The organism is Burkholderia pyrrocinia (assembly GCF_001028665.1).
Taxonomy (GTDB): domain Bacteria; phylum Pseudomonadota; class Gammaproteobacteria; order Burkholderiales; family Burkholderiaceae; genus Burkholderia; species Burkholderia pyrrocinia.
In genome coordinates this window covers 1,865,579-1,922,095 of sequence record NZ_CP011503.1, presented here as the reverse complement: position 1 = coordinate 1,922,095, position 56,517 = coordinate 1,865,579, and the positions used below count along the sequence as shown (strand labels likewise).

Here is a 56,517-nt window from a genome sequence, read left to right as displayed (position 1 = left end):
CTACCGGCGGGCGGGCCCGGCCGGCGGCGGCGCGCGCGGCCCGGCGGCCCGCTGCGCACCCGTGCCGGGGCGGCGGCGGCACGCGATGGCGCCCGCCGGCCGCGCGCGGCCGGGATCGTCGCGCGCCGATGGTAAAATGCCGGATTCTCCCTCCCCTCGCTCGACCCGGCCCCAAGGCCCGCCCGATCATGTCCGACACTCGTCCCGATACGCTTTTCGCCCTCACCGCGCTCTCGCCCATCGACGGCCGCTACGCCAGCAAGACCGAAGCGCTGCGCGACTGGCTCTCCGAAGCCGCCTTCATGCGCCACCGCGTCACCGTCGAGGTGCACTGGCTGATCGCGCTGTCGCGCGCCGGCTTCGCGGAAGTCCCGCGCTTCTCCGACGCATCCGAGCAGTTCCTGCTGCAGCTCGCCGAGCGCTTCACCGCGCACGACGCCGCACGCATCAAGGAAATCGAGCGCGTGACGAACCACGACGTGAAGGCCGTCGAATACTGGCTGAAGGAATCGGTGAAGGGCCAGGCCGAACTCGAGAAGGCAAGCGAATTCATCCACTTCGCGTGCACGTCCGAGGACATCAACAACACGTCGCACGGGATGATGCTCGCCGGCGCGCGCGAACACGTGATCGTGCCGGCGCTGCGCACGGTCTACCAGCGCCTCGTCGCGCTCGCGCACGCGCATGCCGAACAGCCGATGCTGTCGCGCACGCACGGCCAGCCGGCCAGCCCGACGACGCTCGGCAAGGAACTCGCGAACGTCGCCGCGCGTCTCGCGCGTGCGATCGCACGCATCGAGAAGGTCGAGATCCTCGGCAAGATGAACGGCGCGGTCGGCAACTTCAACGCGCATCTTTCCGCGTATCCGGAATTCGACTGGGAAGCGTTCTCGCGCGACGTGATCGAAAACCGCCTGAAGCTCACGTTCAACCCGTACACGATCCAGATCGAGCCGCACGACTACATGGCCGAGCTGTTCGACGCGGTCGCACGCGCGAACACGATCCTGCTCGACCTCGACCGCGACGTGTGGGGCTACATCTCGGTCGGCTACTTCAAGCAGAAGACGAAGGCCGGCGAAATCGGCTCGTCGACTATGCCGCACAAGGTCAACCCGATCGACTTCGAGAACTCGGAAGGCAACCTCGGCCTCGCGAACGCGACGCTGCGCCACCTCGCCGACAAGCTGCCGGTGTCGCGCTGGCAGCGCGACCTCACCGACTCGACGGTGCTGCGCAACATGGGCGTCGCGCTCGGCTACTCGCTGCTCGCGTACGACTCGCTGATCCGCGGCCTCGACAAGCTCGAAGTGAACCCGCAACGCCTGAACGAAGATCTCGACAACTGCTGGGAAGTGCTCGCCGAGCCGGTGCAGACGGTGATGCGCCGCTACGGCATCGAGAACCCGTACGAGCAGCTGAAGGAACTGACGCGCGGCAAGGGCATCACGCGCGAAGCGCTGCAGCAGTTCGTCGGCACGCTCGCGATCCCGCAGGATGCGAAGGATCGCCTGCTCGCGATGACGCCCGCGTCGTACATCGGCAAGGCCGTCGAACTCGCGAAGCGGATCGCGTAAGCGCCGCCGTCGCCGGACGAACCAAAGCCCGATGCGAGCAATCGCATCGGGCTTTTTCCTTTTGGACGCTCAGAACGAAATCATCCGGCCCGGGTTGAGCGCGCTCATCACGCTCATCGCTGCTTTCGCCGCGGGAATCGCGATCGGCGACAACTGCCGGCCGAGCGGAATCTCGCGATGGTCGATGCCGGTCAGCATCGAGAAATCGTCGTTGCGGCCGACGAAATCGTCGCAGATCGCCTTGCCGATCCGCACCGTCTGCGCGACGCCGTGGCCGCTCCAGCCCTGCACCATGTACATCGGCACGCGGCCGTCGGTCTTGCGGCTGTCGGTGGCGCCGTTCAGCGTGAAGTCGCTGACGCCGCTCCAGCAGTAGTCGAGCGCGAAGCTGCCGTCCGCCTGCGGAAACACCGTGTTCAGCCGCGTCAGCAGATACGCGTTGACGTCGGGCTGCGCCCAGCAGCTGCCGGTGCCCTGCCCGCCGAACAGCAGGCGGTTGCCGCGCACCGGCCGGTAGTAGTCGATCTGGAACTGCGTGTCGTACACGGGCATGCCGGCCGGCATCAGTGTCGCGACATCGACGTCGAGCGGCGCCGTCACGCTCACGTACGTGAAGAACGGCACGGTCGTCGTGCTGCCGTCGTCGAGCAGCCGGAACGTCGTGTTGTGCAGCGCGAGCACGACGCCCTTGCGCGCGGTGATCGTGCCGCCCGGCGTCGTCGCGACGACGCCCGCCGGCGTCTCGTCGAGCTCGAGCACCTCGGTGCCCTCGAACAACGCACCGCCGTTCAGCCGGAAGCCGTGCACGAGACCGCGCACGAGCGCGAGCGGATGGATCTGGCCGCCGATCGCGTCGATCGCCGCGCCGTGGTACAGCCCCGAGCGCACGTAGTCGTCGTGCAGCTGATGGCGGCCGACGAGCGTCACGCCCGCGTCGCCGAGATGGCGGCGCGCATCCGCGCCGTCGAGCAGCGCGCTCATGTGGCCGGGGTGGACGGCCGCCGTGATGTGGCCGCGCTTGCGGTCGAGATCGAGCGCGTAACGCGCGCCGATCGCATCGATCAGGTCCATCGATTCGGCCGACGCGAAGCGCCACAGCCGTTTCGCATCGTCATGCGACAGGTGGTCGATCATGTCGGCCGCTTCCCAGCGCGCGAGGCCGGGCGTCAACTGCCCGCCGTTGCGGCCCGATGCGGCCGAGCCGACGTGATGCTTGTCGACGAGGATCGTGTCGACGCCCGCTTCCGCGAGATGCAGCGCGGCCGACGCGCCGAGCAGGCCCGCGCCGATCACGAGCACGTCGCATACGGCGTCGTGCGCGAGCGGCGCACTGTCCGCGTGGGGCGACAGCGACGCCTCGTACCAGTTGGCCGGGCGCTCGCCGTCGTAGCGGGCCGGGTCGCACCAGTTCCAGTTGTCTTTTTCGATGTTCAGTTGCGTTTGCTCGAAACGCGATTCGCCCTGGATCAGGGGTTGGTGATTGGAAGTCATGATTGCACTTGCATGGTCTTGGGCCGCCTGTCGAAGAGCCTTCTGGCTTTGCGTGTGGGGCAGCCGGTTCCACATGGGTGTCAACGAGAAAAGAGGCGCGGTGGCCCGTGTTGACGGCGGACACGCTCGTGCCGCCTGGATCCCGGACTGTGCGAAAGCACGTATTGAAAGGTGCCGGGACACCCAATTTCTACATCGCAGAAATAATTCTACAGTGTAGAATATGCTTTCGTCAAGTTTACGGCCGGACCCGCTCCGGCACGCCAGCCCGCATCGATGAAAGACAAACCCGCCCAGGGCCCGCGCGGCCTCGACAAGGATGCGATCGTCGCGGCCGCACTCGCGCTGCTCGAAGACGTCGGCGAAGCCGCGTTCAGCGTCCGCAAGCTCGCGCAGTCGGTCGGCTGCGACCCGATGAGCGTGCTGTATCACTTCAAGTCGAAGGATGGCCTGAGCCGCGCGATCGCGAACGCGCTGTCACGCTCGCTCGTGCCGGTCGACGATGCGCTGCCGTGGCGCGAGCGGCTGCGCGATCTCGCGCGCCAGTACCGCGCGCTCGCGCTGCGCCACCCTGCCGCGTTCGCGCTGCTGCAGCGCCACATGAGCACGGGCCCCGCCGATCTCGCGCACATCGAGGCCGTGCATCGCGCGCTGGTCGACGCCGGCATCCCGCGCGCTGCGCTGCCGTCGGTGTGCGTCGGCTGGTATGCGAGCGTGATCGGGCTCGCCGCCGCCGAGGCCGGCGGTCTCACGCGACCCGCGAACGACGTGGAGCTGGAGGAAATGAACGCGCTGTCCGACACCGAGCATCCGCTCGTCAGGTCGGCCGCCCCGCTCTATGCGCAGCTCGATCCGGAGATCGTGCACGACACGATGCTCGACGTGCTGCTCGACGGCATCGCGAAGCGCGCGCACGCGGCCTGACCGGCTGGCGCGCCGCCAATGAAAAAGGCGCCCCGAAGGGCGCCTTTTTCATGACGATTGCCGCGAACCGCGCTCAGTGCTGATGCGCGATGTCGATCTTCAGCATCACCTGATCGACGATCTGTTCGGGCGTCAGCTCGATGCTGACCACGATCGCTTCGTCCGGGCCCGGCTCCTCGAGCGTGTCGAGCTGGCTCTTCAGCAGCGACGGATCGAAGAAATGGCCGGTGCGGGTCTTCAGGCGCTCGTGCAACACCTCGAACGAACCCTTCAGATACACGAACCGCACGTCGGTGTCGGCGCCGCGCAGCACGTCGCGGTACGACCGCTTCAGCGACGAGCACGTGAACACGGCCGTCTCGCCCGCGCGCTGCTTTTCCTCGATGGCCTCGCGGATCGAGCGCAGCCACGGCCAACGGTCGTCGTCGGTCAGCGGAATGCCGTTGTGCATCTTTTCCTTGTTCGCCGCGCTGTGAAACGCGTCGCCGTCGGTATAGCTGCACGACAGGCGTTCCGCCAGCATTTCGCCGATTCGCGACTTGCCCGCGCCCGACACGCCCATTGCGATCAGAATCATTGCCTACCCCTTGTTACAAAACCATGCTCAGCAGCAGCGTGAAACTCAGGCCGAGCACCGAGATGATCGTTTCGAGCAGCGTCCACGTCTTGAACGTCTGGCCGACCGTCATCCCGAAATATTCCTTGATCAGCCAGAAGCCGCCGTCGTTCACGTGCGAGAAGATCAGCGAGCCCGAGCCCGTCGCGAGCACCAGCAGTTCCGGACGGACCGCCGCCCCCGATGCCGCCGCGATCGGTGCGACGATGCCGCAGGCCGTCGTCATCGCGACCGTTGCCGAGCCCGTGGCCAGACGAATCAGCGCGGCGACGAACCAGCCGAGCAGCAGCGGCGACAGGTGCGCCTGCGTGGCCGTTGCGACGATCTGCTGCGAGATCCCGCTATCACGCAGGATACCGCCAAAGCCGCCGCCCGCGCCGACGATCAGCGTGATCCCGGCGATCGGCGCCAGGCACTCGCCGCAGAACTTCTGGATCTGGTCGCGGTTGAAGCCCTGCAGCTTGCCGAACGTGAAGAAGCTCACGAGCACGGCGATCAGCAGCGCGACGTCCGAGTTGCCGGCAAAGCGCAGCAGGTTGTTCGGCAGCGTCTTCGGCGCGAAGACCAGATCGGCCCAGCTGCCGACCAGCATCAGGATCACCGGCAGCAGGATCGTGAACAGCGTGATGCCGAAGCCCGGCAGCTCGCGCTTCTTGCCTTCGGTGTGCGTGTCGACGAATTGCGCGGCGAGCGGGTTGTTCTCCGGCAGCTTCACGAACTTCGAGATCGTCAGCGCGAACAGCGGGCCCGCGACGATCGCGGTCGGCACGCCGACGATCAGGCCGAATGCGATCGTCTTGCCGATATCGGCGCCGTACTGCTGGACCGCGAGCAGCGCGGCCGGGTGCGGCGGGATCAGCCCGTGCACGACCGACAGGCCGGCCACCATCGGCAGGCCGACGACGAGCAGCGACTTGCCGGTGCGCTTCGCGACGTTGAACGCGATCGGGATCAGCAGCACGAAGCCGACTTCGAAGAACACCGGCAGGCCGACGATGATCGCGACGAACATCATCGCCCAGTGGATGTTCTTTTCACCGAACCAGTCGATCAGCGTGGTCGCGATCCGTTCGGCGCCGCCCGATTCGGCCATCATCTTGCCGAGCATCGTGCCGAGGCCGACGACGATCGCGATGTGGCCGAGCGTATTGCCGTTGCCCGTCTCGAACGACTTGACGATCTTGTCCATCGGCATCCCGACCACCAGGCCGAGGCCGAGCGACACGATGATGAGCACCAGGAACGGATAGATCTTGAACCGCGCGATCATCACGATCAACGCCACGATCGCGATCACGGTATAGATGAGCAGCATGCTGCCTTGGACAGCCCCCATGTGGACTCCTCCTTGGGATTATTCGAACCGGGCGGATCGTTGCGAGTATGCCCGGCTATGCAGGTCTCCGAAACAGCGGGGAGACCCCCACCGTCAGGACGCTGAATTTTACTTATCTTTACGGTCCGCGGATAGAACCGGTTCCATTAGCAAAAACCCTCAGTAAAACAAGCATTAAGCGCTTGTCTTCCGAGGGTCAAACCATCATTCCGTACAAGTCTTAACGGGGAAGCTGGCTCGCGGCTTGCGCGAGACGCGTGACTTCGGCCCAGTCCTGCGCGGCGAGCGCGGCCTTCGGCGTGAGCCACGAGCCGCCGACGCACACGACGTTCGGCAGCTTCAGGAAATTCGGCGCTGTGTCGACCGTGATGCCGCCCGTCGGGCAGAACTTCAGGTTCGGGAACGGGCCGTGGAACGCCTGCAGCATCGGCACGCCGCCCGCCTGCTGCGCGGGGAAGAACTTCACGATCTCGTAGCCGAATTCGAGTGCCTGGATGATGTCGCTCGGCGTCATCACGCCCGGCAGCAGCGGCAGGCCCGCGTCGAGCGACGCGAGGTGCAGGTCCTTCGTCAGGCCCGGCGACACGCCGAACTTCGCACCCGCCTTCTTCGCCTGCGCACAGTGCTCGGGCTTCGTGATCGTGCCGACACCGACGACGATGTCGTCCGCGAGCTGGCTCGCGCGCTGGATCGCCTCCAGGCCGGCCGGCGTGCGCAGCGTGATCTCGAGCACCTTCACGCCGCCCGCGTGCAACGCGCGCGACACGTGTTCGCCCTGCTCGACCGAGTCGAATGCGAGCACCGGAATGACCGGGCCCAGCTTCACGATTTCAGCAATCGTCTTCATCAAATTCGCTCCTTGAAATTCATGCGTCGACGCGGACGGCCGTTTCGCCGACCAGCGTCCCGAAAACCGATGCGCCCTGCTCGGCCGGCGCCGCGGCCGCGCGGAACACGCCGAACAGTTCGCGCCCGAAACCGACCTCGTTCTCGGCCTGGTGCAGCGGCTGCGCGACCGGGCGCGCCTGCCACTCGGCGTCGTCGACCTCGATGTCGAGCACGCCGGCTTCCGCGTCGATCACGAGCGTATCGCCCGTCTTCACCTTGCCGAGCGGGCCGGCCAGCAGCGCTTCCGGCGACACGTGGATCACGGCCGGCACCTTGCCCGACGCGCCCGACATGCGGCCGTCGGTCACCAGCGCGACGTGGAAGCCCTGATCCTGCAGCACGCCGAGCAGCGGCGTCAAACGGTGCAGCTCGGGCATCCCGTTCGCGCGCGCGCCCTGGAAGCGCACGACCGCGACGAAATCGCGCTTCAACTCGCCGCGATCGAACGCTTCCTGCACGGCTTCCTGTGAATCGAACACGATCGCGGGCGCCGTCACCTTGCGGTGCTCGGGCGCGACCGCCGAAATCTTGATCACGCCGCGGCCGAGCCGGCCCTGCATCAGGCGCAGGCCGCCGTCCGGCTGGAACGGATCGCGGATGCCGCGCAGCACCTTCGTGTCGTGGCTCTCGGCAGCGCCGTCGACCCACGTGAGCTTGCCGTCGATCAGCTTCGGCTCCTTCGTGTAGTGCGACAGCCCGCGGCCGGCGACCGTCGTCACGTCCTCGTGCAGCAGCCCGCCTTCGAGCAGGTTGCGCACCAGGAACGCGACGCCGCCCGCCGCGTGGAAGTGGTTCACGTCGGCCTTGCCGTTCGGGTAGATCTTCGCGAGCAGCGGCACGACGGCCGACAGCTCGTCGAAATCGTTCCAGTCGATCAGGATGCCGGCCGCGCGCGCGATCGCGACGAGGTGCAGCGTGTGGTTGGTCGAGCCGCCCGTCGCGAGCAGCGCGACGATCCCGTTGACGATCGCCTTCTCGTCGATCACATGGCCGATCGGCGTGTAGTGGCCGCGCTCGACGGTCAGGTCGAGCACGCGGCGCGCGGCCTCGGCCGTCAGCGCGGTGCGCAGCGGCGTGTGCGGATGGACGAACGCCGAACCCGGCAGGTGCAGGCCCATCAGCTCCATCAGCATCTGGTTGCTGTTCGCGGTGCCGTAGAACGTGCAGGTGCCGTGGCCGTGATATGCGGCCGATTCGGCTTCGAGCAGCGCGTCGCGGCCGACCTGGCCGGTCGCGAACTGCTGGCGGATCTTCGCCTTGTCGTCATTCGACAGGCCGCTCGTCATCGGGCCGGCCGGCACGAAGATCGTCGGCAGGTGACCGAACTGCAGCGCGCCGATCAGGAGGCCCGGCACGATCTTGTCGCAGATGCCGAGGCACAGCGCCGCGTCGAACATGTTGTGCGTGAGCGCGATCGCCGTGCCCATCGCGATCGCCTCGCGCGAGAACAGCGACAGCTCCATCCCCGGGTTGCCCTGCGTGACGCCGTCGCACATCGCCGGCACGCCGCCCGCGAACTGCGCGACACCGCCGTTCTCGCGCGCGGCGACCTTGATGATGTCGGGGAAATCCTTGTACGGGGCATGCGCGGACAGCATCTCGTTGTACGAGGACACGATGCCGATGTTCGGCTCGCGGATCGTCTTGATCGCGAACTTGTCGCTGCCCTCGAGGCCCGCGAAGCCGTGCGCGAGGTTCGCGCAGGACAGCGCGCCGCGCGCCGGGAACTTGCCCTGCGCGCCATCGATGCGCTGCAGATAGGCGGAACGGGTCGATTGGCTGCGGGCGATCACGCGTTCGGTGACCTTCGCCAGAGTGGGGTGCAGCGACGTCATGCTGGGCGCTCCTGTATGCCGGCCGACACCGGCGGTTGGAATCGTGGGGACGGTCGAATGCATCGACTGAACGAAGGCAGTCTAGTAGAAAAACTACAAGCATGCAATGCAGATCGATTCACGCGAAACCCTTATTCCCGCCACCAGCATGGCTTCACCTAGTGAAAACCCTAACCACCACCCCCATCGCTACGCCAAAAGCATCACGATAACGCTAGTATTTACATGTAGATTTTCTACAATTCGATTGCGATACACTCGCTCATCCGAACCCGATTTCCACGTGCCGTCCCATGCTCCCTCGCATTGAAGCGATCCGCGCCGAGTTGCGCCCGTCCGAGCGCAAGCTCGCCGACTACATCCTCGCCGCGCCGCGCGAGGTGCTCGACCTCGCGATGACCGAGCTGTCGACGCGCGCGGGCGTCAGCCAGCCGACGATCGCGCGCTTCTGCCAGGCGCTCGGCTGCAGCGGCTTTCGCGAATTCAAGATCCGGCTCGCGCAGAGCGTCGCGCCGGGCGTGTCGTCGGTGTATCGCGACGTCGAGCCCGACGAACCGGCGCCCGGCATCATCGGCAAGGTGTTCGACCGCACGATCGGTGCGCTGATCGAGGTGCGCAACAGCCTGTCCGCGGGCAGCGTCGCCGATGCGATCGCGCTGCTGTCGAACGCGTCGCGGATCGAGTTCTACGGCGCCGGCGGCTCGGGTATCGCCGCGCAGGACATCCAGCACAAGTTCTTCCGGCTCGGCGTGCCGAGCGTCGCGTATTCGGATCCGCACACGTTCTCGATGTCGTCGGCGCTGCTCGGGCCGCACGACGTCGTCGTCGCGATCTCGAACACCGGCCGCACCCGCGACATCGTCGACGCCGCGCGCTCCGCGCTCGCGTGCGGCGCGAAAGTCGTCGCGATCACGCAGAGCCATTCGCCGCTCGCGAAGCTTGCGTCGGTGAGCCTCGCGTCGAACGTCGCAGAGGAAACGGACGTGTTCTCGCCGATGACGTCGCGGATGTCGCATCTCGCGATCGGCGACATCCTCGCGGTCGGCGTCGCGCTGTCGCGCGGCCCCGCGCTGATGGAGCGGGTCGGCCGCGCGAAGGAAGCGATCACGCGCCGGCGGATCGACGACGGCGCGAAGGATTGAAAAAGAACCACGTGTAAACGACAAACGGCGCCCCGCAGGGCGCCGTTGCGCGTGGATCGGCGGCGGCAGCCTCGCCGGCCGCGCCGCTCAGAACCTCAGAACGGCTTGATCACGACCAGCGCGACCGCCGCGAGCATGCCGAGCACCGGCAGCTCGTTGAACACGCGATACCACTTGTCGGTGCGGCGGTTCTCGCCACGCTCGAACACCCGCAGCAGGTGCCCGCAGTACGCGTGGTAGATGACGAGCAGCAGCACGACCGTCACCTTCGCATGGATCCAGCCCTGCCCCTGCCCGATGCCGATCACGAGCCAGAGCCACAGCCCGCAGGCCAGCGCCGGCACCGCGATCATCGTCATGAAGCGGAACAGCTTGCGCGCCATCAGCAGCAGGCGTCGCACGGCGGCCGGATCGGTTTCCATGGCCAGGTTCACGTAGATGCGCGGCAGGTAGAACAGCCCCGCGAACCACGCGGCGATCAGAACGATATGGAACGTCTTGACCCAGAGCATTGCCATCGGTTGTGCGCCTCGCTTTACTGGCGGCCTTCGCCGTGTCCGAGCACGACGTACTTCAGCGACGTCAGCCCTTCCAGGCCCACGGGGCCGCGTGCGTGAAGCTTGTCGTTCGAGATGCCGATTTCCGCGCCGAGGCCGAATTCGAAGCCGTCCGCGAAGCGCGTCGACGCGTTGACCATCACGCTCGCCGAATCGACCTCGCGCAGGAAACGCATCGCGCGGTCGTGATCCTCGGTGACGATCGCATCCGTGTGATGCGAGCCGTAATGGTTGATGTGCTCGATCGCGGCGTCGAGGCCGTCGACGACCTTGATCGCGAGCACCGGCGCGAGATATTCGGTGTGCCAGTCCTCCTCGGTCGCATCGACGAGCGGGCCAACGCCCGCATCGGCGAGCACCGCGCGCGCGGCCGCATCGACGCGCAGCTCGACCTGCTTGTCGCGATACAGCTTGCCGAGCGGCGGCAGCAGCTTCGCTGCGATGCCGCTCTCGACGAGCAGCGTCTCCATCGTGTTGCAGGTGCCGTAGCGGTGCGTCTTCGCGTTGTCGCAGACGGTGAGCGCCTTGTCGAGATCGGCGCGATCGTCGACGTACACGTGGCAAATGCCGTCGAGGTGCTTGATCATCGGCACGCGCGCCTCGTTGATCAGGCGCTCGATCAGGCTCTTGCCGCCGCGCGGCACGATCACGTCGACGTATTCGGTCATCGTGATCAGCTTGCCGACCGCCGCGCGATCGGCCGTCGCGACGACCTGCACCGCGTCCTGCGGCAGGCCGGCTGCCTCGAGACCTTCGCCGATCAGCTTCGCGAGCGCCGTGTTCGATTCGAGCGCTTCGGAGCCGCCGCGCAGGATCGTCGCGTTGCCCGACTTCAGGCACAGTGCGGCTGCGTCGATCGTCACGTTCGGGCGCGATTCGTAGATGATGCCGATCACACCGAGCGGCACGCGCATCTGGCCGACCTGGATCCCGCTCGGGCGGTACTTGAGGTTGCCGATCTCGCCGATCGGATCGGCCAGCGACGCAACCTGGCGCAGGCCTTCGACCATCGTCTTCAGCGCCTTGTCGGACAGCGTCAGGCGGTCGACGAACGCCTCATCGAGTCCTTTTTCACGGGCGCGGGCGACGTCGCGCGCATTCGCGTCCTTCAGCGCCTGCGCGTCGCGTTCGATTGCGCGGGCCACGGCGTCGAGCGCCGCGTTCTTCGCAGCCGTGCTGGCGCGCGCCATCGCGCGGGAAGCGTGCCGGGCGCGACGGCCCAGGTCGGTCATGTACTGATCGATATCCATCGTGTGACTCGAGAAGCGAGCCGCGCTGGGCGGCATGAATTCGTGGGGAAGCGTGGGGCGGCCATCCGTGCGGTGCGGCCATCCGCGGCGCGCCGGCCGGAAAGCCGCCCCGACTATCGAAGCATTGTAAGCGGGTTGCGCGGCGTGCGCTGAAGGCCCGAACGGGGCTTAGCGTCGCACGCGACCCGCGGTCGGCGGTCGCTCGCCGCGCGCGCCCGCGACCGTCATCGCGAGCTGGAACAGGCCGTCCCACGGATCGGGCGGCGGTTCGTCCTGCGTGCGGCGGCCCGGCACGACGGCCGTGAGCCCCTTGACCTGCCGGTCGAGCTTCGCGGCGAACGCGAGCGCCTTCTCGAGCACGGGTTCCGACACGCGGTTCAGCGCGGGACCGATCAGCCGCTCGCGCGGGCCCCACACACGATTCTCGCGCAGCAGCGTCGCCAGCGGCTTGCCGGCCGTCGCGCCGCGCTTGATCCGCAGCAGCGTGCGCAACTCCTCGACGACGGCCCACATCACGAGCACGATCGCCTCGCCCTCACCCTTCAGCCCGTCGATCATCCGCGCGAGCCGCGCGGCGTCGCCGGCGAGCATCGCTTCGTTCAGCTTGAACACGTCGTATCGTGCGACGTTCAGCACCGCATCGTGTACCTGCTCGAACGACAGCGCGCCCTGCGGATACAGCAGCCCGAGCTTCTGTATTTCCTGGTGCGCGGCGAGCAGGTTGCCTTCGACGCGCTCCGCGATGAACTGCAACGCGCGCCGCCCATCGTCGCCGGCCGCGACGCGCTGGCCCTGCATCGACAGACGCTGGCCGATCCAGTTCGGCAGCTGCGCGCGGTCGACCGGATCGATCTTCAGTGCGACGCCGCCGTTCTGCAGCGCGGTAAACCACGCGGATTTCTGCGTGGCCGCGTCGAGACGCGGCAGCGTGACGAGCATCAGCGCATCGGGATTGGGCGTGGCTGCGAGCGTCTTCAGCGCGTCGGCGCCTTCCTTGCCGGGCTTGCCCGACGGAATGCGCAGCTCGATCAGCTGGCGCTCGCCGAACAGCGACATCGCCTGGGTCGCGCCGAGCAGCACGCTCCAGTCGAAGCCGCGCTCGACCGTATGCACCGACCGCTCGGTAAAGCCGGCCGCGCGCGCAGCCGCACGAATGCGGTCGCACGCTTCCTGCGCGAGCAGCGGCTCGTCGCCGTAGACGGTATAGAGCCCGGCCAACCCCTTCGCGAGGTGCGGCTCCAGCGCATCAAGTCGCAATTGCATCGGTGCGTGCGCCGTCGATCAGAGCGGCGGCGGCGGCAGCGGCGCACGCGGCGAGACGCCCGGCACCACGTCCTCCGGCGCCGGCGTCAGCGAGTGGACGATCGCGAGACGCCGCATCAACTGGTCGACCGCATCGTTCTGCATGTCGCCGTACAGGATGTCGGCTTCCTGCGCCTTCGCGTTCGTGTACTGGTCGCTGTACGTCATCGCGCGGTTCAGCGCGATCGCGCTCGGCGGGATCAGCACGGTGCCGTCCTTGCTCGTCAGCGTGTAGTTCAGCGTATAGAACAGCGCGTATTCCTGCGCCGAACCGTACTTGTTGAGCGTCAGCGTGTTCTGCCCGCGCGACTCCCACATGCGCAGCACGGCGTCGGCGTCGTCCGCCGACTTGACGATCTTCGTGTCGCTGCCGGCCTCGACGAGGCGCGTCAGCCGCGCCTCGACGGGTGCCGGCGCGCCGGCCACCAGCAGGTGCTTGAACGCATAGTCCTGCTGGCCGCGCAACTGGAAGCCGCATGCCGACAGCGCCACCGCGCTGCCGACGAGCATCAAAAACGATCTGCGGATCACCTTCGCTCCTTCTGGGTACGTCCGACGGCCGGCGGCCGTCAGACGACGATGTTCACGAGGCGGCCCGGCACGACGACGATCTTCTTCGCCGGCTTGCCGTCGCTGAACTTCGCGAACGCGTCGTCGGCCACCGCCGCGGCTTCGATCGCCTCGCGGCTCGCGTCCTTCGCGACCTTCAGCGCGCCGCGCACCTTGCCGTTCACCTGCAGCACGAGTTCGATCTCGGCCTGCTCGAGCGCAGCCTCGTCGACCTTCGGCCACGGTGCGTCGAGCAGCGGGCCGAATTCGTCCGCGTAGCCGAGCGCCTTCCACAGCTCGAACGTGACGTGCGGCACGACCGGGTACAGCACGCGCAGCAGCACGCCGTACGTTTCGCGCAGCACGCCGGGCGTCGCGCCCTTCGCGCCGTCGACCGCGTTCAGCATCTTCATCGCGGCCGACACGACCGTGTTGTACTGCAGGCGCTGGTAGTCGAAATCGGCCTGCTTCAGCACGCTGTAGATCTCGCGGCGCAGCGCCTTGTCGGCCTCGCCGAGCGCGGCCGCATCGAAGCCCGCGCGTGCGGCGAGCGCTTCGCGGTTCGCATGGCCGAAGCTCCACACGCGGCGCAGGAAACGGCTCGCGCCCTCGACGCCCGCGCCCGACCACTCGAGCTGCTGCTCGGGCGGCGCGGCGAACATCGTGAACAGGCGCGCGGTATCGGCGCCGTACAGGTCGATCAGCACCTGCGGATCGACGCCGTTGTTCTTCGACTTCGACATCTTCTCGATGCCGCCGAGCACGACCGGCTGGCCGTCCGTGTTCAGCGTCGCGCCGACCGGGCGCCCCTTGTCGTCGTGCGTGACCGTCACGTCGGCCGGGTTGTACCAGGTCTTCTTGCCCGATGCGTCTTCGCGGTAGAACGTCTCGTTCAGCACCATCCCCTGCGTGAGCAGGTTCTTCGCCGGCTCGCCGAACTTCACGAGGCCGAGGTCGCGCATCACCTTGGTCCAGAAGCGCGAATACAGCAGGTGCAGGATCGCGTGCTCGATGCCGCCGATGTATTGATCCATCGGCATCCAGTAATCGGTGCGCGCGTCGACCATCGTCTCGGCGTCCGGCGCCGTGTAGCGCGAGAAGTACCACGACGAATCGACGAAGGTATCCATCGTGTCGGTTTCGCGCTTCGCGGCCGCGCCGCACTTCGGGCACGCGCAGTTCAGGAACGCTTCCGACTTCGCGAGCGGATTGCCCGAGCCGTCCGGCACGAGGTCTTCCGGCAGCACGACGGGCAGATCCTTCTCCGGCACCGGCACGTCGCCGCACGACGGGCAGTGGATGATCGGGATCGGCGTGCCCCAGTAGCGCTGGCGCGATACGCCCCAGTCGCGCAGGCGCCACGTGACCTGCTTGTCGCCGAAACCGCCGGCCTTCAGGTCGGCTGCGATCGCGTCGACCGCCGCGCCGTATGCGAGACCGTCGTACTTGCCGCTGTTCACGCAGGCCGCGACTTCCTTGTCGCCGTACCACTCCTGCCACGCGTCGAGCGAGTACGTCTGGCCTTCGGCCGCGATCACCTGCTTGATCGGCAGGTCGTATTTCTTCGCGAACGCGAAGTCGCGCTCGTCGTGCGCGGGCACGCCCATCACCGCGCCTTCGCCATAGCTCATCAGCACGTAGTTGCCGATCCACACCTCGACGGGCTCGCCCGTCAGCGGATGCGTGACCGAGAAGCCCGTCGCGACGCCCTTCTTCTCCATCGTCGCGACGTCGGCCTCGGCGACGCCGCCGCGCTTGCATTCGTCGATGAACGCCAGCAGCTCGGGCTTGTCCTGTGCAAGGCGCGTGGCGAGCGGGTGCTCGGCCGCGACCGCGCAGAACGTGACGCCCATGATCGTGTCGGCGCGCGTCGTGAACACGCGCAGCAGCTTCTTCTCGCCGTCGAGTTCGTACGGGAAGCCGAAGTTCACGCCGAAGCTCTTGCCGATCCAGTTCTGCTGCATGATCTTCACGCGCTCGGGCCAGCCGAGGCCGTCGAGATCGTTCAGCAGCTCATCCGCGTACTGCGTGATCCGCAGGTAGTACATCGGGATCTCGCGCTTTTCGACGAGCGCGCCCGAACGCCAGCCGCGGCCGTCGATCACCTGCTCGTTCGCGAGCACGGTCTGGTCGACCGGATCCCAGTTCACGGTGCCCGTCTTCTTGTACGCGATGCCCTTCTCGAGCATCTTCAGGAACAGCCACTGGTTCCACTTGTAGTAGTCGGGCTTGCACGTCGCGATCTCGCGCGACCAGTCGATCGCGAGGCCCATCGACTGCATCTGGCCCTTCATGTAGTCGATGTTGTCGTAGGTCCACTTCGCGGGCGGCACGCCGTTCGCCATCGCGGCGTTTTCGGCCGGCATCCCGAACGCGTCCCAGCCCATCGGCATCAGCGTGTTGTAGCCGTTCATCCGCAGATAGCGGTACATCACGTCGTTGATCGTGTAGTTGCGCACGTGACCCATGTGCAGCTTGCCGGACGGGTACGGCAGCATCGACACGCAGTAGAACTTCGGCTTCTGCGAATCTTCCTTCGTCTTGTAGGCATCGGCTGCGCGCCAGTCGCCCTGGGCGGCGGCTTCGACGTCGGCGGGTACGTATCTCTCGTGCATGGTGTGGTTCGGACTAGGCTTTAAGCGGCGCGACGGCTCGCGCGCAGGTGTGGATCGAAAATCATGCTGGCCCGGCGGACATGCAGGCTCGCTGTTGCCGGACCTGTTCACGGTTTCCGGGCATTTTCCGGGTAACCCGCAGCATGCCCGGGTAGCCTGGAAAATTCCGGGTTACCTGAAAAAGCCTGCCAACCGGGAAAAACGTTGATTATACCGCCCGCGCCGGCCCATTCGGCCGGTCTTGCGGCTTACGGCCGATCCCGCGGTAGGCGCGGACCGGCCGGAAGATCCGCTCAGCGGTTCGCCGGCACCGCAGACGGCGCAACGGAACCGCCCGCCTGCGGCGGCACGTCGGTCACGAAGCCGATCCGCGCGAGGCCCGCGGCCTGCGCGGCGCCCATCACCTGCGCGATCACGTCGTAACGCGTCGCACGCGACGCGCGCAGCCGCAGCTCGGGGGGCGAGCCGCCCGCGGCGGCGGCCCGGAAGCGCGCGGGCAGCGCGTCGAGCGCAACCGGCGCGTCGTCCCAGTACAGCTTGCCCGCGTCGTCGATCGACAGCGTGACGGATTGCGGCGTGTCGCGCGCGACGCTGGCCGCGACCTTCGGCAGGTCGAGCCGGATCGCGTGCGTCATCAGCGGCGCGGTAATGATGAAGATGACGAGCAGCACGAGCATCACGTCGATCAGCGGCGTCATGTTGATCTCCGCCATCGGCGCGGAGGTCTTGTGGTGCTCGAGTCCGCCGAATGCCATGGTCGTTCCTCCCGGGCCGGCGCGTCAGGCGTCCTGCGCGCACACGGATACGTGCAGGTCGCGCGCGAAGCCGTCGAGTTCCTCGGCGAGCTGCCGCACGAGCCGCCCGAGGATGTTGTAGGCCAGCACGGCCGGAATCGCGACGACGAGCCCGAACGCGGTCATGATCAGCGCCTCGCCGACCGGCCCCGCGACGTTCTCGATCTGCGCCTGCCCGCTCGCGGCAATGCTGCCGAGCGCGTGGTAGATGCCCCACACGGTGCCGAGCAGCCCGACGAACGGCGCGGTACTGCCGATCGACGCGAGCAGCACCTGGCCGAATTCGAGACGCCGCTGCGAGCGCAGCATCGCGTGGCGCAACGCGCGCAGCACGCGTTCGCTGCGCTCGACGCGCGCGGCCAGCGCGGCCGGGTCGTGGTCGTCGGCCGCGTCGCGCGCGGCTTCGGCGAGCGGCACGAACACACGCTCGCGGTCGGCGCCGGCGAGCGCGGCAATGCCCGCATCGAGCGACGGCGCACGCCAGAACGCGGCGAGCGCACGCGGCCCCTGCCGCTTCGCACGGACCAGCAGCCAGGCTTTCATGAAGAGGAAGCACCAGCTGGCGACGGACATCGCCAGCAGCACATACGCAACGGCATGCGTGATCGCATCGCCGCTTTCGAGGTAGTGGACAACGCCGGTGGGAATCGCCATCGGAGTTTCCCCGTTGTGTCAGCGCAGGCCGAGCACGTCCTGCATGTCGAACAGGCCGGCGCCGCGCGCCGACAGGAAGCGGACCGCACGCAGCGCGCCCTGCGCATACGACACGCGGCTCGACGACTTGTGCGTGATCTCGATGCGCTCGCCGATCCCGGCGAACAGCACCGTGTGATCGCCGACGATGTCGCCGCCGCGCACCGCGGCAAAGCCGATCGACGACGGATCGCGTTCGCCCGTCACGCCGTGGCGGCCGTACACCGCGCATTCGTCGAGCGAGCGCCCGAGCGCGCCGGCGACGGCTTCGCCCATCATCAGCGCGGTGCCCGACGGTGCGTCGACCTTGTGGCGGTGATGCGCCTCGATGATCTCGATGTCGTAGCCGTGCGAGAAATGCTTTGCCGCGAATTCGAGCAGCTTCAGCGTGACGTTCACGCCGACGCTCATGTTCGCCGCGAACACGATGCCGATCTTGCCGGCCGCGGCCTGCAGTTCGGCCTTTTGCTCGGCGGTGAAGCCGGTCGTGCCGATCACGAGCTTCACGTCGTGGCGCAGCGCGGCCTCGATGTGCGCGATCGTGCCTTCCGGACGCGTGAAATCGATCAGGTAGTCGGCCTGCGCGAACACGGCGTCGAGGTCGTCGGTCAGCTTGATCCCGGTTTCCTTGCCGAGGAACGCGCCGGCGTCCTGGCCGAGGAACGGCGAATCGGCGCGATCGAGCGCGCCGACGAGCTGTGCGTCGGAATCGTTGAGAACGGCTTCGATCAGCATCCGGCCCATTCGGCCCGATGCGCCGGCAATCGCAATCTTCATGGCTTTCTACACGACAGGTCTAAAGGCGGGCGGCGCGAGCCGCCCCGTTTCCGCATGCCGGCCGCTTACTGCGACTGGGCCGGCGCGGTGATCGGCTGGTTCTGCAGCGTGTCCGAGCCTTGCGGGCCGACCGGCGGCGACGCCTCGCTCGACACGTTCGGCTGCGGCGGACGATGGAACTGGAACTGCGGCTGGATCGCCGGCACCGCGCCCGGCGGCTGGCCGCCCGGCACCGGCGCACCGCCGGCAGCCTGCGTGGACGGCGTGAAGCGGCGCGCGCTCGAGCCCTGACCCGACACCTGGTTGGTCGCGCGGTTCGCCACGCGTGCGGCCTGCGCGTTCGCATCCTGGTCGACCACCGCGCCGGACGCCGGCACGGCGGACGGGCTGGCGACAGCCTCCGGCGCAGGCGCGCTCGCCGCTTGCGCAGCACGCGCGGCAGCAGCCTCGGAAGCGGCCTTCGCCGCCGCGGCCGCCTTCGCCTTCCGGCCGCCGCGGTCGCCGTCGATGTCGGCCAGCAGGTCGAGCTCGGACGGCAGGTTGTCGGCGCCGGTCCAGCCCGCGAGGCGATCGCCCGCGAAGGTCACGACGAGATCGCGCTGCTGGACGATCGCCGTCGAGCCGCGCTTGAAGTAGAAGAGGTAATCCCAGCGGTCGGCGTGGAACATGTCCGCCAGCAGCGGCGTGCCGAGCAACGCGCGCACCTGCTCGCGCGTCATGCCGACCTGCAGTTGTGCGGCCTTCTCCTGCGACACGAAGTTGCCCTGCACGACGGTGATCCGATAGGGCGTGATGCTCTGCGCGATGCGCTGCGTCACGCTGTCGTACGACGAACAACCAGCCAGCGCCGCAACGGCGGCGGCAGCGATGATGGCACTCCGCATGCGACTCCTCTGAAAGTGCGAAAGCGTTTCTGGGATCATTTCCTTCACCGTGCTGGCCCGCGTTGCAGGCCGCGCGTGTATCTGGAACGGCGAAAAGCCGGTAACATTGAAGCCCTGCATTGTACTCTAGGGATGCCTAGCCATGACCAATCCGACGGATCTCAAGAATATCGGGCTAAAGGCCACCCTACCGCGCCTCAAGATTCTCGAGATTTTCCAGCAAAGCCCCGTGCGGCACCTGACGGCCGAAGACGTCTACCGGAACCTGCTCAACGAGCAGCTCGACATCGGGCTCGCCACGGTCTACCGCGTGCTGACGCAGTTCGAGCAGGCCGGCCTGCTCACGCGCAGCAACTTCGAATCCGGCAAGGCCGTGTTCGAACTGAACGAGGGCTCGCACCACGACCACCTCGTGTGCCTCGATTGCGGCCGCGTCGAGGAATTCTTCGACGCCGAGATCGAAGGCCGCCAGCAGGCGATCGCGAAGGAGCGCGGCTTCCGGCTCCAGGAGCACTCGCTCGCGATGTACGGTTCCTGCACGACCGAGAACTGCCCGCACCGCAAGCACTGAATCGCGCCACCCGCGCACGAAGCACGGCCCGGCCGGCATCTCGCCGCCCGGGCCGTGTTCTTTTCGGGATAGTGCCGCGCGCCGCGCGCGGGCCGGTTCGGAACGCTTACGAAAACCCTTCGGCGCTCGCGCGAAACCGGTGCCCGGAACCGGACCCCGGCTGCGCGCAGCGTCAGGCCGTGCTCGCGCAGGCCGGCTCGAACTCGAGCGCCCACGCGCGGTCGAGCGGGATCTCGTCGCAGTTCGGCTGCGGGCCGCCGCGATCGACGATCACGAAATCGCTGACCGCGTCGAGCGCGAGCAGCGGATGGTGCCAGACGCCCTTTGCATAATTCACGCCCTGCCAGCCTTCGGCCAGGAACGCGCGCATCGCGTCGGGCCGGAATTCGCCGGCCGGCGCAACGACGATCGCGTAGCGCGACACGGCCGCGAGCGGGATGAACGCCTGGCTGCCGTGCGGATGGCGCTCCATCAGCGTGACCGCGACCGGCAGCGCGCGCGGCTGCGCGCGAAACACGCTGACGAGCGGCCGGCCGCCGTCCGCGCAGACGTCGATCGTCGCGAGATCGTGGAAGCGCTCGGTCGTGCCGCCGTTGATCGGGAAATGCCGCGCGCCTTCGAGTGCGATCACGTCGCCGAACGGCGCGAACGCTTCGCGGGTCAGGCGCTCGACGCGCAGGATATGGGGTCCGCTCATGCCATTTCCCTCCTTCAAGCCGGCTCGCCCCACAGACGCAGGCGCGACACGCCGCCGTCCGGGAAGATGTTGAAACGCACGTGCGTGACGGGGCCGAGCGCCGCGAGCTGGTCGAACGTATGCACGTGGTCCATCGACAGCTTCTGCTCGCCGAGCAATTCGGCCCAGAACATCGCCTGCGTGACCAGCGAATCGTCGGTGCCGCCCGCGACCCGCGCGGCCTGCAGCGAGCAGCGGTCGGGGAAGTTGCCCTTGAAGAACGCCGTATCGACCTCGACGCGCCGGATGATGCCCGGCCGCGCGAGCGCGACGATCGCCCAGTCGTTGCCGGGCTCGCGGCGGCGCCGCGTTTCCCAGCCGTCGCCCATGTTCGCGCCGCGCCCCGGCATCAGCATCTGCGATGCCGGGCCGAAGTGCTGGTTGTTCGCGGCCACCAGATAACCGCCGTTCTCGATCGCCGCGAAATCGACGAGTTCGCCGGCCGGCACATGGCGCCAGTCGCGCTGCGGCTGGCCGTACACGCGCAGCCGCGCGAGCCCGCCGTCCGGATACAGGTTCACGCGCAGGTGCGTGACCGGCTGCGCGTCGTCGACGCTCACGTAGTGATGCGAATTGCCCTGCAATGTCGTCGCGGGGACGATCGTGCGCCACTCGGCGTCGTCGGGCGGCGTATCGCCGTCGGCGACGCACGCCTCGATCGACGCGGCCGGCGGGAAGTTGCCGGTGAAGTGGCTCGTATCGAGATCGACGCCGAAAATCACGCCCGGCCGCGCGAGGCGCACCACGCAGAAGTCGTGGCCGGTCGTGCGCTTGCGGCGCGTTTCCCAGCCGTCCATCCACTTGCCGTGGTCGTCGTACTTGCCGGGAATGAACACGGCCGGCTCGGGATTCAGCATGCGCTCTTTCGGCGCGAAGAATTCGTCGCTCGCAAACAATGCCTGCGCACCGAGGCGCGGGTCGGCGAGGTTCATGTAACGCCGCGTAAACGCCGGCGCGTTCGGATCGAGGATGGGGGCTGCCATGTTGTCTCCTGTCGATGAGAGTTGGCGCTTCAGCGCTTACTCCCATCCCGTGCAAAGCAATTTCTGATGAACTGCCGGCGCATCGAGGCGCCGGCCGCAGGTAAATCGATCGCGCGGGTCAACCGGGGGCGCAGATGCCCCGCGCGACACCGCGCTCAGAGCGCGTGGGCCTGGTCGCCGGCGACCGGCGCCGCGTTGCCTTCCTCTTCGGCCGGCACGTAGCGCAGCTCGCGGTTCAGCACGCGCTTCGCGCGCACCTTGTCGATATCGTTCTCCCACACCGCGACGACGACCGTCGCGACGCAGTTGCCGATCAGGTTGGTCAACGCGCGGGCGATGCCGACGAACCAGTCGACCGGCAGGATCAGCACGAGGCCGAGCACCGGAATCGCCGGGATCGCCGACAGCGTCGCCGCGAGGATCACGATCGCCGAACCCGGGATGCCGTGCGCGCCCTTCGACGTGACGAGCGACACGAGCAGCACGACGATCAGGTCATGCGTCGACAGCGGCGTGTTGGTGGCCTGTGCGATGAACAGCACGGCGAGCGTCAGGTAGATCGAGAAGCCGTCGAGGTTGAACGAATAGCCGGTCGGGATCACGAGGCCGACCGTCGAATCCTTGACGCCCATGTATTCGAGCTTGCGCATCACCTGCGGCAGCACCGCATCCGACGACGCCGTGCCGAGCACGATCGACAGTTCCTCGCGCAGGTAGCGGATCAGCTTGAATACCGAGAAACCCGCGAGCCGCATCACGATGCCGAGCACGACCGTGACGAACACGATGCAGCTCAGGTAGAACACGGCGACCAGGTAGCCGAGCTGCTTGAGCGACGAGACGCCGTACTTGCCGGTCGTGAACGCGATCGCGCCGAGCACGCCGAGCGGCGCGAGCTTGATGATGAAGCCGATGATCCGGAAGAACACGTGCGACAGTTCCTCGATCAGCGAGTTGACGCGCTGCGCCTTGTCGCCGAGCAGCGACAGCGCGGAGCCGAACAGCACCGCGAACACGAGGATCTGCAGGATGTCGCCCTTCGCGAACGCGTCGATCGCGGTGTCGGGGATGATCTTCATCAGGTAGCCGGCCGTGTCCTTCAGGCTTTCGGCGTTCTTCGCGTACGACGCGAGCGACGACGCGTCGAGCGAATGCAGGTCGATGTTCATCCCGACGCCCGGGCGCGTGACCCATGCGAGCACGAGCCCGATGCCGAGCGCGAGCGTCGTCATGATCTCGAAGTAGATGACGGCCTTCAGGCCGACCCGGCCGACCTTCTTCAGGTCGCCCGCATTGGCCATCCCGCTGACCACGACGCAGAACACGATCGGGCCGATGACCATCTTGATGAGCTTCAGGAACCCGTCGCCGAGCGGTCGCAACGACTCGGCGAAATGCGGGAAGAACGCGCCAAGCGCGACCCCCAGGATCAATGCGACGACTACTCGGCCAAACAGCGAATTGAGGAATTTCGACACGGCGCTCTCCCGATCCAACGGTTGCAGTTTCGTCTGTTCATACTGGTAAGACCAGTGATGTTATGGTGGATAGTAGGAAGCCGATATAGTGACGTCAAGGACGGACAAAATAGGGATTTCCCGCCCCCCTCGGCCTGCGTCCGGCGCCCCGAAAGCGGGCCTGATCGTGGCTTTCCCGTAGTGCAGTCATGCACCGCGCATGTGCGGATTACAATGCCGGTCAGACCGGCCATCGTTCACATCATGAAAAATGTTCCGCATACCGTGACCGACGCCGCCATCGCGACGATCCGCGACCGGATCGAGGCAGGCGTTTATCCGGTCGGCAGCCTGCTGCCGGCCCAGCGTCAGCTCTCCGAGGAGCTGGAGATCAGCCGTGCGTCGCTGCGCGAGGCGCTGTCGACGCTCGAGGCGCTCGGGATGCTGCGCATCCGCGCGGGCAAGGGCGTGTACGTCGAAAGCGCGCAGGCGACGGACGCGCACGCGTGGCGGTTCGCCGAGCAGTCGTCGCCGCCCGACACGTACCAGATGCGCTACGCGCTCGAAGGGTTCGCCGCGCGGATGGCCGCGCACGTCGTCAGCGACGACGATATCGCGTGGTTCGAGGACAACCTCGCCGACCTGCACGTCGCGTTGACCGAAAGCGCGCTCGACGAAGCATCGCAACTCGACTTCGACTTCCACATGCGGATCATCCATCTCGCCGGCAACGCGGCGATCGAATCGATCCTGCGCGGCAGCGCGGACATCATGAAGGAAAGCCAGCGCATGCCGTTCTACCGGCGCGAGCTGCTGCTGTCGACGTGGCACGAGCACCGCGCGATCGTCGATGCGCTGATCGCGCGCGACGCGGCCGCCGCGGGCACCGCGATCGAAACGCACATCGCGAACGCCGCGCAGCGCGCGGGCATCTTCTTCCCGACGCCGGGCGCCTGACGGCCGGGCGGTGCGCACCGCACGAGCGTCACACCGCAGCGATCGGACTCTCGTCGATCGCGAAACAACGCACGCGCTTGCGCCGGACGATCACGCGGCCTCGTCCGCGAAATCGATCAGCACCTTCATCGCGCGCTGCCGGTCGCCGGCCAGTTCGAACGCGAGGTTCGCGTCGCGCATCGGGAACACGCGCGTGACGGCCGGCCTCAGGTCGACGCGCCCCGCGTTGATCAGTTGCACCGCGAGCGCGAATTCCGCATGGAAGCGGAACGATCCGCAGATCGACAACTCCTTCGCGACCACGACGTTCTGCGGCAGGCTGACATCGCCGCCGAGCCCGAGCTGCACGACGACCCCGCGCGGACGCATCACGTCCAGACCGTCGCGCAGCGCGCGCGCATTGCCCGAACACTCGATCATCACGTCGAACGTACCCTTGTCGGCGCCGTAGCGCGCGACCCATCCGGCATCGGCCGCCGCATTGATCGTATGGTCGGCGCCGAGCGCGCTGGCCACTTCCAGCGGCGCTTCGACGACGTCGGTCGCGACGACCTCCGCCGCGCCATGCACGCGCGCCGCCGCGACCGCCAGCACGCCGATCGGCCCGCAGCCCGATACGAGCACGCGCTTGCCGATCAGCGGGCCCGCGCGCGAAACCGCATGCAGCCCGACCGCGAACGGCTCGGCGAGCGCCGCGAGCGACAGCGGCACGTGATCGGCGACCTTCACGCACTGCGTCGCGTCGCACACGAGCGCGTTGCGAAACGCGCCCTGCACGTGCGGCATCCGCATCGCGCTGCCGTAGAAGCGCATGTCCAGACACTGGTTCGGCAAGCCTTCGAGGCAATAGCGGCACGTACCGCACGGCCGGCTCGGATTGACCGCGACGCGATCGCCGACCTTCACCGACGTCACGTCGGGCGCGACCTCCGCGACCGTGCCGGCGACTTCGTGGCCGAGCACCATCGGCTGCTGCAGCCGGATCGCGCCGAAGCCGCCGTGCCGGAAGTAATGCAGATCGGACCCGCAGATGCCGCCCATCGCGACATCGACGCGCACCTGGCCCGGGCCGATCTCGCCCGCGTCCTGTTCTTCGACCCGCAGGTCGTTCGGCCCGTGGATCACGACACACATGCAACGCATACGCATACCTGCCTCCCTATACGGCGCTGGTCAGCCCGCCGTCGACGAACAGCGTCTGGCCGTTCACGAAATCGGACGCGGCCGACGCGAGGAAGATCGCCGCGCCGCACAGCTCGTCGACGCGCCCCCAGCGGCCGGCCGGCGTGCGCTTGCACAGCCAGTCGGAGAACGCCGCGTCGTCGACCAGCGCGCGATTCAGTTCGGTCTCGAAATAGCCGGGCGCGAGGCCGTTGGCCTGGATGCCGTGGCGTGCCCAGTCGGCGCACATCCCTTTGGTCAGCATCCGCACCGCGCCCTTCGTCGCCGCATACGGCGCGATCGTCGGCCGCGCGAGCTCGCTCTGCACCGAACAGATGTTGATGATCTTCCCGTGGCCGCGCGCGATCATGTGGCGCGCGACGGCCTGCGCGACGTTGAACACGCCGTCGAGATTCACGCGCATCAGCGCATGCCAGTCGTCGGGCTCGAATGCGTCGAGCGGCGCGCGGCGCTGGATGCCCGCGTTGTTCACGAGGATGTCGATCGCGCCGACGCGCGCCTCGAAATCGTCGATCGCCGCGCGCACCTGCGCATGCTCGGCGACGTCGAACACCGCATGGTCGGCCGCGAAGCCTTCGTCGCGGAAACGGCGCGCGAGCGTCGCGGCCTTCTCTTCATTGCGATCGTTGATGACGATCGCCGCGCCGGCTTCCGCGAGCCCGCGGGCGAGCGTCAGCCCGATCCCGCGTCCGGAACCCGTGATCAGTGCGCGGCGGCCGTCGAGGCGGAACCGGTCAAGCGCGTGGGTCATGCATGTCTCCTCGTGCCAGTGGAGCCGGCTGCCCGTCGCGGCCGGTCTCGCGTTGACGGTATCTTCGGCTGCCGGCCCGATGCCGCGCCAATGGTCTTTTTTGATCCGGTTATCATGAAATCTGATTACCGCCCTCTCCTGCCCGCCGCCCATGGAACTCAAGCAATTGCGCGCCTTCGTCATGCTCGCGGAAGAGCTGCATTTCGGGCGCGCGGCGCAGCGCCTGTTCATTGTGCAGCCCGCGCTGAGCATGCAGATCAAGGCGCTCGAGGAAGAACTCGGCGCACGGCTGTTCGAGCGCGACCGGCACAAGGTCGAACTGAGCGACACGGGGCGCGTGTTCCTGCCTGAAGCACGCGCGACGCTGCAGCAGGCCGCGCGCGCGGAACAGATGGCGCGGCTGTCGAGCCGCGGCGAGATCGGCACGCTGCGGATCGCGTTCGTGTCGTCGGTGCTGCCCGCGCTGCTGCCGGCCGTGCTGCGCACGATGCGCGAGCGCTACCCGCTGATCGCGCTGGAACTGAAGGACATGCCGACACCCGACCAGATCGCCGCGCTGCGCGACCGGCGGATCGATTTCGGGATGATCCGGCTGCCGGCCGCATATGCGGGTATCGACACGCGCGTGGTGCTTGAGGAAGGCTTCGTCGTCGCGCTGCCGCTCGACCATCCGCTCGCCGCACACGACACGATCCCGCCGGCCGCGCTGCGCGGCCAGCCCGCGTTCGTGCTTGCGCGCCGCTACGCGCCCGGCTTTCACGACGACATGCTGCTCGCGCTGAGCCGCGCGGGCACGACGCTCGAAATCGCGCAGGAGTTCGGGGAATTCACGACGATGCTTGCGCTCGTCGCGGCGGGGATGGGCATCGGGCTGATCCCGGCGGAAGCCGCGAGCGCACTGCCGCCGAACGTGCTCGCGCGGCCGCTCGACCTGGCCGGCCACCGGAGCGGTATCGGTCTCGCGTGGACCGACCTCGACAGCCCGCTGAAGCGCGCATTCGTCGCCGCGCTCGAACAGGTGACGGCAGACCGGTGACGACGCACTCCGGGCAACAAAAAAGCCCGGCCGGAAAACCGGGCCGGGCTCGTTCGCCGCGCGTGCCGCGTTGCCGCGGCCGCGCAACGTGCGGGATTACTTCGCGTTCGCGAACGCGACAGCCGTATCCAGCATGCGGTTCGAGAAACCCCACTCGTTGTCGTACCAGCTCGACACCTTGACGAGACGGCCCGACACCTTGGTCAGCGTCGCGTCGAACGTCGACGAAGCCGGGTTGTGGTTGAAGTCGATCGACACCAGCGGTGCATCGTTGTAGCCGAGGATGCCCTTCAGCGCGCCTTCCGATGCTTCCTTCATGATCGCGTTGACTTCCTCGACCGTCGTGTCGCGCTTCGCGATGAACGACAGGTCGACGATCGACACGTTGATCGTCGGGACGCGGATCGCGTAGCCGTCGAGCTTGCCGTTCAGTTCCGGCAGCACGAGGCCGACGGCCGAAGCAGCGCCCGTCTTCGTCGGGATCTGGCTGTGCGTGGCCGAACGCGCGCGGCGCAGGTCTTCGTGATAGACGTCCGTCAGCACCTGGTCGTTCGTGTACGCGTGGATCGTCGTCATCAGGCCGGTTTCGAGGCCGATCTTGTCGTTCAGCGGCTTGACGAGCGGCGCGAGGCAGTTCGTCGTGCACGATGCGTTCGAGATCACGGTGTGCTCGGCCTTCAGCACGTCGTGGTTCACGCCGTAGACGATCGTCGCGTCGACGTCCTTGCCGCCCGGCGCCGAGATGATCACCTTCTTCGCGCCGCCCTTCAGGTGCGCGCTCGCCTTTTCCTTGGTCGTGAAGAAGCCCGTGCATTCCATCACGACGTCGACGCCGAGCTCGCCCCACGGCAGTTCTGCCGGGTTGCGGTTCGCCAGCACGCGGATCTTGTCGCCGTTCACGACGAGGTAGTCGCCGTCGACCGTCACTTCGCCCGGGAACTTGCCGTGCGCGGTGTCGTACTGGGTCAGGTGCGCGTTGGTCTTCGCATCGCCCAGATCGTTGATCGCGACGATCTCGAGATCGTGCTTCTTGCCGTTTTCATAAAACGCGCGCAGCGTGTTGCGGCCGATACGGCCGTAGCCGTTGATTGCGACGCGAATCGTCATGGTCTATCTCCTGATGGCTGAAAAAATTCGTTTCGTGCAGCTTCACGGTGCGACGCGCGCGACGGGTGGCGCGCGTCGCGAATGCTTTTAGGCCAGCACGGCCTTCGCGGTCTCGACGACGTGCTCGACGGTGAAGCCGAAGTACTTGAACAGCACGCCGGCCGGCGCCGATTCGCCGAACGTGTCGATCCCGACGACGCCGCCTTCCAGGCCGACGTACTTGTGCCAGAAGCTCGTCACGCCCGCTTCGATCGCGACGCGGCGCACGCCGTGCGGCAGCACGCGTTCGCGGTATTCGGCGTCCTGGCGGTCGAACACGTTGGTCGACGGCATCGACACGACGCGGGCCGCGATGCCTTGCTGCGCGAGCGGCTCGACGGCCTTCATCGCGAGCTCGACTTCCGAACCCGTCGCGATCAGGATGATCTTGCGCGCGACGATTTCTTCGTCCCAGTCCTTCAGTACGTAGCCGCCCTTCTCGACGTTGGCGATCTGCGCGTCGGTACGCGGGTTGAACGCGAGGTTCTGGCGGCTGAAGATCAGGCTCGACGGACGATCCGCGGCAACCGCGTGCGTCCATGCAACGGCCGTCTCGACCGTGTCGGCCGGACGCCACACGTCGTGGTTCGGGATCAGGCGCAGGCTCGACACGTGCTCGATCGACTGGTGCGTCGGGCCGTCTTCGCCGAGGCCGATCGAATCGTGCGTGAACACGAAGATCGACGGTACCTTCATCAGCGCGGCCACGCGCAGCGCGTTGCGGCTGTAGTCGGAGAACGTCAGGAACGTGCCGCCGAACGGCTTGTGGCCGCCGTGCAGCGCGAGGCCGTTGATCGCGGCGCTCATGCCGAATTCGCGCACGCCGTAGTTGATGTGGTTGCCCAGCACGACGCCCGCGCCTTCCGGATTCGCACGGACCGCCTTCGACGCCTTCCAGTTGGTCAGGTTCGAGCCGGTCAGGTCGGCCGAGCCGCCGAGCAGCTCGGGCAGCGCGGCGGCCAGCCCTTCGATCGCCTGCTGCGACGCCTTGCGGGTCGCGACCGTCTCGGCGCGCTCGTTCGCGCCGGCGATGATCGCCGCGGCCTTCTGGGCCCAGTCGGCCGGCAGCTGGTTGGCCATCCGGCGCTCGAATTCGGCGGCTTCTGCCGGGAACTTGGCGCGATATTGCGCGAACGTCGCGTCCCAGTCGGTTTCGGCACGCTTGCCGGCTTCCTTCGCGTCCCAGGCCGCATAGACTTCCTGCGGAATCACGAACGGCTCCCACTTCCAGCCGAGCGCTTCGCGCGTCTTCGCGATTTCTTCCGCGCCGAGCGCAGCGCCATGCACGTCGTGGCCGCCGGCCTTGGTCGCCGCGCCCTTGCCGATCACCGTCTTGCAGCAGATCAGCGTCGGCTTGTCCGACAGCTTCGCCTTCGCGATCGCCGCGTCGACTGCGTCGACGTCATGGCCGTTCACGTTCGGGATCACGTTCCAGCCGTACGCTTCGAAGCGCTTCGGCGTATCGTCGTGGAACCAGTTCACGACGTCGCCGTCGATCGAGATGCCGTTGTCGTCGTACAGCGCGATCAGCTTGTTCAGCTTCAGCGTGCCCGCGAGCGAGCAGGCTTCGTGCGAGATGCCTTCCATCAGGCAGCCGTCGCCGAGGAACACGTACGTGTGGTGATCGACGATCTTCGCGCCGTCGCGGTTGAACTCGTCGGCCATCAGCGCTTCGCCGAGCGCCATGCCGACCGCGTTCGCGAGACCCTGGCCGAGCGGGCCGGTGGTCGTCTCGACACCCGGCGTGATCCCGTATTCCGGGTGGCCCGGCGTCTTCGAGTGCAGCTGGCGGAAGTTCTTCAGCTCTTCGATCGGCAGGTCGTAGCCGGTCAGGTGCAGCAGCGAGTACAGCAGCATCGAGCCATGGCCGTTCGACAGCACGAAGCGGTCGCGGTCTGCCCAGTGCGGGTTCGTCGGGTTGTGCTTCAGATGGCGCGACCAGAGCGCGACGCCGATTTCGGCCATGCCCATCGGCATGCCGGGGTGGCCGGAGTTCGCTTGCTGGACGGCGTCCATCGCGAGCGCACGGATCGCGTTGGCCATCAGGGTGGTGGAGGCGGGAGACGAAGTCGTCATGTCGAGTCCGGAGAACGAGTCGAGGAAACGGGGGCACGGCGGCATCCGGAAGCTCGAGCGTCAATCGTTCCCGGCGCGCGGTGCGGCGCCTGACGGACGCGAAGCGGACGGAGCCTACGGACGGGGCTGCAAAGCTCGTCATTTTAACAGATGGGCTGACATTTCCCTTGTCGGCGCGTGGTGTTCCGGCACGGTTTTCCGTCAAACCGTGCGCCTCCTATAATTCAGACGTCAGAAACGACTGCCCTTGGCGGCCCACCCGTGAGCACCACGCTACTCTTTCACCCTACGCCCGACGCCACCTACGGCTTCCCGAATGCTCGGCGGCTCGCGCGCGTCGCGTCCCCGCACCAGCAGATCGAAGTCTGGGAAACCCCGCAGCTCGGCCGGCTGTTTACGCTGGACGGCCAGCCGATGACGTCGGTCGGCGACGAGTACGTCTATCACGAGTGCATGACGCACCCGGCCGCGCTCGCGCATCCGTCGCCGAAGAAGGCGCTGGTGCTCGGCGGCGGCGACGGCGGCGCGGCACGCCAGTTGCTCAAGCATGCGTGCATCGAGCGGATCGTGATCGCGGAACTCGATGACGAGGTGGTCGGGATGGCGCGCCGTTATCTCGACGACGTGCACCAGGGCGCGCTCGACGACCCGCGCGTCGAGGTCGTGATCGGCGACGCCGCGCATTTCGTCGACTCGACCGTCGAGCATTTCGATCTCGTCGTGTTCGACCTCACGCCGCCCGATTCGCCGGCGGCCGGCCTCTATACGCGCGCGTTCTACGCGCGGCTCAAGCGGATCCTCACGCCGTGCGGCGCGATCTCGATGCATCTCGGCTCGCCGGTGTTCCACGCGGCGCGCATCGCCGCGCTGCTCGACGACCTGCGCGCGAGCTTCGCGGTCGTCGATCCGTTGTCCGCGCACGTGCCGCTGTACGGCTCGCAATGGCTGATGGTGATCGCGAGCGACACGCTCGATGCGGCCGCGCTGTTCGCGCACGACGTCGACGAACGGCTCGCCGCGCGCCACGTCCAGGGCTTGCGCTACTACGACGCGCGGCTGCATGCATCCCTCTTTGCCCTGCCGCACACGCTGCGCGATACACTGGGCGTTCGCCGCTGAGCGTCCGGGCGGCCGCATCGTTCCGTTTTTCCTTCGTGGTTTCGTATGGTTCGCCGTGCGAAACGCGGGATCGGAACGACCCGGATGCAGTGCCAACCCGCTGGCCGACCGCGACGCATGGGACCCGATGCAAAGCATGGGGTTCGAGCAAGTGCTGAAGCACTGACTCGGTCCGGCATAGGCGCTGAAGCGCCAACACCGTTCGACAGGAGATTTTCATGACCGATCCACGTCCGGCCGACGTGCCTTGGTTGACGCCGTATCTGGCCGTGCGCAACGCACGCGCGGCCATCGATTTCTTCAAGGCCGCATTCGGCTTCGAACTGCGCGACGTGCACGACGAGGACGGCGCGATCATGCACGTCGAGATGGCCTACCGCGGCCAGTTGATCGTGATGTTCGCGCCCGAAGGCGCGTTCGGCTCGACCGCGCTCACGCCGAAGAGCGCGAACGCCACCGCGCCGCAGTCGTTCTATCTGTATGTCGACGACGTCGACGCCACCTGGCAGCGCGCGCTCGACGCGGGCGCGAAATCGCTGACCGCGCCGCAGGACCAGTTCTGGGGCGACCGGTTCGCGCAGATCGAGGATCTCGACGGCTACCGCTGGGCGCTCGCGCGCCATCTCGACGCATGAACGAAACCGCCACACGCATGAACGAAGCCACCACCACCGCGGCCGTGCCGCGCTTTTTCGTCGACGCGGCACTGCGCGCCGACGCCACGCTCGCGCTGCCGGCCGACGTCGCACGCCACGCGCAGGTGCTGCGCCTGCAGCCCGGCGACGTGCTCGCGCTGTTCGACGGCACGGGCGGCCAGTACCGCGCACGGCTCGTCGAGATCGACAAGCGCAGCGCGCTCGCGCAGATCGACGCGTTCGAGCCGGCCGAGGCCGAGCCGCCGTACCGCGTGACGCTTGCGCAGGGGATCGCCGGCGGCGACAAGATGGACTGGGTGATCGAAAAGGCCGTCGAGCTCGGCGTCGCGGCGGTCGTGCCGCTGTCGACCGCACGCGGCGTCGTGAAGCTTGCCGGCGAACGCGCGGACAAGCGCGTCGCGCACTGGCGCGGCGTCGTGCGCGCATCGTGCGAACAGTGCGGGCGCAACCGCTTGCCCGACGTCGCGCCGGTTCGCGGCTTCAACGCGTGGCTCGAAACGCTGCCGGCCGCGCCGACCGACGGCGAGCTGCGGCTGCTGCTGTCGCCGCGCGCGAGCATCCCGTTCGCGTCGCTGCCCGACACGCCGCCTGCAGCACCCGTCACGCTGCTGATCGGCCCCGAAGGCGGACTGTCGCCCGACGAGGAAAACGCGGCGCGCGCGCGCGGCTTCACCGCGCTGTCGCTTGGGCCCCGCGTGCTGCGCACCGAGACGGCAGGCGCGGCCGTGCTCGCGGCGCTGGCGGCGCGCTGGGGCGGGTGGTAACGGGATGGGCGTGCCGCCGCGAGGTGGCACGACACTTCCCGGCCCCCCGTCACCCTGCCGCGGCGCGATATGCGCCGGCGTCACTGCAGAATTGCGGCGCGTTTCCACGCTGCGGCTTATCGCGACTTGTTGCGCGACGATCCGTGCGGCATCGAATCGGACAACGCATCGAGAACCGGTGTCAGCACGTCTTGCGGGCTTCCGGTCGCCCAGCCTCCGTCCAGGCTGTAAAGGTCGATCTTGCCCGTCACGGGGTGCGTCACCTGTGCCGCGTCCAAAACCTGCGCCATGCCAGAGAAGATCGCCTTGAACGCAGCAATCCGTGCCGCGTCATTCTTCAGGCGACCGTTGCCCAGCTTCGCCTCCAGCGCCTTCCCGCCGGGCCCGGCATCCGGGACGCGGCACGCGAATTCGACCGTCGCGACCGTCTGGCCCTCGATGGCCGAGTTCGGTTGCCGCGACGAGCCGGTCGCCTTGCACTCCGAACGATTGAGCGCGCGCTGATACGCCGCGGCCATGCTCTCGACCGACGGACGCAACGCAGCACTCACCTTCGGCGGCATCGGCGCCAGCATCCCTTCGGCCATATCCTTGCGCATCGACTCGCCAAGCGTCGACAGAACGTCGACGTTGAGCGCGTCCTTCCCGTCATAACTCGGGCGTACCGCGTCGTTGAACTCGCGGGCTTTCGACACGTCGCCATTGACGAACGCGCCGATATAAAGATCGACGGTCCGCTCGGGCGTGAGCGGCGCAGCCTGCGCGGCGCCCGCCGCAACCAGCAGGGACAGCACGGCGGCACGCGCAAACGGGATACCCGCGCCGGCGCGTGCGGAACGGGAAATAGTCATGGGAAGACAGCCCTCTCTCGATGATTTGTTTTTCGCACCCGACACGACGGCTGCCGCAACCAGGCCGGCCGAGATTGTCTCGAAAAAAGGTGTCCGATGAAAGGCCGGTGTCAGCGAGCGACGTGCCGCGCCGGCCCATACGCATCGCGCACACGCAAAAAAGCCCGCTCGAAGCGGGCTTTTCGCCGGGCCGGCCGCGGAGAGCCGGGGGCCGATCCGCGCTTACGCGAACGAGTAGAACACGCGGAACGCGACCTTGCGCTCGGCCCAGAACTCGGCCGCCTCGCGGAACACGTCGAGCAGCGTCTCGCGCCCTTCCTTGTCGAATTTCTGCGCGATCGGCAGCCCTTCGAGGACGATCACGAAACCGGGCTGCGCGCCGGCCTTCGCGACGAGGTCGGTCAGGCAGTCGTACAGCGCGTCGTAGTTCTTCCCGAAATGCTTCGGGAACAGGAACGACGTCGCGATCGTTTCCATCACTTCCTGCTTCGACTGCGCGGCGCCGCAATACGCATACAGGAAGTGCTGGCCGAGCCGGCCGGCTTCGTCGGCGAGATCCTGCACGCGGAACGCGCGGATCGACTGCACGAGATTAGGTCGCACGGTCGTGAAAAGGCTCATAGGCTCCTCGTTCGATGAAAGCCCGGACTCGGCTTCCTGTTGCTCCGGCGCGCCGACGGCCTGCGCCGCCGCGTTCAATTGAATCACGCGCTGAAACAGGTTGCCGTCGCCGGCCGCGAACAGTTCCGCCGCCGCCGTATCGTGCGCGTAGATGGAGTCGCTCATGCCATTCGTCCCGAAGTCATTCAACAATACGTTTAAAACTGTTGTAGTGGTCGCCCGTGTAATAACAGTTGTCGATCCGGCGCAAGGGCCCGCCACAGACGATCCGGCGCGCGCCGCGATTGCGGGCACGCGGCGTCGGCACCGTGTACTCATGGTAGTAGCCGCGCTTCGCCTTCGGCAGGATCCGCTCGCGGTTGCCGAACACGACGCCGTCTTTCTCGTACGGATAGGGGCCGCCGGCGCCGATCAAGCCTAGCGTGGTCACGGCCTCGCGCGGAAGACGGGCGGTCGGGATCGTATCGAGCCCGCTCGCGGCCACGTCGGCCGAAACGGCCTCCCGTGCGTAAGCGGCGGAAACCAGACTGCCCGTCGGCGTGCCGACGATACCCATCGCGAACATCGCGAAGACGGACGCGAGCGCGCCGTTGCGGAGCCACTTGCGTGCCATGAACCAGGGTTCCCGCTGTTAAATCAAGTAGTTGACGACCAACAAAGGCGTTAGCGTAGCGTTATTGGCCGCGCGAATCAATGTCCGTTTGGGAATCGAAAGCCTGACGACCCGCGGATTTGCGTATTTCTTACCGAAATTACTCTACATTTATCTTACATAGGATAAAATGCGAGCGGCATCTCTCGTTTGGCGAGACCCTGCCTCCTTGCCACGCTCTTTACCCGGAGTGGAGAGATGCTGCTGTTGCTTTGAGGGAAGCGCGTTTGCGCCCTGCCCGACGGCGTGCCCATGCGGGCACGCCTCTTTTTGCGTTTGTTTACAATTTCGCCCGACGCGCCACGCCGATTCGATCGGCCTGGCGCGTTCGTTTTGCTCAGCGCGCGGCGTTCACGTCGGCGACCAGCAGCGCCGCCATGTTGACGATGCGGCGAACGGTCGCCGATTCGGTCAGCACGTGCACCGGCTGGGCCGCGCCCAGCAGGATCGGACCGATCGCGATGTTGTTGCCGGCGGCCGTCTTCAGCAGGTTGTACGCGATGTTCGCAGCGTCGATGTTCGGCAGGATCAGCAGGTTCGCGTCGCCTTCCAGCGTCGATTCCGGCAGGATTTCCTTGCGCAGCGCCGCGTCGAGCGCGACATCGCCGTGCATCTCGCCGTCGACCTTCAGCTCCGGTGCGCATTCCTGCAGGATCGCGAGCGTATCGCGCATCTTCTTCGCCGAAGGTGCGTTGCTCGTGCCGAAATTCGAGTGCGACAGCAGCGCGACCTTCGGCTCGATGCCGAAGCGGCGCACTTCTTCCGCGGCCATTATCGTGATCTCGGCCAGTTGCTCCGGGGTCGGATCGACGTTCACGTGCGTATCGACGAGGAAAATCTGGCGGCCCGGCAGCACGAGGCCGTTCATCGCCGCGTACACGCTGCAACCGTCGCGCTTGCCGATCACCTGGTCGATGAAGTGCAGGTGGCGGTGCGTGGTGCTGATCGTGCCGCAGATCATCCCGTCCGCTTCGCCCTTCTTCACCAGCATCGCGCCGATCAGCGTCGTGCGGCGGCGCATCTCGACGCGCGCGAGCTGTTCGCTGATGCCCTTGCGCGCCATCAGCTTGTAATACGTCTGCCAGAAGTCGCGGTAGCGCTCGTCGTGCTCGGTGTTGACGACAGTGAAGTCGACGCCCGGATTCAGGCGCAGGCCGTAGCGCTGGATACGGTGCTCGATCACCGACGGGCGGCCGATCAGGATCGGCTTCGCGAGTTTTTCGTCGACAATGATCTGAACGGCGCGCAACACGCGCTCTTCTTCGCCTTCCGCGAACACCACGCGCTTCTTCTCTTCCGGCGCGGCGCGCGCGATCTGGAAGATCGGCTTCATCGTCGTGCCGCTGTGATACACGAACTGCTGGAGGTGGACGCGGTACGCCTCCATGTCCTCGATCGGGCGCGTCGCGACGCCGCCGTCCATCGCGGCCTGCGCGACGGCCGGCGCGATCTTCACGATCAGGCGCGGATCGAACGGCTTCGGAATCAGGTATTCGGGCCCGAACGACAGGTCCTGGATGCCGTACGCGGTCGCGACGATGTCGCTTTGCTCGTGCTGCGCGAGCTCGGCGATCGCGTTGACGGCCGCGATCTCCATTTCACGCGTGATCGTCGTCGCGCCGACGTCGAGCGCGCCGCGGAAGATGAACGGGAAGCACAGGACGTTGTTGACCTGGTTCGGGTAGTCGGTGCGGCCGGTCGCGAGAATCGCGTCGGGGCGCACTTCGAGCGCCGCTTCCGGCAGGATTTCCGGCGTCGGATTCGCGAGCGCGAGAATCAGCGGGCGCTCGGCCATGCCCTTCACCATCTCCTGCTTCAGCACGCCCGCGGCCGACAGGCCGAGGAAGATGTCCGCGCCGTCGATCACTTCGGCCAGCGTCCGTGCGTCGGTTTCGCGTGCGAAACGCTCCTTGTCCGGGTCCATCAATTCGGTGCGGCCCTTGTAGACCACGCCGGCCAGGTCGGTCACCAGGATGTTCTCGATCGGCAGGCCGATGTCGACCAGCAGGTCCAGACACGCGAGCGCGGCCGCGCCCGCGCCGGACGCGACGAGCTTCACCTTCTTGATGTCCTTGCCGACGACCTTCAGGCCGTTCGTGACGGCCGCGGCCACGACGATCGCGGTGCCGTGCTGGTCGTCGTGGAACACCGGGATCTTCATCCGCTTGCGGCACTCGCGCTCGACGATGAAGCAGTCCGGCGCCTTGATGTCTTCCAGGTTGATCCCGCCGAAGGTCGGCTCCAGCGCGGCGATCACGTCGACCAGCTTGTGCGGATCCGACTCGTTCAGCTCGATGTCGAACACGTCGATGCCGGCGAACTTCTTGAACAGCACGGCCTTGCCTTCCATCACCGGCTTCGACGCGAGCGGGCCGATGTTGCCGAGACCGAGCACCGCCGTGCCGTTCGTGACGACGCCGACCAGGTTGCTGCGCGCGGTGAAACGCGCCGCGTTGAGCGGGTTCTCGACGATCTCCTCGCACGCATACGCCACGCCCGGCGAATACGCGAGCGCGAGGTCGCGCTGGTTGATCATCTGCTTGGTCGGGGCGATCGCGATCTTCCCCGGAGTCGGGAATTCGTGATAATCGAGCGCGGCTTCGCGGAGCTTGGCTTTGGAAGAGGCTTGGGTGGACATGTGTCTCGTGACGTGCGGATTAGAATAACTGTTCGACGGCATTGTAGCGCCAATCGAAGGCCGCCAGACCGGCGATTCGGGTGCGACAGCCGCGACAAAAATGAACCGAACGGTGCACGAACACCCGCCGTTCGCCTCGTACAATGCCGTTCCCTCAACCGTATCGGATCCACCCGCCGTGCCAGCCGCCCTCTCCGAGTTTTCGCTGATCGATCGCTTCTTCGCGCGCCGCGCGGCACAGGGCGCACGCGCGTCGACGCTCGGCATCGGCGACGATTGCGCGCTGATCGCGCCTCGATCCGGGAAATTGCTGGCCATTTCGACGGACATGCTGGTCGAAGGCCGCCACTTCTTCCCCGACGTCGCGCCCGACGCGCTCGGCCACAAGACGCTCGCGGTCAACCTGTCCGACCTCGCGGCGATGGGCGCCGAGCCGCGCGCATTCACGCTCGCGTGCGCGCTGCCGCGCGCCGACGCGGCGTGGCTGGAGGCATTCAGCAACGGGCTGTTCGCGCTTGCCGAGCGGTTCGGCTGCGAGCTGATCGGCGGCGACACGACGAGCGGGCCGCTGAACCTGTGCGTGACCGTATTCGGCGAAGTCGCGCCCGACGCGGCGCTGCGGCGCGATGCCGCGCGCGACGGCGACGACGTCTGGGTGTCCGGCACGCTCGGCGACGCGCGCGCCGGCCTCGGCGTCGCACGCGGCGAATGGGCGGCCGGCGCGAACGAAGCGGCCGCGTTCCGGCGCGCGCTCGAACGCCCCGAGCCGCGCATCGCGCTCGGCCTCGCGCTCGCGGGCGTCGCGCACGCGGCGCTCGACATCTCGGACGGCCTCGCCGGCGACCTGCAGCACATCCTGGCGCGCTCGAACGTGCGCGCCGAGATCGACGCCGACGCGGTGCCGCGTTCGGCCGCGCTCGCGACGCTGCCGCCCGACCTGCAGCGCCGCTGCACGCTGGCGGGCGGCGACGACTACGAACTGTGCTTCACGGCACCGGCTGCGGCCCGCGCGGCGGTCGAAGCGGCCGGCGCGACGGCCGGCGTGCCGGTCACGCGAATCGGTACAATACGCGCGTTGTCCGCTCCATCGGAGCGGCCCGCGATCGCGTGGCGCGACGCCGCCGGCGCGCCCCTGGCTCTCACGTTGCACGGCTTCGACCACTTCCATGCAGACTGACCCGACGTCCGCGCACGGCGCAGCCGAGCCCGGCGCCGCACCGAACGGGAACGCGCCGAAGCGCGCAAGCGCGCGCTTCATGCTGTCGCACCCGGCGCACATCGTGTCGCTCGGCTTCGGCAGCGGGCTCGCGCCGATCATGCCCGGCACGTTCGGCTCGCTGTTCGGCTGGCTCACGTTCGTCGTGCTCAATCGCTACCTGACGGTGCCCGAATGGTGGGTGCTGATCGCGGCCGGCTTCGTGGCGGGCACGTGGATCACCGGTTTCACCGCGAGGAAGATGGGCACGTCCGATCCGGGCGCCGTCGTCTGGGACGAGATCGTCGCGATCTGGCTCGTGATGCTGTTCGTCACGCCCGCGACCTTCGTCGGCCAGTTGTGGGCGTTCGTCGCGTTCCGCTTCTTCGACATGCTCAAGCCGCCGCCGATCCGCTATGTCGACCGCCGCCTGAAAGGCGGGCTCGGCATCATGGCCGACGACCTGGTCGCCGCGTTCATGACGCTGCTCGTGATCGCCCTGTGGCGCTCCGTCGTCGGCTGACCGATTTCCCGACTCCCGTTTCCCGACGCGCATGCCAACCGATTCCGTCGTCCACCAGCTTGCGATCCGCGCAGGCAACAAGCTGCGTGACGAGCACCTGACGCTCGCCACCGCCGAATCCTGCACCGGCGGCATGATCGCCGCGGCGATCACCGACATCTCCGGCAGCAGCCAGTGGTTCGAGCGCGGCTTCGTCACGTATTCGAACCAGGCCAAGATCGAGATGATCGGCGTGCCGCCCGACCTGATCGACAAGCACGGCGCCGTCAGCGAGCCCGTCGCGCGCGCGATGGCCGAAGGCGCGCTGCGCAACAGCCGCGCGCAGGTCGCGTTGTCCGTCACGGGCATCGCGGGCCCGGCGGGCGGCAGCGAGAAGAAGCCGGTCGGCACCGTGTCGTTCGGCTGGAGCAACCGGCTCCATACCGACGTCGAGACGCTCGTGTTCAAGGGCGACCGCGAACAGATCCGCACGCAGGCGGCCGCGCATGCGCTGCGCGGGTTGCTGAAGCTGCTCGACGAGCGCGAGCGCTGACCGGGCAGGCGGGCGAAGCGGGGAAGTTACGCGGGAACGCGGCACGGACCCTCCGGCGCGGCCCTGCCGAAGTCGGCCGCCCGGATGGGCGGCCGGAGCGTTTCAGCGATGCGCGTTGATCGTATCGCGGGTCTTTTGCGCGGCGAGCGCCGCGGCTTCGGCAAAATCCTCGCCGTTGCTCGCGTACAGGATCGCGCGCGACGAGTTGATCATCATGCCCGTGCCGTCGGCCGTACGGCCCGCGTTGACGGTCGCCTGAACGTCGCCGCCCTGCGCGCCGATGCCGGGAATCAGCAGCGGCATGTCGCCGACGATCCCGCGCACGATCTCGATTTCCTTCGGGAACGTCGCGCCGACCACGAGGCCGAGCTGGCCGTTCTTCGCGTTCCACTTGTTCGCCGCGAGGTCAGCTACGACCTGGTACAGCGGCCGGCCGTTCGTGTCGAGGAACTGCAGGTCCGAGCCGCCCGGGTTCGACGTGCGGCACAGTACGATCACGCCCTTGCCTTCGTGCTCGAAGTACGGCTCGACCGAGTCGTAGCCCATGTACGGATTCACCGTGACCGCGTCCGCGCGATAGCGCTCGAACGCTTCGCGCGCGTACTGCTCGGCCGTGCTGCCGATATCGCCGCGCTTCGCATCGAGGATCACGGGCAGGCCCGGATGCTGGAGGTGGATGTGCGCGATCAGCCGTTCGAGCTGGTCTTCCGCGCGATGCGCGGCAAAGTAGGCGATCTGCGGCTTGAACGCGCTCGCGTATTGCGCGGTCGCGTCGACGATCTGCCGGCAGAATTCGAAGATCGCGTCGGGCTGGCCGTCGAACTGCACGGGAAAGCGCGACGGCTCGGGATCGAGGCCGACGCACAGCAGCGAATTCGTGCGCTGCCACGCGGCGCGCAGCGATTCAATGAAAGTAAGCGGGGAAGACATGGCGGATACTCGCGGCAAACCGTTGGTAGACCGCGTATTTTACCCGCGTCTCCGGCGCGCCTCGCGAGTCGCGGCATTGCCGCGCGAATCGGCGCGCCCGACGGTGAACGCGAAACGCCGCGTGAGCCGCTCGCCCGGGGCAAGCAGCGTCATCCCGTGAGCAGCCGCGCCGCCCGGCAGGTTCACCGCATTGATCGGATGATCGACCGGCTCGAAGCAGAAGAAATCCTCGCCGGGCGGCGTATAGAGCACGTACGCGTCGGCGTCGGCCGCGACGGTCAGCGACAGCCCGCGGCGCGGCCAGCTCACTGTCGCGTGGCCGCCCCAGCCGGTGAACGCGTGATTGACGAGCGCGGCCGGCAGCGGATACGCGACGCCGAACTGCCAGGCCGGCGGCACGCTCACGTGCCGCACCGGCAGGAAATCGGCGCCCGACAGCCACAGCCCGCCGGCCGCCGCGGCCAGCTCGGTCACCGCGTCGCGCACGAGGAACGGGTGCACGCCGAGCCCGAACGGCAGCCGGGCGCGCCCCGCGTTCTCGATCGTCAGCGCGATCGACAGCGTCGTGTCGTCGAGTTCGAACGACTGGATCGCGCGGAACGCATACGGTGCGCCGCCCGTGCGATCGAGCGACAACTGCAGCGTCGTGTCGGTCGCATCGTCCACCTGCCACGGCGCGAGCCAGCCGTCGCCGTGGATCGGCAGCGGCTCGTCGCGGCGGTTGCGCGGCACCGCGACCTTGCGCCCGTCGCATTCGAAGCGCGCGCCGCCGATCCGGTTCGAGTAAGGCAGCAGCGGATAACACGCGAGCTCGTTCGGGTCCGTCGCCGTCTCCGGATGCTCGCAGCGGCGGAACACCGGCATCAGCGCACCGTTGTCGCCGCGCCAGTCGAAGCGTGCGATGCCGCCGCCCAGGTGCGGCAGCACGTCGAGCCGCAGCGACGCGTTCGTCAGCGAGACGGCCGCCGCATGCGCGGCGCCGACGCCCTGCGCGAATGCGGCCGTCTGCGGGCCCGGGCTGACCGGCTGCGCGGCGGCGGCCAGGCGGGCACGGCGCGACTGGCTCGTGGACGACGCTGCGGGCGATGACGTGGCGGTCATGATGAGCTCCTTTCCTTCGGCGAAGAAACGATGCAGGTCGGTACGATCGGTCAGGCCCAGCCGCCGTCGACGATCACGTCCTGCGCGGTGATCATCCGGCTGTCGTCGGCCGCGAGGAACAGCGCCATCCGCGCGAGATCGGCGGGCAGCAGCTCGGCGTCGAGGCACTGGCCGGCCTTGATCGACGCACGGCCCGCGTCGTCGAGCCACAACCGGCGCTGCTTGTCGGTCATCACCCAGCCGGGCACCAGCGAATTCACGCGGATGCCGAACGGGCCGAGGTCGCGCGCGAGGCCGCGCGTCAGGCCCTGCACGGCCGCCTTCGCCATCACGTAGACGGGATAACCGCCGTTCTTCAGCATCCAGCTGATCGAACCGAGATTGACGATCGCGCCGCCGCCCTGCTGCTTCATGTCGTCGATCACCGCCTGCGCGGCGAAGAACTGGTGGCGCAGGTTCACCGCGATGCCCGCGTCGAACGACTCGGGCGTCACGTCGCCGATCGAATGGCGCGTGTCGTTCGCCGCGTTGTTCACGAGCACCGCGATCGCGCCGATGCGTGCGCGGATCGCGTCGATCGCATGGCGCAGTGCGTCGATGTCGGTCAGGTCGCACTGGATGAACAGCGGCGCATGACGCACGTGCGCGAGGCTTTCAGCCAGCGCGGCACCGGCGGCCGCATCGAGGTCGACGAACGCGACGCGCGCGCCCTGTTGCGCGAAGTGCTCGACGAACGACGCGCCGATGCCGGTCGCGCCGCCCGTGATCAGCACCGCGCGATCCTCGAGGCTCGGGTATCGCGCGAAGCGCGCAGGGCTCGCGGCGTGCGCGTCGTGCGCGTCGTGCGCGTCGTGCGCGTCGTGCGCGGAAGTGTCGATGGTCATGCGGTTCGTCTCCGTGAAATCCGGTCAGTCGCGTACGCCGCGGTTCTTCAATTGGTCGAGCAGCACGGCCGCGAGCAGGATCGCGCCGCGCACGAGGTACTGGTAGAACGCGTCGATGTTCAGCAGGTTCATCACGTTCTCGACGGTGCCCATGATCAGCACGCCGATCACGACGCCCGAGATCGTCGCGCGGCCGCCCATCAGCGACACGCCGCCGAGCACGCACGCGGAGATCACGTTCAGCTCGAAGCCCTGCGCGGCGTTCGGCTGGCCCGACGTGATGCGCGACGCGAGGATCACACCCGCGAGCGCGGTTACCGCGCCCTGGATCAGGAAGATATACACGCGCGTGCGTTCGACGTTGATCCCCGCGAGCCGCGATGCCTCCGGGTTGCCGCCGATCGCGAGCGTGTTGCGGCCGTACACGGTCTGGTTCAGCAGCACGCCGAACGCGATGAAGCACAGCAGCGTGACCCAGATCGGCAGCGATACGCCGAACAGCGACAGTCCGCCGAGCGCGATGAACGTGTCCGACGACACGCCGACCGCCTGCCCCTTCGACACGATGAAGCCGAACCCGCGCACGATCTCCATCGTCGCGAGCGTCGTGATCAGCGCGTTGATGCGCAGGTACGCGATCACCGCGCCGTTCACGAAGCCGATCGCGGCGCCGGCCGCAACCGCCGCGACGATCGCGACGAACGTGTTGTCGGTCGCGTTCAGCACCATCGCGCACAGCACGCCGGAGAACGCGACGGTCGAGCCGATCGACAGGTCGAAATCGCGCGACGCGAGACAGAACATCATCGTGCACGCGACCATGCCGATCTGCGAGATCGACAACGCAAGGCCGAGCATGTTGTCGATGGAGAAGAAGTGATCGACCGTCAGCGACATCGTGATGAACATCACCGCGAAGATCGCGATGAGGCTGTACTCGGTGAGGTGCTGCCACCACTTCTGGCGGTCGCTCTGCTGCGGAACCAGCGCGTCTGCCGACTGCTTCACGGCTGCGCTGGCGAGGTTTTCCCTGACTTGCATGATTGTGTCTCCTGCTCCTGCATCGCGCGGCCCACGCCGCGCCTGGTCGATTCGAATGTCGTGCGCCGCGTCAGGCCGCCTGGGCGGCGCTCGTCTGCGGCAGCGCGAGGTTCAGCACCGCGTGCTCGTTCGCCTGTTCGCGCGGCAGCTCGCCCGCGATCCGGCCTTCGCGCATCACGACGATGCGATCGGACACGCCGAGCACTTCCGGCAGCTCCGACGACACCATCACGATCGCGCAGCCGCGCTCCGCGAGGCGGTAGATCACGTCGTAGATCTCGTGCTTCGCGCCGACGTCGATCCCGCGCGTCGGCTCGTCGAGAATCACGACCTTCAGGTCGGGCTCGGCGAGCCAGCGCGACAGGATCGCCTTCTGCTGGTTGCCGCCCGACAGGAAGCGGATCTTCTGCCGCCGGTTCGGTGTCTTGATCTTCAGCCGCTGGATGAAGCGGTCGGCCGTTTCGCTTTCGGTCTTGCGGTCGATGAACAGCCCCGCGCGCAGCGAATGGCGGCGGCAACTGATGTTGATGTTCTCCGCAACCGACGCGATCGCGATGATCCCTTCTTCCTTGCGGTCCTCGGGGCACAGCACGATGCCGTGGCGGATCGCGTCGCCGGTGCGCTTCACATCGATGCGCGCGCCGTCGAGCGTCAGCACGCCCGCGCGCCGGCGGTCCGCGCCGTACACGAGCCGCATCAGTTCGCTGCGGCCCGCGCCGACGAGCCCGAAGAAGCCGACGATCTCGCCCGCGCGCACCGAGAAGCTCGCGGGTTCGCGCAGCGCCGGGCCGTCGACGCCTTCGGCGGCAAACCGCACGTCGCCGAGCGCGCGCGGCGCGTAATGGTAGATGTCCGAAATCTCGCGCCCGACCATCTCGGCGACGAGCCGCTCGCGCGGCACGTCGGCGAGCGACGCGTGCGACGCGACCTTGCGCCCGTCGCGGAAGATCGTGCACGCATCGCACAGCCGGTAGATCTCGTCCATCCGGTGCGAGATGTAGATCAGCGCGCGGCCCTGCGCGCGCAGGTCGTCGACGAGCTTGAACAGCACCTCGGTCTCGCGATGCGACAGCGAGCTCGTCGGCTCGTCGAGCGCGATCACGCGCGCATTGCGCATCAGCGCCTTGCAGATCTCGACCATCTGCCGCTGCGCGATCGACAGCCGCCCGAGCTTCGCATCGGGATCGAGATCGACGCCCATCGCGGCGAGCCGCTCGCGCACGTAGCGCTTCGCCTCGCGCTTCTTCACCCAGCCGAATGCGTTCGGCAGGCGGCCGAGCAACAGGTTTTCCGCGACCGTCAGGTCGGGCACGTACTGCAGCTCCTGGTGGATCACCGCGATGCCGGCCGCGATCGACGCTGCCGCACTCGCGAACTGCACGGGCTGGCCGTCGACCAGCACGCTGCCCGCATCGGGCTGGTATTCGCCGCCGAGAATCTTCAGCAGCGTCGACTTGCCCGCGCCGTTCTCGCCCATCAGGCCATGCACTTCGCCCGCATGCACGTCGAACGAGATGCCGTCGAGTGCGCGCACGCCGGGAAATACCTTGCCGATATTGTCAAAACGCAGTGCCGCTGACACGTCGTCTCCCTACTTCCGGATCGATCGACCGCCGGCCGCCGCATCGCCGCGGCAGCCGGCGGGCCGCTTACTTCGACGCGAGCCCCATCTCCTCGCGCACCTTCGACACGTTGTCGCGCGTCGCGAGCATGCCCGTCGTCAGCGTCAGCGCCGGCGGGGCCTTGCCCTGCGTGATCCACGTGTACATCAGGTCCGAGGTTTCCTCGCCGTGGCGCTTCGGGCTGATGATCACGGTGCCGTAGAAGCCCGTCGGCTGCGGCTTCTTGAACTCGTTCAGCGCCGAATCGGAACCGCCGATGCCGATGCCGATCATGTTGTCCGCCTTGAAGCCGCGCCCTTCCGCCGCACGCACCGCGCCGAGCACGGCCTCGTCGTTCAGGCCGTACGCAACCCAGTGCTTGAATTGCGGGTTCTTCGTGAGCGCGATGTTCGCCGCGTTGAACGCGTTCTCGGTGTCGGTCTTCGCCTGCGGCGCCGCGATCACGTTCGCCTTCGGGAAGCCGGCGGCCACCAGTGCGTCGGTCGCGCCGCTCGTGCGGTCGTGCGCGGTCGGCAACTGCTCGTAGGTGATGTCGATCGCGCCGACATCCTTCATGTCCCAGCCGCGCTTCTTGATCTCGGCCGCGATGCCGTCGCCGACCTGCTTGCCGATGTTGTACGCGGAGATCCCCATGTGCGGCACCGCCTCGATCGGCTTGCCCGCGCCGTCGACGAGGCGGTCGTCGACCGTCATCATCTTCAGGTTGTGCGACTTCGCCTTCGCGACGATGCCCGGCCCGAGCTTCACGTCGGGCGTGCAGATGATGAAGCCCTGCGCCTTCTGCGCGGACAGGTTGTCGATCGCGCTCATCACCTTCTCGCCCGACGGCGCGCCGATCTTCACGAGCGTGAAGCCCTTCTGTTTCGCCGCCGTCTCGGCGAACTTCCACTCGTCCTGGAACCACGGCTCTTCCGGCTGCTTCACCAGAAAGCCGATCTTGACCGGGTCGGCCGCGTGCGCGACCGGGCTACCCATCACCACCGCGGCCGCGGCGGCCAGCGTTACGAACGTTCTGCGTTTCATCTCCAGTGTCTCCTTGTTTTCATCGAACAGGATGTAGCCGCTTGTTGGTTTCGACGCAGCGTGCGCGCGGCCGTCGCACGTGCGGTCTTTCGAATCGTTGTGTCAGTCGTGATACAGCGCCGCGCGCCCGCCGTCGACGGTGATGCACGCGGCATTGATGAACGGCGCCTCGTCGGACGCCAAGAACACGGCCGTCATCGCGACCTCGTCAGGCCGGCCGATCCGCTTCATCGGCTGCAGCGCGAGCGTCTCGGCGCGCGCGGCGGCCGGATCGGGCTGCGCATCCCACCAGTCGCGCGTGAGCTGCGTCTCGATATAGCCCGGCGCGATCGCGTTCACGCGCACGTTGCGCGCCGCATATTCGATGCCGAGCGCACGCGTGAGCCCCAGCACGCCGTGTTTCGCGACCGGGTACGGAAAGCAGCCCGGAATGATCCGGAACGCATGCGTCGACGCGATGTTCACGATGCTGCCGCGGCCGCGCGCGACCATGCCTTCCAGCGCCGCGCGGCAGCCGTGCCACACGCCGTCGAGGTCGACCGCGAAGCAGCGGCGCCAGTCGTCGTCGGTCATCGTCAGCGGATCGGCGAACACGTTGATGCCTGCGTTGTTCACGAGCACGTCGAGCGGGCCGAATGCCGCTTCGGTCTGCGCGAGCGCATCGCGCACCGCATCCTGTCGCGCGACGTCCGCCTGCAGCGGCAGCACGCGCGCGCCGTCGAGGTCGTGCGCAATCGCGGCGGCCGTGTGCTGCGCCTGCGGGAAGTCGAGATCGACGAGCGCGACGGCCGCGCCTTCGCGCACGAACGCGCGAGCGATCGCGGCGCCGATTCCGCGGCCCGCGCCCGTCACCATCGCGACCTTGCCCGCGAGGCGGCCCATCATGCGGCTCCGCCGCGCGCGACGCGCAAGCCGGCCTGGAACGCACGCGCGTTCGCCGCGGTCGCGTCGGCCGCCTGACCGGGCCGGTACAACGCCGAGCCGAGCCCGAAGCCGTTCGCGCCGGCCGCGAGGAACGGCTGCATGTTGTCGGGCGAAATCCCGCCGACCGGGATCAGCGGCACCGCGCGGTCGATCACCGCGCGCCACGCCTTCACGACCGTCACGCCGAGCTGCTCGGCCGGGAACATCTTCAATACGTCGGCGCCGTTCGCGAGCGCGGAGAACGCTTCGGTCGGCGTCGCGACGCCCGGTGCGCTCGCGAGGCCGCGCTCGCGTGCGCGGCGGATCACGGCGGCGTCGCTGTGCGGCATCACGATCAGCGTGCCACCCGCGTCCTGCACACGATCGACATACTCGGCGCGCAGCACGGTGCCCGCGCCGACGATCGCATCGTCGGGCAACGCGCGCCGCAGCGCCGCGATGCTGTCGAACGGATCCGGCGAGTTGAGCGGCACCTCGACGATCCGGAAACCGGCTTCGTACAGCGCATGGCCGTGGTCGGCCGCGTCGGCGGGCGTGATCCCGCGCAGGATCGCGATCAGCGGGCACGCGTCGAACGCGCGCATCAGTGCGGCGTGGGGCGTGTACGGCGCGGGCAACGTAAGATCGGACGACATGACTGGGTTCCTCTGCAATCGGTTCATTGGTCGGCCAGGACAGGCTCGCCGTCCGCGCGCACGAGCCCGGCGCGCGACGCGATCCACCACAGGCCGCGCTCGGTCGCATGCGCGGCGACCCGCGCGTGTGTGTGCCCGAATACGTGAAGCGCATCGACGTAGCGCGCGCACAAACCGTCGTCGCCGATCAGCAGCAGCGGCTGGTCCGCGAGCGCGATGCCGCGCTCCGCGAGCATCGCGTCGAGCGCATTGAGTTCATGGCCGATCAGCAGGCCGGACAGGTAGTCGCCCTGCGCATCCGGTGCGAGCCGGTCGGTCAGGCCGAGCGTGCGCGTGCTGAAAATCGTCGCGAGCAGCCCCGTGCGCTGCGCGCCGCGCGCAACCGACACGCCGCGCACGAACGCCGCGCGATCGGGCGACGCGCCCGCGCGCATCGTACGGCCAAGGATCGTGTGGTCGCGCAGCGCCGCGAACAGCTCGCCCGTCATGAAGGTCTGGAAGCGCTCGATGAGCCCGTCCTTCACCCACGCCCATTTCGCATGCGTACCCGGCAAGCCGATCAGTACCCCTGAACGATCGGTGCCAAGCGTGGGATCGCTCGCGAGCGCACCGAATATCTGCGTTTCTTCGCCGCGCATCACGTCGGGCAATTCGCCCGTCGCGATCACGCCCGGCACGATCGATACCGTCGCGCCACGCGACGTCGTCACCGTGATGAGGCCCGCGACGAGCGCGTCGGCGCCGGCCGGCACCGCGACGTACGGCGCCTCGCGCCAGCCCTGCACGCTGCCGACCATCCCGGCGGCGAGCACCGGCAGGCCGGGCGTGCGGTCGAGCCAGTCGCCGCAGGCTTCCTCGAACACCGCGTCGAACGCGCGCGCGCCGCCGCCCGGCACATGCATGACGCCCGCCGCGCGGCTGCGCGTGTCGATGAGCGCGCCGCGCGCGTCATACAGATAGGCGCGCAGCGACGTCGTGCCCCAGTCGAGCGCGATCAGCGACGGGGTGGCGGAGCTGGCAACCGGAACGGTCCGGGTCGAAGTCGTCATCGTTTGATCCTGCGGGTACCCTGCGGCGGGCTCCAGCCCAGTTCCGCGGAAATGGCTCGCGCTTCGCGCTGCACGAGCGGAATCAGTTCGTCCATCCGGTCGTGCGGCATGTACGGAATCGTGCTCGCGACCGACACGGCCGCGACGACCGCGCCCGATGCGTCGCGGATCGGCGCGGCCACGCAGCGGATCGACGCCTCGTTCTCCTCGAGGTCGAACGTGTAGCCGCCGGCTGCGTAATGGGCCATGCGCTGCAGGAACGCGCTCGTCTCCGGCCGGTTGTCGGGCTTGAAATTGACACCGGCCAGCGCGCGCCGCGCGGCCTCGAACAGCGAGCGCCACAGGTCGGGATCGAGGTCGAGCATCATCGCCTTGCCGATGCCCGTCGATGCGAGCGGCATCCGGTGGCCGACGCGCGAGCGCATCTCGAGGCCGCGCGTGCCGGGAATCTTGTCGATGTACAGCACGTCGTCGCCGTCGCGCACGCCGAGATGGATCGTGTCGAGCGTCGCTTCCGCGAGCGCTTCGAGATGCGGGCGCGCCACCGCGGTGAGCGGCATCTGCTCGAGCGCGATCGTACCGAGCTCGATCAGCTTCGGGCCGAGCAGGTAACCGCCCTGCACCTGGCGCAGGTAGCGTGCCTGCACGAGGCTGCTGACGAGCCGGTGCGTCGTGCTGCGCGTCGTGCCGAGCGCGGCGCCGATCGCACGCATGTCGCGCGCGCCGTTCGCGATCGCCTCGAGGATCGCGAGACCGCGCAGCAGCGTCTGCGTGCCGGCCTGCTGCGCGGCGAGATCGAGCGGCGTGCTGGTCGCGCCGATGCTGTCGGTCAGCGACCCATCGTCCGGCGTCGCGCGCCGGGCGTCGAGGGCAAGGGAGTCGGGCATCTTGGTCATGGGGCGGGCTTCTTCAACGGAATCGGTGAAGCCGCTCGCGCGGCGCCCGAACTGTGTCCGGCGTCGCGATGAGGCGGCGGTCGATGCACCGAGTAAAGCGCCCGGCGAACTTCATGGAATGTGTCTCCGTGTGCGTCGGGCGCCATGCGATGCGTGGGTCCGAAGCTGTCGATGTGCTTCGGATTGTAGGAGCGCACGCACTCGCCTCCAATATTTGAATGCGTTGCCCAGATACTGAGAATTCAGGCGGAACCCGCCCCTGTACGCGACGCAACCGCCGCACCATGTGCACGGGGGCGGAACCCGCTGCGCAGCAGGTTCCGCCCCCGTTTGTTCACCACGCGCCGCGCTTACTGCTGGCTCGTGCTGCGTGCCTGCATGTAGCGCTGCACGTCGGCGAACGACACGCGGCCGCTGCCGCCCGAATCGATCTGCCGGAAGTGGTTCGCGACATAACCGAGCCCGGCCGAGCGCGCCTGCGCCTCGGTGATCGAACCCGTGCTCTGCGTATCGGCCGCGTCGAACTGCCGCGCGAGCTTGCGCACCACCTGCGCATGCAGCGCGGCGCCCGTCGTCTGCGTGCCGGCGGTCGGCTTGCGCGCGGCCGGCGGCACGTACGGATCGCCGAGTTGCGCCTGGCGCGCGCGCGCCGGTGCGGCGGCGTCGCTCGCCTGCGCGAACGCGGATACGGATGCTGCGGCGCCGGCGCAAACGAGCGCGGCGGCAACGACGATGAAACGATTCTTCATATCAGGCTCCAGTCTGGAATGAGGTCGTCGACGGCCGGCGAGGCGCCGCCGGGGGCGCCATTCGCCGGCCCGGCGCAGCATCAGTGCGCGGCCGCGTTGTAGAAGGTCACGAGGTCGGCTTTCTCCTGCGGACGCGACGTATCGTCGAGATAGACCATGTGCCCGCCCTGGTAGTCCTTGATCGTCAGGTTCGGTTGCGTCCCGAGCCGCGCGAGGTCGAGCTCGGTCTGGTAGAACGGCGTCGCGATGTCGTGATACCCGTTCAGCGACAGCACCTTCAGCGCCGGATTCAGCGTCAGCGCCGCAGCCAGATCGGGGATCGTGTCGGGCATCGCGAGGCCGTCGTGCGTCCAGTCCCACGTGTTGATCGCATTGCTGCTCAACGAGTAGGCCGACTGCGCGGTGTACTTCAGCTCGTTCGGCAGGTAGCTGCCGATCGTGTCGGTGAACGGCTTCGTGATGAACGAGCTCGACGGATCGCCGTCCGCCGCGAGCGGGCTCGACACGGGCACGTTCACGCGCGCATCGTAGCGGCCGATCAGCGTGCCCGGGATCAGCGACAGCTGGAAGCTGTTGTCGAAGAAAGTCGGGATCACGTTGAAGTTCGCGTTCCACAGCCCCTGCTTCACGCCGGTCGAATTCGCCATCGTCGTGACGAGATTCGGCGGCGGCGGCGTATGGCTCGCCAGGTACGCGTTCACGGCAGGCGCGTAGCTGCCGGCCGTCAGCAGGCGCATCTGGTCCGCATACTGCGGCAGGTTCGACGGGTTCGGATTGTCCAGCTGGTAGTACGCGCCGACGGTGCCGTAGGACGGCACGAAGCCCGCGCAGCTCACCGGGCTCGACCCGTTGTTCGAGTTGCCGACATAGTCGCTCGCCATGTCGCAGTTCGTGTTGTAGTTCAGGATCGACGACTGCAGCACGATGCCGGCAAGCTTCACGCCGGCCGTCTCGAGCAGGTTCGCGAGCACGTCGGTGCGCGGCGTGCCGTACGACTCGCCGAACAGGTATTTCGGCGAATCGTTGCGCTGGTTCACGGTCAGGTAGCGCGTCACGAAATCGCGGAACGCGCCGGCGTCCTGGTCGACGCCCCAGAACGTCTGGTTCGTGTTCGGCGCGATCGCTTCCGAGAAGCCGGTGCCGATCGCATCGACGAACACGAGGTCGGTCGTGTCGAGCAGGCTTTCCTGGTTGTCGACGAACGGGAACGTCGACGCGTTCGCATTCGGGTCGCCGGTCTGGACCCGCCGCGGGCCGAACGAGCCGAGGTGCAGCCACACCGATGCCGAGCCGGGGCCGCCGTTGTACAGGAACGTGACGGGCCGCTTCGCCGCGGGCTGGTTGTCGGCCGTGTAGGCGACGTAGAAGAACGACGCTTCGGGCGCGCCCGTCTGCGGATTGCGCGCGACGAGGTGGCCGGCCGTGGCCGCGTAGCGGATCGTCTTGCCGTTCAGCGTGATCTGGTGATGCGTGACGGCGGCCTTTTCAACCGCGGCGGATGCGTCGAGCGACGCGTTCGCGCTCGACGAATAACTGTTCGGATCGTTGTACGCCCTGTCCACCTGACTGGCGGGATCGGCTGAGCTGTTGGCGCTTGCAGCAGCGGACGATGTCACGTCGTCGTTGCAGGCCGTCAGAATCAGCGAAGAAAAAACCACCCCCAACAACAGCTTCGCTTTGCTCGCTGGCATCGTTGCTTTCCTTCTCTCGGATGTTTTTTGTGTCGAGCAGCCGGATAAGCCGCCCCCCGCCTCGATTGCGGCCGATAAGCCGAGGCGCTGGCCAATATACGCGAGCCCGTCAGCTTTGAAAAATTTTGAAATATTTGGCCGGCAGCCGGTGCGGCGCACACCTTTCAGGAATGCTTCGATTCGCAAAACGTCGCATTTCACGCGCCTTTCATCGTCTTTCGCGTTTACCCGGGAATACTAAAAATGCGCGGATTTCGTGCCATATCGGCAAACAAAATCGCGCGGTCGCCGGCATTGCTCAGCAAAGCGAAATAGACGAATTCGTCTAAAGGATGTGGCCCGAAATGCGCGCGACACGAATGCGCTGCAGCGCACCAATCGCGCATTGGCGGCGGAACGGACAATGCGACGGCGCGAGCGCGCCGTTCACTCCGATTGCGGAAGCTCGGCCGCGCCCATCCGGCGGGCGATGATTGCCGCGCGTTGTGCCTGGTAGGCCGAGCCGCGATGCGCGTCGAACCAGCGCGGCTTCGGCAGCATCACCGCGAGACGCGCCGACTGCCACGCGCCGAGCCGGCTCGCGGGAATCCTGTAGTAATAGCGCGCGGCCGCTTCGGCGCCGTACACGCCGCGGCCCCATTCGACGGAATTCAGGTAGATCTCGAAGATCCGCTCCTTGTCGAGCACCGTTTCGAGCATCCACGTGATGATGAGCTCCTGCCCCTTGCGGATGTAGCTCTTCTCGCGCGACAGGAACAGGTTGCGCGCGAGCTGCTGCGTGATCGTCGAACCGCCCGCGACGATCCGGCCGCGCGCCTTGTTCTTCTCCCACGCCTGCAGGATCGCGTCGACGTCGTAGCCGTTGTTGGTCGCGAAGGTGGCGTCTTCGGATGCGATCAGCGCACGCTTCAGGTTGCGCGAGATCTGGTCGTACGGCACCCACTGGTGCTGGATCTGCGCGGGTGGCTTGTCGCGCGACAGCCACCATGCGTCGGTGCGCATGAACGCGGTCGAGCCCGGGTTCACGAACGACCACAGCGCGATCTGCGCGAGGTAGAACAATTGCGTCGCGAGCCACGCGCCTGCGAACACCGCACCCGCGTAGACGATCCAGCGGGCCGGGCTCACCGTCCGCGCGCGCTGCATGCCGCTTACCGCCGCCACCTGCCGCGCCCCGTTCAGCTCGCCGCGAGCGCCTGGCGCAGCGCGGCCAGCACCGGTGCGCCGTCCGGCCGCACGCCGCGCCAGATGAAGAACGATTCGGCCGCCTGCTCGACGAGCATCCCGAGCCCGTCGGCCGTGCGCGCGCCGAGCGACGCCGCATGCTGCATGAACACGGTCGGCTGCGCGCCGTACATCATGTCGTACGCCAGCGTGCCCGCGCCGAACGCGGCCGCGTCGCAGTCCGGCAGCGCGGCGTCGAGGCTGCCGGCCGTCGCGTTGACGATCACGTCGTACGGCTCCGCGCGCACCACGTCGGGACCGCCGCCCGCGAGCGTGCAGCCCGCATCGTGCGCGGCCTGCATGAACTGGCCGACGAGCGCCTCGGCCTTGCTTGCGGTGCGGTTCACGATCGTGATCGACAGCGGCGCGCGGTCGAGCAGCGGCAGCACGACACCGCGCGCGGCGCCACCCGCGCCGAGCAGCAGGATGCGCGCGCCCGCGAGCGACACGCCGAGATTCGCTTCGATGTCGCGCACGAGGCCGACACCATCGGTGTTGTCGCCGTGGATGCGGCCGTCGGCATCGATGCGCAGCGTGTTCACCGCGCCCGCCGCCGCCGCGCGCGGCGACAGCGTGTCGGCAAGCGCATGCGCCTCGAGCTTGAACGGCACCGTCACGTTCGCACCGCGGCCGCCTTCGGCGACGAACGCGCGCACGGCCGCTTCGAAGCCGTCGACCGGTGCGAGCCGGTGCGCGTACTCGATCGCCTCGCCGGTCTGCGCGGCGAACTGCGCGTGGATGAACGGCGACTTGCTGTGCGCCACCGGGTTGCCGAACACTACGTAGCGGTCGGCGCCGCTCGTCGACGCAACCGCGTTCATGATGCGCGCCCCTCTTCGCTGTCGTTGCCGCTCGCGGCTTCGCCGCCCTCGCCTGCCGCCGCGCCGTCCGCTTCGGCCAGCGCTTCCGCCTCGGTTTCCGCCGTGGCGTCTTCCGCGTCGATCAGCGTGTCGTCGCCGCCTTCGGCGTCATCCTCTTCCTCGGCCGCATCGCCGCTCGTCACGGTCGGCGCGTCGAGCACGTTCAGCAACCGCACCGATGCCTCGATCGTCAGCTCGTCGAGCGACATCACGTCGAGCAGCACGCGCGTGCCGCGCGCATGCACGCCGAGCCCCGGCACGTGCAGCAGCAGCGGAATTTCCTCGAGGCGCACGAGATCGCCCTTCACGACGCTCGCGACGACCTGCTTCTTCTGCTCCTGCGCGAGCCAGCGCAGGCACCAGAAATATTCCATCCGGCGCTGGTAGTCGGCGTAGGCCGTGTAGGTGTCGTCGAAGCCCTGCACGACCGCGTACAGGTCGGCGTCCTTCGGCTTGAACGGCGCGGCGAGCTTGGCGGTGACGCCATGCTGCACGCATGCGAGCAGCTGCCACTGGTTCACGAGGTCGACGTAGCGACGCAGCGGCGACGTGCTCCATGCGTACTGCGGCACACCGAGGCCTTCGTGCGGCGCGGCCGACGTCTGCATCCGCGTACGTTTCGGGCCCGGTGCGCCGAAACCGCGCTGCGAGCGGTAGATGCCGGGCACCGTGTGGTCGTGCAGGAACGCGCCCCAGGTCGAGTTCGCGAGGATCGCGAGCTCCGACACGATCAGGTCGAGCGGCGAACCGCGACGGCGCGGCGTGATCGACACGTGCTCGCCGTCGACGTAGAAGTTGTAGTCGGTGTTGCGCTGCACTTCGCGCTTCAGGCCGTAGCCCGCGCGCGCGAGCTGGCGCTTCTCGAACAGCGCCTGCGCGAGCGGCCACAGCACGGCGATGTCGTCCTTGTGCGGATAGTCGCCGGTGCCGGCCGCGAGCGTCTCTTCGTTGACGAGCTCGTCGAGCGTGTTGTGACGCAGGTTGTTCTTCACGAACACGAGTTCGGCGCGCGTCTCGTTCGCGACGATGTCCTGCGTTTCGCGGTTGACGATGATGTACAGCGACAGCGCCGGGCGGTAATCGCCCTCCTTCAGCGTGAACACGTCGACGACGTCGTCCGGCAGCATCGTGATCTTGTCGCCCGGCATGTAGACGGTCGACAGGCGCGTGCGCGCGATCGCATCGACCGCGTCGCCGCGCACGATGCCGAGCGCCGGCGCCGCGATGTGCACGCCGATCCGCACACGGCCGTCGGACAGGTGTTCGACCGAGAACGCATCGTCGATTTCGGTCGTCGTGATGTCGTCGATCGAGAACGCCTCGACGTTCGCGCGCGGCAGGTCGTCCGGCAGCGCGCCGACCGCGACGGGCGGAAAACCCGTGCCGTGCGGGAAGAACTCCGCGAGGAAGCGCGCCTCGTGCAACGCACGCGGCGACGCGATGCCGCCGCAGTCGAGCATCAGCCGCGCGGGCGACACGCCGCGCGCACCGGCCGCCGCTTCCAGCGCCTTGTATTCGATCGCGTTCTTGTCCGGCCGCGTCAGCAGCCCGAGCACCTTGCCCGCGAACGCTTCCGGCAGCTTGCCGGCCTTCAGTTCCTCTTCGTACTGCGCCTGGACGAGCGCCTGCTGGCGCTTGCGCTCGAGCGACGCGAGCGCCATCTTGAGCTGCTCTTCCGGCGCACGCTGGTACTGGCCGCGCCCCTTGCGGCGGAAGTAGACGGGCGAACCATGCAGCCGCAGCACCAGCGCAGCGCGCTCGACCGGGCCGTACGTCGCGCCGAAGTACTCCTCGGCCAGCGCCGTATACGCGAACTCGTCGGCCGGCGCGCATTCCCACAGGAAATCCAGATCGATCTGCTGCGCGGTCGTGTCGGCCTCCTGCATCAGTTCGCCCGCGGCCGGCTTGTCGAATTCGATCAGCACGTCTTTCGCGCGCACCTTCGCCCGCCGCCCGCCGGGCAACTCGACCTGAAATGCGTCGCCCTGGCGCGACAGCACGCTGCCCGCCTTGAAACTGCCCGATTCCTCGAAGAAAACGTTCACTCAGTACTCTCGTTCAGACTGCCGGGCGCCGCGTCGGCGGCGCCGCATGATGATAGGGATTCGATCGGCGCGCTGCCGGTTTATCGCGCTTTTCCGTCGCAAAACGCGAGAACGTCGTCGACATAGTCGGCAAATTCGCTGATGCCGTGATCGCTGCCTTCGATCAC

The 56,517-nt window shown here is 67.7% G+C and carries 53 protein-coding genes (1 of these 53 running past the window's edge); 12 read left to right on the top strand and 41 right to left on the bottom strand.

Annotated elements, in window-relative coordinates:
- Positions 1 to 188: 188 nt before the first annotated feature.
- Positions 189 to 1,577: an adenylosuccinate lyase gene (gene purB, locus ABD05_RS08895; protein WP_047899802.1), complete on the top strand. Its 1,389-nt coding sequence runs from the start codon at positions 189 to 191 to the stop codon at positions 1,575 to 1,577.
- A 69-nt stretch (positions 1,578 to 1,646) separates the two neighbouring features.
- Here purB and ABD05_RS08890 read toward each other — a convergent pair whose 3' ends face one another.
- Positions 1,647 to 3,068 carry an NAD(P)/FAD-dependent oxidoreductase gene (locus ABD05_RS08890; RefSeq protein ID WP_047899801.1) on the bottom strand — a complete coding sequence of 474 codons (1,422 nt, stop codon included), beginning with the start codon at positions 3,066 to 3,068 and terminating at the stop codon, positions 1,647 to 1,649.
- 276 nt (positions 3,069 to 3,344) lie between these two features.
- Here ABD05_RS08890 and ABD05_RS08885 point away from each other — a divergent pair, with 276 nt between their 5' ends.
- Positions 3,345 to 3,992 carry a TetR/AcrR family transcriptional regulator gene (locus tag ABD05_RS08885; protein ID WP_047899800.1) on the top strand — a complete coding sequence of 216 codons (648 nt, stop codon included), beginning with the start codon at positions 3,345 to 3,347 and terminating at the stop codon, positions 3,990 to 3,992.
- A gap of 73 nt (positions 3,993 to 4,065) precedes the next feature.
- On the opposite strand, the gene ABD05_RS08880 is transcribed toward ABD05_RS08885, so the two are convergent.
- The 4 genes from ABD05_RS08880 to edd form a co-directional block, all read right to left on the bottom strand.
- Complete coding sequence (locus tag ABD05_RS08880) at positions 4,066 to 4,569, bottom strand: gluconokinase (RefSeq protein ID WP_047899799.1); 504 nt, start codon at positions 4,567 to 4,569, stop codon at positions 4,066 to 4,068.
- 13 nt (positions 4,570 to 4,582) lie between these two features.
- Complete coding sequence (locus ABD05_RS08875) at positions 4,583 to 5,944, bottom strand: GntP family permease (protein ID WP_034182722.1); 1,362 nt, start codon at positions 5,942 to 5,944, stop codon at positions 4,583 to 4,585.
- Positions 5,945 to 6,164: 220 nt separating this feature from the next.
- Positions 6,165 to 6,791 (bottom strand): bifunctional 4-hydroxy-2-oxoglutarate aldolase/2-dehydro-3-deoxy-phosphogluconate aldolase, encoded by a 627-nt coding sequence (gene eda, locus ABD05_RS08870; RefSeq protein ID WP_047899798.1) that lies wholly within the window; start codon positions 6,789 to 6,791, stop codon positions 6,165 to 6,167.
- Between the two features lie 19 nt (positions 6,792 to 6,810).
- Positions 6,811 to 8,667, bottom strand: coding sequence for a phosphogluconate dehydratase (gene edd, locus ABD05_RS08865; RefSeq protein ID WP_047899797.1), 1,857 nt, complete (start codon positions 8,665 to 8,667; stop codon positions 6,811 to 6,813).
- A gap of 293 nt (positions 8,668 to 8,960) precedes the next feature.
- Here edd and ABD05_RS08860 point away from each other — a divergent pair, with 293 nt between their 5' ends.
- Positions 8,961 to 9,809 (top strand): MurR/RpiR family transcriptional regulator, encoded by an 849-nt coding sequence (locus ABD05_RS08860; protein WP_047899796.1) that lies wholly within the window; start codon positions 8,961 to 8,963, stop codon positions 9,807 to 9,809.
- 95 nt (positions 9,810 to 9,904) lie between these two features.
- On the opposite strand, the gene ABD05_RS08855 is transcribed toward ABD05_RS08860, so the two are convergent.
- The 9 genes from ABD05_RS08855 to ABD05_RS08815 all read right to left on the bottom strand — a co-directional run bounded on the left by ABD05_RS08855 (position 9,905) and on the right by ABD05_RS08815 (position 19,230).
- Positions 9,905 to 10,327 (bottom strand): CopD family protein, encoded by a 423-nt coding sequence (locus ABD05_RS08855; RefSeq protein ID WP_006760213.1) that lies wholly within the window; start codon positions 10,325 to 10,327, stop codon positions 9,905 to 9,907.
- A gap of 17 nt (positions 10,328 to 10,344) precedes the next feature.
- Positions 10,345 to 11,616 carry a glutamate-5-semialdehyde dehydrogenase gene (locus ABD05_RS08850; RefSeq protein WP_047899795.1) on the bottom strand — a complete coding sequence of 424 codons (1,272 nt, stop codon included), beginning with the start codon at positions 11,614 to 11,616 and terminating at the stop codon, positions 10,345 to 10,347.
- A gap of 168 nt (positions 11,617 to 11,784) precedes the next feature.
- On the bottom strand, positions 11,785 to 12,879 hold the full coding sequence (gene holA / locus ABD05_RS08845; protein WP_047899794.1) for a DNA polymerase III subunit delta: 1,095 nt from the start codon (positions 12,877 to 12,879) through the stop codon (positions 11,785 to 11,787).
- Between the two features lie 18 nt (positions 12,880 to 12,897).
- Positions 12,898 to 13,449 (bottom strand): LPS-assembly lipoprotein LptE, encoded by a 552-nt coding sequence (locus ABD05_RS08840; protein WP_047899793.1) that lies wholly within the window; start codon positions 13,447 to 13,449, stop codon positions 12,898 to 12,900.
- 38 nt (positions 13,450 to 13,487) lie between these two features.
- Positions 13,488 to 16,082 carry a leucine--tRNA ligase gene (gene leuS, locus ABD05_RS08835; protein WP_047899792.1) on the bottom strand — a complete coding sequence of 865 codons (2,595 nt, stop codon included), beginning with the start codon at positions 16,080 to 16,082 and terminating at the stop codon, positions 13,488 to 13,490.
- Positions 16,083 to 16,375: 293 nt separating this feature from the next.
- Complete coding sequence (locus tag ABD05_RS08830; RefSeq protein ID WP_047899791.1) at positions 16,376 to 16,837, bottom strand: ExbD/TolR family protein; 462 nt, start codon at positions 16,835 to 16,837, stop codon at positions 16,376 to 16,378.
- A 24-nt stretch (positions 16,838 to 16,861) separates the two neighbouring features.
- Positions 16,862 to 17,530 (bottom strand): MotA/TolQ/ExbB proton channel family protein, encoded by a 669-nt coding sequence (locus tag ABD05_RS08825; RefSeq protein WP_047899790.1) that lies wholly within the window; start codon positions 17,528 to 17,530, stop codon positions 16,862 to 16,864.
- 18 nt (positions 17,531 to 17,548) lie between these two features.
- On the bottom strand, positions 17,549 to 18,346 hold the full coding sequence (gene dapB, locus ABD05_RS08820; protein WP_047899789.1) for a 4-hydroxy-tetrahydrodipicolinate reductase: 798 nt from the start codon (positions 18,344 to 18,346) through the stop codon (positions 17,549 to 17,551).
- Positions 18,347 to 18,411: 65 nt separating this feature from the next.
- Positions 18,412 to 19,230, bottom strand: coding sequence for an outer membrane protein assembly factor BamE (locus ABD05_RS08815; protein WP_047899788.1), 819 nt, complete (start codon positions 19,228 to 19,230; stop codon positions 18,412 to 18,414).
- Between the two features lie 142 nt (positions 19,231 to 19,372).
- Here ABD05_RS08815 and fur point away from each other — a divergent pair, with 142 nt between their 5' ends.
- Positions 19,373 to 19,801: a ferric iron uptake transcriptional regulator gene (gene fur / locus ABD05_RS08810; RefSeq protein WP_011350926.1), complete on the top strand. Its 429-nt coding sequence runs from the start codon at positions 19,373 to 19,375 to the stop codon at positions 19,799 to 19,801.
- A gap of 172 nt (positions 19,802 to 19,973) precedes the next feature.
- Here the strand turns inward: fur and ABD05_RS08805 are convergent, their stop codons facing one another.
- From ABD05_RS08805 to ABD05_RS08795, 3 genes are all read right to left on the bottom strand, one after another.
- On the bottom strand, positions 19,974 to 20,498 hold the full coding sequence (locus ABD05_RS08805; RefSeq protein ID WP_047899787.1) for an ureidoglycolate lyase: 525 nt from the start codon (positions 20,496 to 20,498) through the stop codon (positions 19,974 to 19,976).
- A gap of 14 nt (positions 20,499 to 20,512) precedes the next feature.
- On the bottom strand, positions 20,513 to 21,520 hold the full coding sequence (alc, locus tag ABD05_RS08800) for an allantoicase (protein WP_047899786.1): 1,008 nt from the start codon (positions 21,518 to 21,520) through the stop codon (positions 20,513 to 20,515).
- A gap of 155 nt (positions 21,521 to 21,675) precedes the next feature.
- A complete protein-coding gene (locus tag ABD05_RS08795) occupies positions 21,676 to 22,998 on the bottom strand; it encodes a C4-dicarboxylate transporter DctA (RefSeq protein ID WP_047901131.1) in 1,323 nt (440 codons plus the stop codon).
- Between the two features lie 213 nt (positions 22,999 to 23,211).
- Between ABD05_RS08795 and ABD05_RS08790 the strand changes: the two genes are divergently transcribed.
- Positions 23,212 to 23,934 carry a FadR/GntR family transcriptional regulator gene (locus ABD05_RS08790; protein ID WP_082146073.1) on the top strand — a complete coding sequence of 241 codons (723 nt, stop codon included), beginning with the start codon at positions 23,212 to 23,214 and terminating at the stop codon, positions 23,932 to 23,934.
- Positions 23,935 to 24,024: 90 nt separating this feature from the next.
- On the opposite strand, the gene ABD05_RS08785 is transcribed toward ABD05_RS08790, so the two are convergent.
- Positions 24,025 to 25,083, bottom strand: coding sequence for an L-idonate 5-dehydrogenase (locus ABD05_RS08785; RefSeq protein WP_047899784.1), 1,059 nt, complete (start codon positions 25,081 to 25,083; stop codon positions 24,025 to 24,027).
- Between the two features lie 10 nt (positions 25,084 to 25,093).
- Positions 25,094 to 25,867: an SDR family NAD(P)-dependent oxidoreductase gene (locus ABD05_RS08780; RefSeq protein WP_047901130.1), complete on the bottom strand. Its 774-nt coding sequence runs from the start codon at positions 25,865 to 25,867 to the stop codon at positions 25,094 to 25,096.
- Between the two features lie 151 nt (positions 25,868 to 26,018).
- On the opposite strand from ABD05_RS08780, the gene ABD05_RS08775 reads away from it, so the two are divergent.
- Positions 26,019 to 26,903: a LysR family transcriptional regulator gene (locus ABD05_RS08775; RefSeq protein ID WP_047899783.1), complete on the top strand. Its 885-nt coding sequence runs from the start codon at positions 26,019 to 26,021 to the stop codon at positions 26,901 to 26,903.
- Between the two features lie 96 nt (positions 26,904 to 26,999).
- On the opposite strand, the gene gap is transcribed toward ABD05_RS08775, so the two are convergent.
- Both gap and tkt read right to left on the bottom strand, forming a co-directional pair.
- Complete coding sequence (gap, locus tag ABD05_RS08770) at positions 27,000 to 28,010, bottom strand: type I glyceraldehyde-3-phosphate dehydrogenase (RefSeq protein ID WP_047899782.1); 1,011 nt, start codon at positions 28,008 to 28,010, stop codon at positions 27,000 to 27,002.
- An 87-nt stretch (positions 28,011 to 28,097) separates the two neighbouring features.
- The gene (gene tkt / locus ABD05_RS08765) at positions 28,098 to 30,170 is read right to left on the bottom strand and encodes a transketolase (protein WP_047899781.1); all 2,073 of its coding nucleotides are present in this window, start codon (positions 30,168 to 30,170) and stop codon (positions 28,098 to 28,100) included.
- 216 nt (positions 30,171 to 30,386) lie between these two features.
- Here tkt and speE point away from each other — a divergent pair, with 216 nt between their 5' ends.
- The 3 genes from speE (at position 30,387) to ABD05_RS08750 (ending at position 32,664) form a co-directional block, all read left to right on the top strand.
- Positions 30,387 to 31,244 carry a polyamine aminopropyltransferase gene (gene speE, locus ABD05_RS08760; RefSeq protein WP_047899780.1) on the top strand — a complete coding sequence of 286 codons (858 nt, stop codon included), beginning with the start codon at positions 30,387 to 30,389 and terminating at the stop codon, positions 31,242 to 31,244.
- 218 nt (positions 31,245 to 31,462) lie between these two features.
- Positions 31,463 to 31,879: a VOC family protein gene (locus tag ABD05_RS08755; RefSeq protein ID WP_047899779.1), complete on the top strand. Its 417-nt coding sequence runs from the start codon at positions 31,463 to 31,465 to the stop codon at positions 31,877 to 31,879.
- A gap of 17 nt (positions 31,880 to 31,896) precedes the next feature.
- Positions 31,897 to 32,664: a 16S rRNA (uracil(1498)-N(3))-methyltransferase gene (locus ABD05_RS08750; RefSeq protein WP_047901129.1), complete on the top strand. Its 768-nt coding sequence runs from the start codon at positions 31,897 to 31,899 to the stop codon at positions 32,662 to 32,664.
- Between the two features lie 116 nt (positions 32,665 to 32,780).
- Here the strand turns inward: ABD05_RS08750 and ABD05_RS08745 are convergent, their stop codons facing one another.
- The 4 genes from ABD05_RS08745 to ABD05_RS08730 all read right to left on the bottom strand — a co-directional run bounded on the left by ABD05_RS08745 (position 32,781) and on the right by ABD05_RS08730 (position 37,468).
- Positions 32,781 to 33,458 (bottom strand): hypothetical protein, encoded by a 678-nt coding sequence (locus ABD05_RS08745; RefSeq protein WP_238594064.1) that lies wholly within the window; start codon positions 33,456 to 33,458, stop codon positions 32,781 to 32,783.
- A 279-nt stretch (positions 33,459 to 33,737) separates the two neighbouring features.
- Positions 33,738 to 34,301 (bottom strand): barstar family protein, encoded by a 564-nt coding sequence (locus ABD05_RS08740; protein WP_047899777.1) that lies wholly within the window; start codon positions 34,299 to 34,301, stop codon positions 33,738 to 33,740.
- Between the two features lie 16 nt (positions 34,302 to 34,317).
- Entirely contained in the window at positions 34,318 to 34,749 is a 432-nt protein-coding gene (locus ABD05_RS08735; protein ID WP_034182701.1) for a guanyl-specific ribonuclease, read from the bottom strand.
- A gap of 376 nt (positions 34,750 to 35,125) precedes the next feature.
- Entirely contained in the window at positions 35,126 to 37,468 is a 2,343-nt protein-coding gene (locus tag ABD05_RS08730; protein WP_274521906.1) for an NADP-dependent malic enzyme, read from the bottom strand.
- A gap of 136 nt (positions 37,469 to 37,604) precedes the next feature.
- On the opposite strand from ABD05_RS08730, the gene thiL reads away from it, so the two are divergent.
- The 3 genes from thiL to ABD05_RS08715 are packed head-to-tail and all read left to right on the top strand — an operon-like array spanning position 37,605 to position 39,676.
- Positions 37,605 to 38,603, top strand: coding sequence for a thiamine-phosphate kinase (gene thiL, locus ABD05_RS08725; protein WP_047901128.1), 999 nt, complete (start codon positions 37,605 to 37,607; stop codon positions 38,601 to 38,603).
- Entirely contained in the window at positions 38,593 to 39,144 is a 552-nt protein-coding gene (locus tag ABD05_RS08720) for a phosphatidylglycerophosphatase A family protein (protein ID WP_047899775.1), read from the top strand. The genes thiL and ABD05_RS08720 overlap by 11 nt, the downstream gene beginning before the upstream one ends.
- Before the next feature lie 31 nt (positions 39,145 to 39,175).
- Positions 39,176 to 39,676, top strand: a complete 501-nt coding sequence (locus tag ABD05_RS08715) for a CinA family protein (RefSeq protein ID WP_047899774.1) — start codon at positions 39,176 to 39,178, stop codon at positions 39,674 to 39,676.
- A gap of 102 nt (positions 39,677 to 39,778) precedes the next feature.
- Here ABD05_RS08715 and pyrF read toward each other — a convergent pair whose 3' ends face one another.
- The 16 genes from pyrF to ABD05_RS08635 all read right to left on the bottom strand — a co-directional run.
- Entirely contained in the window at positions 39,779 to 40,606 is an 828-nt protein-coding gene (gene pyrF, locus ABD05_RS08710; RefSeq protein WP_047899773.1) for an orotidine-5'-phosphate decarboxylase, read from the bottom strand.
- Between the two features lie 39 nt (positions 40,607 to 40,645).
- Positions 40,646 to 41,707 carry an aldose 1-epimerase gene (locus ABD05_RS08705; RefSeq protein ID WP_047899772.1) on the bottom strand — a complete coding sequence of 354 codons (1,062 nt, stop codon included), beginning with the start codon at positions 41,705 to 41,707 and terminating at the stop codon, positions 40,646 to 40,648.
- Between the two features lie 50 nt (positions 41,708 to 41,757).
- A complete protein-coding gene (locus ABD05_RS08700; protein ID WP_047899771.1) occupies positions 41,758 to 42,591 on the bottom strand; it encodes an SDR family NAD(P)-dependent oxidoreductase in 834 nt (277 codons plus the stop codon).
- A gap of 24 nt (positions 42,592 to 42,615) precedes the next feature.
- The gene (gene araH / locus ABD05_RS08695) at positions 42,616 to 43,632 is read right to left on the bottom strand and encodes an L-arabinose ABC transporter permease AraH (RefSeq protein ID WP_047899770.1); all 1,017 of its coding nucleotides are present in this window, start codon (positions 43,630 to 43,632) and stop codon (positions 42,616 to 42,618) included.
- Positions 43,633 to 43,702: 70 nt separating this feature from the next.
- A complete protein-coding gene (gene araG, locus ABD05_RS08690) occupies positions 43,703 to 45,214 on the bottom strand; it encodes an L-arabinose ABC transporter ATP-binding protein AraG (protein WP_047899769.1) in 1,512 nt (503 codons plus the stop codon).
- Between the two features lie 67 nt (positions 45,215 to 45,281).
- A complete protein-coding gene (locus ABD05_RS08685; protein ID WP_047899768.1) occupies positions 45,282 to 46,277 on the bottom strand; it encodes an arabinose ABC transporter substrate-binding protein in 996 nt (331 codons plus the stop codon).
- Positions 46,278 to 46,379: 102 nt separating this feature from the next.
- Positions 46,380 to 47,159, bottom strand: coding sequence for an SDR family oxidoreductase (locus ABD05_RS08680; protein ID WP_047901127.1), 780 nt, complete (start codon positions 47,157 to 47,159; stop codon positions 46,380 to 46,382).
- A complete protein-coding gene (locus ABD05_RS08675) occupies positions 47,159 to 47,836 on the bottom strand; it encodes a 2-dehydro-3-deoxy-6-phosphogalactonate aldolase (protein ID WP_047899767.1) in 678 nt (225 codons plus the stop codon). Before ABD05_RS08675 ends, ABD05_RS08680 begins: the two co-directional genes overlap by 1 nt.
- Positions 47,837 to 47,859: 23 nt before the next feature.
- A complete protein-coding gene (locus ABD05_RS08670; RefSeq protein WP_047899766.1) occupies positions 47,860 to 48,885 on the bottom strand; it encodes a 2-dehydro-3-deoxygalactonokinase in 1,026 nt (341 codons plus the stop codon).
- Entirely contained in the window at positions 48,882 to 49,781 is a 900-nt protein-coding gene (locus ABD05_RS08665) for an IclR family transcriptional regulator (protein WP_047899765.1), read from the bottom strand. The genes ABD05_RS08670 and ABD05_RS08665 overlap by 4 nt, the downstream gene beginning before the upstream one ends.
- Positions 49,782 to 50,131: 350 nt before the next feature.
- Positions 50,132 to 50,530, bottom strand: a complete 399-nt coding sequence (locus ABD05_RS08660; protein WP_047899764.1) for an EF-hand domain-containing protein — start codon at positions 50,528 to 50,530, stop codon at positions 50,132 to 50,134.
- An 80-nt stretch (positions 50,531 to 50,610) separates the two neighbouring features.
- Complete coding sequence (locus ABD05_RS08655; protein ID WP_047899763.1) at positions 50,611 to 52,221, bottom strand: S10 family peptidase; 1,611 nt, start codon at positions 52,219 to 52,221, stop codon at positions 50,611 to 50,613.
- A gap of 426 nt (positions 52,222 to 52,647) precedes the next feature.
- Positions 52,648 to 53,385, bottom strand: coding sequence for a monofunctional biosynthetic peptidoglycan transglycosylase (gene mtgA / locus ABD05_RS08650; RefSeq protein WP_047899762.1), 738 nt, complete (start codon positions 53,383 to 53,385; stop codon positions 52,648 to 52,650).
- A 14-nt stretch (positions 53,386 to 53,399) separates the two neighbouring features.
- Complete coding sequence (gene aroE, locus ABD05_RS08645; RefSeq protein ID WP_047899761.1) at positions 53,400 to 54,266, bottom strand: shikimate dehydrogenase; 867 nt, start codon at positions 54,264 to 54,266, stop codon at positions 53,400 to 53,402.
- Complete coding sequence (locus ABD05_RS08640; RefSeq protein ID WP_047899760.1) at positions 54,263 to 56,350, bottom strand: RNB domain-containing ribonuclease; 2,088 nt, start codon at positions 56,348 to 56,350, stop codon at positions 54,263 to 54,265. Before ABD05_RS08640 ends, aroE begins: the two co-directional genes overlap by 4 nt.
- 80 nt (positions 56,351 to 56,430) lie before the next feature.
- A protein-coding gene (locus ABD05_RS08635) for a YqiA/YcfP family alpha/beta fold hydrolase (RefSeq protein WP_047899759.1) crosses the window boundary here: on the bottom strand, positions 56,431 to 56,517 show its end. The gene runs 483 nt beyond the window's last position; the window shows 87 of its 570 coding nt (coding positions 484-570); its start codon lies off the right edge, out of view; it ends in the stop codon at positions 56,431 to 56,433.

Coding starts and splice junctions, on each gene's coding strand:
- ABD05_RS08850 (WP_047899795.1), bottom strand. CDS start 11,616: ATGGATATCGATCAGTACATGACCGACCTGGGCCGTCGCGCCCGGCAC.
- ABD05_RS08705 (WP_047899772.1), bottom strand. CDS start 41,707: ATGACCGCCACGTCATCGCCCGCAGCGTCGTCCACGAGCCAGTCGCGC.
- eda (WP_047899798.1), bottom strand. CDS start 6,791: ATGAAGACGATTGCTGAAATCGTGAAGCTGGGCCCGGTCATTCCGGTG.
- ABD05_RS08715 (WP_047899774.1), top strand. CDS start 39,176: ATGCCAACCGATTCCGTCGTCCACCAGCTTGCGATCCGCGCAGGCAAC.
- ABD05_RS08785 (WP_047899784.1), bottom strand. CDS start 25,083: ATGCGTATGCGTTGCATGTGTGTCGTGATCCACGGGCCGAACGACCTG.
- ABD05_RS08680 (WP_047901127.1), bottom strand. CDS start 47,159: ATGGGCCGCCTCGCGGGCAAGGTCGCGATGGTGACGGGCGCGGGCCGC.
- ABD05_RS08740 (WP_047899777.1), bottom strand. CDS start 34,301: ATGAGCGACTCCATCTACGCGCACGATACGGCGGCGGCGGAACTGTTC.
- ABD05_RS08780 (WP_047901130.1), bottom strand. CDS start 25,867: ATGACCCACGCGCTTGACCGGTTCCGCCTCGACGGCCGCCGCGCACTG.
- ABD05_RS08700 (WP_047899771.1), bottom strand. CDS start 42,591: ATGACCATCGACACTTCCGCGCACGACGCGCACGACGCGCACGACGCG.
- ABD05_RS08825 (WP_047899790.1), bottom strand. CDS start 17,530: ATGGCGATTCCCACCGGCGTTGTCCACTACCTCGAAAGCGGCGATGCG.
- ABD05_RS08685 (WP_047899768.1), bottom strand. CDS start 46,277: ATGAAACGCAGAACGTTCGTAACGCTGGCCGCCGCGGCCGCGGTGGTG.
- fur (WP_011350926.1), top strand. CDS start 19,373: ATGACCAATCCGACGGATCTCAAGAATATCGGGCTAAAGGCCACCCTA.
- dapB (WP_047899789.1), bottom strand. CDS start 18,346: ATGAAGATTGCGATTGCCGGCGCATCGGGCCGAATGGGCCGGATGCTG.
- ABD05_RS08885 (WP_047899800.1), top strand. CDS start 3,345: ATGAAAGACAAACCCGCCCAGGGCCCGCGCGGCCTCGACAAGGATGCG.
- ABD05_RS08660 (WP_047899764.1), bottom strand. CDS start 50,530: ATGAAGAATCGTTTCATCGTCGTTGCCGCCGCGCTCGTTTGCGCCGGC.
- ABD05_RS08670 (WP_047899766.1), bottom strand. CDS start 48,885: ATGACGACTTCGACCCGGACCGTTCCGGTTGCCAGCTCCGCCACCCCG.
- ABD05_RS08730 (WP_274521906.1), bottom strand. CDS start 37,468: ATGCCGTCGAACAGTTATTCTAATCCGCACGTCACGAGACACATGTCC.
- ABD05_RS08790 (WP_082146073.1), top strand. CDS start 23,212: ATGCCGGTCAGACCGGCCATCGTTCACATCATGAAAAATGTTCCGCAT.
- edd (WP_047899797.1), bottom strand. CDS start 8,667: ATGACGTCGCTGCACCCCACTCTGGCGAAGGTCACCGAACGCGTGATC.
- ABD05_RS08655 (WP_047899763.1), bottom strand. CDS start 52,221: ATGCCAGCGAGCAAAGCGAAGCTGTTGTTGGGGGTGGTTTTTTCTTCG.
- ABD05_RS08815 (WP_047899788.1), bottom strand. CDS start 19,230: ATGCGGAGTGCCATCATCGCTGCCGCCGCCGTTGCGGCGCTGGCTGGT.
- ABD05_RS08720 (WP_047899775.1), top strand. CDS start 38,593: ATGCAGACTGACCCGACGTCCGCGCACGGCGCAGCCGAGCCCGGCGCC.
- ABD05_RS08890 (WP_047899801.1), bottom strand. CDS start 3,068: ATGACTTCCAATCACCAACCCCTGATCCAGGGCGAATCGCGTTTCGAG.
- ABD05_RS08880 (WP_047899799.1), bottom strand. CDS start 4,569: ATGATTCTGATCGCAATGGGCGTGTCGGGCGCGGGCAAGTCGCGAATC.
- purB (WP_047899802.1), top strand. CDS start 189: ATGTCCGACACTCGTCCCGATACGCTTTTCGCCCTCACCGCGCTCTCG.
- ABD05_RS08775 (WP_047899783.1), top strand. CDS start 26,019: ATGGAACTCAAGCAATTGCGCGCCTTCGTCATGCTCGCGGAAGAGCTG.
- holA (WP_047899794.1), bottom strand. CDS start 12,879: ATGCAATTGCGACTTGATGCGCTGGAGCCGCACCTCGCGAAGGGGTTG.
- leuS (WP_047899792.1), bottom strand. CDS start 16,082: ATGCACGAGAGATACGTACCCGCCGACGTCGAAGCCGCCGCCCAGGGC.
- ABD05_RS08855 (WP_006760213.1), bottom strand. CDS start 10,327: ATGGCAATGCTCTGGGTCAAGACGTTCCATATCGTTCTGATCGCCGCG.
- ABD05_RS08805 (WP_047899787.1), bottom strand. CDS start 20,498: ATGAGCGGACCCCATATCCTGCGCGTCGAGCGCCTGACCCGCGAAGCG.
- ABD05_RS08875 (WP_034182722.1), bottom strand. CDS start 5,944: ATGGGGGCTGTCCAAGGCAGCATGCTGCTCATCTATACCGTGATCGCG.
- araH (WP_047899770.1), bottom strand. CDS start 43,632: ATGCAAGTCAGGGAAAACCTCGCCAGCGCAGCCGTGAAGCAGTCGGCA.
- ABD05_RS08735 (WP_034182701.1), bottom strand. CDS start 34,749: ATGGCACGCAAGTGGCTCCGCAACGGCGCGCTCGCGTCCGTCTTCGCG.
- ABD05_RS08830 (WP_047899791.1), bottom strand. CDS start 16,837: ATGGCATTCGGCGGACTCGAGCACCACAAGACCTCCGCGCCGATGGCG.
- pyrF (WP_047899773.1), bottom strand. CDS start 40,606: ATGTCTTCCCCGCTTACTTTCATTGAATCGCTGCGCGCCGCGTGGCAG.
- tkt (WP_047899781.1), bottom strand. CDS start 30,170: ATGCCGCCGTGCCCCCGTTTCCTCGACTCGTTCTCCGGACTCGACATG.
- alc (WP_047899786.1), bottom strand. CDS start 21,520: ATGGCAGCCCCCATCCTCGATCCGAACGCGCCGGCGTTTACGCGGCGT.
- ABD05_RS08860 (WP_047899796.1), top strand. CDS start 8,961: ATGCTCCCTCGCATTGAAGCGATCCGCGCCGAGTTGCGCCCGTCCGAG.
- aroE (WP_047899761.1), bottom strand. CDS start 54,266: ATGAACGCGGTTGCGTCGACGAGCGGCGCCGACCGCTACGTAGTGTTC.
- ABD05_RS08675 (WP_047899767.1), bottom strand. CDS start 47,836: ATGTCGTCCGATCTTACGTTGCCCGCGCCGTACACGCCCCACGCCGCA.
- gap (WP_047899782.1), bottom strand. CDS start 28,010: ATGACGATTCGCGTCGCAATCAACGGCTACGGCCGTATCGGCCGCAAC.
- ABD05_RS08755 (WP_047899779.1), top strand. CDS start 31,463: ATGACCGATCCACGTCCGGCCGACGTGCCTTGGTTGACGCCGTATCTG.
- ABD05_RS08750 (WP_047901129.1), top strand. CDS start 31,897: ATGAACGAAGCCACCACCACCGCGGCCGTGCCGCGCTTTTTCGTCGAC.
- ABD05_RS08665 (WP_047899765.1), bottom strand. CDS start 49,781: ATGACCAAGATGCCCGACTCCCTTGCCCTCGACGCCCGGCGCGCGACG.